This is a genomic window from Pullulanibacillus pueri, from assembly GCF_014639255.1.
GTDB lineage: Bacteria > Bacillota > Bacilli > Bacillales > Sporolactobacillaceae > Pullulanibacillus > Pullulanibacillus pueri.
In genome coordinates, this window is the sequence record NZ_BMFV01000015.1 from 1 (window position 1) to 57,671 (window position 57,671).

Here is a 57,671-nt window from a genome sequence, read left to right on the forward strand (position 1 = left end):
AGCTCTTCAGCGCCGATGGTAATTGGGGGCTTCCCCCTGTGAGAGTAGGACGTTGCCGGGCAAAAGGGAAAAACAGTCAGAGATGGCTGTTTTTTTGTGTGTAAAAAAAGCCCGCAAGGGCAAAAGCTTCAGAGCGTGAGGGTTTCGAAGAGCAAAGAGATCAAGGAAGCAAAGGAACGAGACCCGGAATGTACACCGTACATGAGGATCGAGAGACTGCAGCTGACGCAGAGATCTGCCGCTCAGCGGAAGCCTCAAGCCCCGAATACGGTCGTTAAGCTCGTGCGCCGATGGTAATTGGGGGCGAAAAGACACTTCCTGTCCCTGCGTCTACTCGCTATGCTTCGAAGAGGGCTTTCTCGGGACAAGCCAGCAAATAGGAGTTTTATCATGTTGTAGGCTCCCTGTGAGAGTAGGACGTTGCCGGGCAAAAGGAAAAAACAGTCAGAGATGGCTGTTTTTTTGTATGTAAAAAATAAAAGCCCGCAAGGGCGAAACTTCAGAGCGTGAGGGTTTCGATGAGCATAAAGGAACGCTGACGAAAAGCGTTCACGTCCTGTGACAAACGTAGAAGCCAGCACGTCCTGTGCAAGTGAGTGTAGCTGACGCAGAGATCTGCCGCTCAGCGAAAGCCTCAAGCCCCGAACATGGCCGTTAAGCTCGCGCGCCGATAAAAGAAGAAATAGCTATAAAGTCCCTATAGAAATATCATAATACATGCCGAATTTGTTTTTCTTCATACAAACACCTGGTATAGAATTTTCACTACCGTCGCTAATTTTTGGATTATTGATAGCATAGCAAGAGCCATATCTACTATCCGTTGTATTCGGTTTATTTTGTATTGACGTTGTTAACGCACCGATCGGGTGGCCGTTTAAAAATAGAGTTCTTCTAATAACCAAAGCCTTTGAAAAAGACATTGAATAATATAGAATAGAAAAAAGCAAGATTATAACAAGTAAAGTGGACAATACGATTCCAGTTCGTTTAATTTTTTCCACTCTTTAGTCTTCCTTTCAATACTATCTCCTGTTATTTCACAAAATGGGTAGGTTATCGAATCGTTTTTTTTTGCCTTATTATCTGAAAGTTTATATCCAAGTAAGCTGGAGGAAATTCTGGATTTTTAAATTCATTATGACATTCATAAGGAACTTAATGTAATAAAATAACCTATTCCCGTATTTTCCAACATACTTATTAAAAGAATGAATAATGATAGTGTCATTCGTCTAAATCAACTGTTGTTATGTGTTAAAACATCTTTGATAAAAATATATAGATCGGTAAAAATGAGCAGACTAAACTATGCGATTTAGCCTGCTCTTTGATGTGATCTTTTCTTTATAGTAAGTGAGTAACTTTAGTTGTCCTAAGCTTACTTTATTAATCCAAGAGATTTTAAGCCATTGTAGATGCCAGATTCAGTAACAGCTGTTGTTTTATGTTTAGCATAGGCGAAGAGGTCAGGATGGCCATTCCCCATGGCGAACCCTTCACCAACGAGGCTAAGCATTTCTTTATCGTTCATTCCGTCACCAAAAGCAATGGCTTGTTCCGGTGAAATATTGAGTAAGTCAATGACTTTTTGAACTGCAACGCCTTTATTAACGTTGTCTCTAATCACATCGTAGCTATCGGTATAACCTTCAATGTAGACCTGTGAAAAGTGAAAGTTGTCTTCAGCATAGAGTGAGACTTCATTTTCCTTAATATTAATGAGCGTCAGTCCTAAGATTTCATCAAGGCTTTCCTCTGTATAAACTTCGTAATTCTTTATATGAAATTTTTCTGCAAACCGCTTTACAACTTGAGATTTCTTAGAGGTGACGAAATTTTTCCCATTCGTATACAATACGATTTCATGACCATTTTCTTTAGCAATGGCAATAAATTTTCTAATCACCTGTCCATCCATAGGGCGATTAAAAACTTCCTTGTTATTATAAAGGGCATAGGCACCGTTATAACCAATAAAAGAATCAATACCAAGCTCCTTACCAATATGTAAAACTTCGTGTAAAGGTCTTCCTGTAGCGAGGAAGACTTCAATTCCTTGCCCCTGTACTTGTTTAATGGCTTCTTTCGTAGAATCTTCAATTGTATCATCAGGTTTTATTACTGTTCCATCAATATCTAAAAATAAAATTTTGTAATTAGTCATAAGTTGTCTCCGAATTTAAATTTTTTTCAAAGTATAGTTTAACATATTGGACTTAAAGAAAACAGTCACACATTGAAGGGAAGAGAGGGCTGTTACATCTATAAATCCTTTAATCCCATAAACAAGGATAAATATAATCAGAGGCTAACAATTCAAATCTTCTAAAGCGGAGGATGAATTTGGGGAAAATTAAAGAAATCTCAGAAACACATGACGAACGAGTGTCTGAATGATAAAATAAGACTGATAATGGAGGGATACATATGTCAGGATTTGAAGAAAAATTAGAAAAATATGCAGAGCTAGCGGTAAAAAATGGTGTAAATATACAAAAAGGCCAGGAACTAGTGGTGAGTGCTCCTATTTCGGCGGTTTCTTTCGTACGATTAATTGCTAAAAAGGCCTATCAAGCGGGGGCGAAGCATGTCCACTTTAGATGGCAAGACGATGAATTAACCCGCACGCGCTTTTTATATGCACCAGAGGAGTCCTTTGAAGAATTCCCAGAATGGGAAGCTCATTCGCTTGAAACTCTGGCAAAAAAGAATGCAGCGTTTCTGAGTGTCTATATTCCTAACCCTGAACTTCTTAAGGATATTGATCCAGAGAAAATTTCTAAAAACAACAAGGTACGCGGTCAGGCGCTAAAAGCCTACAGCGACTATATGATGAAGGATAAAGTCAGCTGGTCATTGATTTCCGTTCCTTCGGATGAATGGGCTGAAAAGCTTTTCCCTGATTTAGGTCAAGAAGAAGCGATTGCTGAATTATGGGAAACGATTTTTAAAATGACTCGGGCCGACCAAGATGATCCTGTTGCCGCTTGGGAGGCACATAAGAAAAACTTGGCTGAAAAAGCAGCATATCTCAATAATAAAAAATATAAAAAGCTCCATTACAAAGCGCCAGGAACGGATCTTTCTATAGAGTTCCATGAAAAGGCCAAGTGGGTAGATGCTTCATCTGTTAATGAAAAAGGAGATTCCTTTATTGCCAATATACCTACTGAGGAGGTCTATACACTCCCACTGAAGACCGGTGTGAATGGAACAGTAACAAGTACAATGCCGCTCAATTATAGTGGGACACTCATCGAGGACCTTCAGCTTACATTTAAAGACGGCAAAATTGTTGATTATACAGCAAGCAGTGGTGTAGACACTTTAAAACACTTGGTGGAAACGGATGAGGGCTCACATTATTTAGGTGAGGTGGCGCTTGTGCCCCATAATTCACCGATTTCAGCCTCAGGTTTATTGTTCTTTAATACGTTGTTTGATGAGAATGCTTCCTGTCACTTGGCAATCGGTGAAGCTTACCCGACAACTTTAGAGGGTGGCGCTAAGATGAGTCGTGAAGAGTTAGACGCTCATGGTGCCAATGATAGCCTCAATCATGTTGATTTTATGATCGGTTCTGCTGAACTTGATATCGATGGAGAACTTCCAGATGGTACGCGGGAACCTTTAATGAGAAACGGCCTTTGGGCGATATGAATTAAAATTTTCAGGTGACAGTGAATGACGCTGTCACCTTCTTCTTTAAGATTTGAATTTTTGGAGGTGCCCGAATGACAGTACTAAAAGAGCAATATGAGTGGATCAGACAAACTAGAGAAGCCCTATTTGCTTATTGTGAGCGAATAAATCATGAGGATTATATTCGAGAACTGGAGAATTTCGGAGGCTGGTCAATGCGAAAGCTTCACGCTCATGTGGTGGCCTGCTATCAAGTATGGCTCGGACATTTTGCCATGAAAAGCGCGATGACAATTGTTAACCCTGACTCTGACTGGACTGTCCAAGACATGCGTCAGCTTTTTACTGAAGTTGATGACTTAGTTTTCTCTTTCATAAATACATTTAAAGGCAAATGGGATCAAGAACTGTCAGGACCCGTGCCTTGGAAAGAGGGTGAAGAGGCCTTAACTGCCCTCTGGTTATATACGCATACGCTGACACATGAATTTCATCATAAAGGACAGCTCGTCTCGATAAGCCGACAACTTGGCTATATTCCAGAAGATACAGATCTAATTGCGCCTTCCCATATCTGAAGAAATTTCCCTATAGGAGTGGTCATTGGTTAGGTAGAGGAGGTATTCTTGCCCAAAGGGCGTTCATTGTAAAGTTGGCACAAGCAAGTTTTTCTGACTGAATAGGCTGGTCATCGGCATAGACGTCATGAAGAAGATAATGATCAGCATTTAACAGATAATGTTCTAAAACCCGTGAAAGAGGGTCGATAAGCCAATATTCTGGGACTCTATACTGTGCATAAGTCATCATCTTGTCTCTACGATCGCGTTTAATAGAATTTGGAGACAGAATCTCGATGACCAAATCAGGTGCTCCTTCGATGCCTTTGTCGGTAATAATATTGATTCGGCTCCGGTGGACAGCGACGAGATCAGGTTGGCGAACGTCCTTATCTGAGAAAATGACATCAATGGGTGAAGGGATAATAATAAATGCTTCTCCACAAGAGTCCACCAATAAATGGGATAGATGAAGGTTTAACAATTGGTGAGAGGTCTTTGACCCAGAAAGCATTTCTAAAGTTCCGCTTGCTAGTTCATAGCGATTCCCGTCGTCAATCTTAGCATAGTCATTATAGGTCATAGGGCTCTCTTGAACTTTTTTACTAGGCTTTTTTCGATCCATTTGATATGTACTCCTTTCTCTTGAGATTCATCATGAGTGTATCATAATATTAAAATAATTTATAGAATGAACCTAAGCTGATCGTTTCGTATGAGGATCGGCTTTTTTGACGTTCCCTTAAGAATTTTTCTTCTAAACTTAAGAAATTCTTAAGTTTTGTGTCCCATGAATATTAAGATTTGCTGTCTACAATGAAAGTAATCAAAGAGACAGTGGAATCTGATATACTGTGACAGGAGGAACCCTATTATGGCAGAAGCTGTATTAGTAAGGGAAGAGTTAGCGCAAGAGCAAGAGCCCTTTGATACTTATATACAACACTATCGCACACCACTACTTCATTATCTTGAACGGTTATTACGTGATCGCATCAAGGCAGAGGACTTTGTTCAAGAGACCTTTCTTAAACTTTATGACCAATTACAACATCGAAAATGGCCTGAAAACATCCCCGCATGGCTCTATCATGTGGCGACCAATTTATGTCGAGATTATTGGCGAAGTGCCGGCTATCGTCGAGAAAAAGGCTCGCTGGAAAGCTTACCCGAGCAAAGGGATCGCAAAGCCCGGGTGGTCGATCTCTATGTACGCCGAGAAACAAGGAGCGAAATATTAGAGCTTTTAAAGAAATTGCCAGACTCACATCGAGAGATTATTATGATGCGCTTTTACTATGATTTAAAGCTAAGAGAAATTGCCGCTGCTATCGACTGCCCAATAGGGACGGTAAAATCACGATTATTCCATGCTCTGCGTTCGTTACGGCGCGAAATGGAGGAAAATGGGAGTTTTATCTATGAGTAATCATGTTGTTTTAGTCGTGGATGATGAAAAAGAAATTCGCGATGCAATCGAAATTTATTTAAAAAATGAAGGTCTCACCGTTATTAAAGCTCAAGATGGGGTGGAAGCGATTGAAAAACTCCATGAGCATGACATTCATTTAATTATTTTAGATGTGATGATGCCACGGCTGGATGGGATTGCAACGACCTTTAAAATTCGTGAACAGAAAAATATTCCGATCATTATCTTGAGTGCTAAAGCGGAGGACACTGATAAAATCCTCGGTTTGCAAATCGGGGCTGATGATTATGTCACAAAGCCCTTTAACCCATTAGAATTGATTGCTAGAGTCAAATCACAACTGAGGAGATATGTTAGTTTTGGAACTTATGATGGTGGCGAAAAGTTAATAGACCTAGGTGGATTGACCTTAGATCAAGCGGCTAAGACAGTAGCTGTTAATGGCGAAGCGGTGAAATTAACGCCACTTGAATATAAAATTGTGGAGCTACTCATGACCCACGCTGGTCGGGTGTTTTCGATTAATGAGATTTACGAGCGTGTATGGAAGGAACCTGGGTACAATGCCGAAAACACAGTGGCCGTACATATTCGAAAAATTCGCGAAAAAATAGAAATCAATCCAAAAGAACCAAGATACTTAAAGGTGGTGTGGGGGATTGGATACAAAATTGAAAAATAGACTTTTATTTGTCGGGGTTCTTTTCCTTTTTACTTTTGGCATTAATGGCGGGCTGATTTTTTGGAACCAAGGCGGTTATTATTTAAAAGATTATTATAAATCTGAAGCATTCCTCAACACCCTTAATCGTTATATCGACTATTTAAGCGTTTATGAATTGAACCAAACAACAGAGGAAGAAGCCCTTGAGAAGCTCTCGGTAAGTGATGAGGAAGTGAAGACTTATATTGACACCCATCAAATCAGTTCAGAGCAGGGCAAACTTTCAGAGGCAGCTATAAATGCTATAAAAGAGAAGCTTTTAAAAACGAAACAGCAAAATATAGAGCAATACTTTGACAATAAGAGAAAACAAAAACCTTATTACGAAAGGTCGGAGTCTTCTTTCCAATATGCTTTAAAAGATATTAAAACAGGGACGCTTTATACGGATACAACGATGTCTCAAAGTGATTCTATCAATGATTATTTAAAGAAACATAAGCTTGCATTTGTGCGGCAATATCCTTCGGCATACGGGGAATATTTGTCATCTAGAGAACTGGATGACTCTGTAGATGGGATGAATCAATATGATGGAACTTACACGGGATTTATTGGGGTCCCTCAGCATTTACCAAAGGATAGTTTGGTTTACACGGATTACAAAACCTATAAACATAAACAGGTCCTATTTAGCGTATTTATCGGTAGTGCTGTGATCGCCTTGTTAATCAGTCTCTTCTTGATGTTTAGAACGCGTATACTGCAAAAAATCATCAATGTGAAATGGCAGACGGCCTATAAGCGTCTTCCGATGGACGTGAGTCTTTTTTTCTTAGTGATCATTGGCTGTTTCACCTTTTCCACCTTAGATCATTTTTATGTCAGCTTACATTTAACCTTATATAGCATTGTGAGTTATCTAAAATTATTAATTATCCACGGCTTCTTTATAACGTTGACTTTAGTCCAGGCGATTTTATTATGGAAGCGACTTAAGGAAGTGAAAGAGCCAAGGGACCAATGGGAAAACACACTCATCTCTAAGATAATCAATGGATTAGGGGAGGGACTGTTCTTTAATAGTACAGGACTTCAAATCTTTATCTTACTGTTCATTATCTTTTGTACCGGATTTGGCGTCCCTATAGTCTTTGAAAATTTGAGTTATGGTAGAGGGCCAGCGGTTGTACTTTTTTACTTCTTCCTTTTTATGTTCATTACATTTCCCGCGTTAGTGATTCTCATTAAGCGACTTGCTTTTTTTAATAGAATTACAAAAAATGTGGATAACTTAGTGAAGGGCTATCATGAACCCGACCTGTCTGAAAAAGGCTGGGCACCATTAAGGGCGTTAGCAAAGAATATTAATACGATGAAACATGGGGTCACTGCCTCACAAAAAGAACAAGCTAAGAGCGAACGTTTGAAGACAGAACTGATTACAAATGTGAGTCATGACCTACGCACACCCTTGACCTCGATCATTACGTATTCGGAGCTTTTACATTCAGAGGGGATCACAGAGGAAGAGCGTGAAGATTACATTGAAATTATTAACCGCAAATCGAAAAGACTAAAAGTACTCATTGAAGATCTATTTGAAGCATCGAAAATGGCGAGCGGCAATATTGAATTGGATAAGAAAAAGGTGGATATTGTTCAGCTCCTTCAGCAATCCTTAGCGGAAAATAATGAAACTATTGAAGCTTCAAGCCTACATTTTCGGATTTCAAAGCCAGAACCCCCGATTTATGCAGTTGTGGATGGTCAAAAATTATGGCGAGTGTTTGATAATTTAATTGGGAATATCTTAAAATATTCACTTGAGAATACGAGAGTCTATATAGCAGTAAAAGAGATAGGATCTCGTGTCGTGATTTCCTTTAAAAATGTGTCCAAATTCGAATTGAGTGAGGATATTGATGAACTATTTGAACGCTTTAAACGTGGTGATGAATCCCGTCATACAGAAGGGTCAGGTCTAGGATTGGCCATCGCCAAGTCGATTATCGATCTTCATGATGGAAAAATGGATATGGAAGTTGACGGTGATCTCTTTAAAGTGATCATAGAATTAGAAACGGTGCATTGAAATACTTGTAGGGCCCAAATGAAATTTTTGGGTCCTTTTAAAGCTTGAACGATAATGAGTAGATAGTGAAGAGATTGACTTTCCTTTGATCCAATATAATGCGAATAGGAAAACGAATACAGCCTCAAATAAGACGAATGGAATATTGTTCTAGGTAGTGGTTACCTTGCGTACTATAGATAAATAGATTATAATACAAATCGTAACTATTACTTTTATATAGTGATCTTTTTAAAAAAAGTCTCTCTATGATTTTTTCTTAAATCGTAATGAATACCATTATTGATCCTGAAATAGAAATAGAGTATAGGAAAAAGTAAAGTACTAGAGTGAAAACTCAAGCGGGAAAAGCTTGAGACTGGACAGAGTCCCCGTGACATAAAAATGAAAAAGCTTCATTAAAAAATGAAAAACAAATCGTAATCTTTTTGTTTAAAGCATGATGCAGCATGTACAAAGAGAGAATGCATTAAAAGGGAGTTAGAAAATGAGTAAACGCGTTAAAGCAATTTTTATTTTGGCCGTGATCGGATGTCTTATAGCATTGGTGGGTTGTGGGAAGGATGAGAGTCAGGATAAGCAGGACAGTAAGGGGACTGCTGATTCAGGCGCTTCACAAGCTTCGCATAAGCTCCATATTGCGACCACCTTTTATCCAATGTATGAGTTTACAAAGCAGATTGTAAAGGATAAGGCTCAAGTCGATTTGTTAATACCAGCGACTGTTGAGCCTCATGATTGGGATCCTTCTCCAAAGGATATCGAACATATTCAAAAATCGGATTTACTTGTGTATAATAGCCCAGAGATGGAAACTTGGGCACCTAATGTGCAAAAATCAGTAAGTCATGTCGAGTTTGTGCAAGCAAGTAAAGGCATTGATCTGATGAAAAGTGCTGAGGAGGAAGAAGGCTCTAACCTTGATCCTCACGTATGGTTGGATCCTGTACTTGCTGAGAAAGAAGTCGAAACGATTACCCAAGCCATTGTTAAAAAGGATCCTGATAATAAAGCCTTTTACGAGAAAAATAGTGAAGACTATCTCAAGCAATTGCAACAATTAGATGATTTATTTAGAACTACCTTGGCAGATGCGCCAAAAAAAGATATCATTACTCAACATGCTGCTTTTGGTTATCTAGCCAAAGAGTATGGACTTAATCAGGTGCCTATCGCGGGGTTAGAACCAGATCAAGAGCCGAGCGCGAAACGGTTGGCAGAGTTGAAAACATTTGCCCAGAAGAATAAGATTAACATTATTTACTTTGAAGAAGTGGCCTCACCAAAGGTTGCACAAGCATTGGCAGATGAAGTTGGGGCAAAGGCTGTCGTGCTAAGTCCGCTTGAAGGGTTAACTAAAAAAGAACAAGAGCAAGGTTTAGATTATATTGAAATGATGAAACGAAACTTAGATGCTCTTAAACAATCACTTTTGAAATAAAGCAGAAAGAACAAGGAGGGTGACTCTGATATTTGATGAGAGTCACCTTTGGTTATGAATAGGAAGGAGAAAGTCGTTATGCAATTAGTGACCTTAGATCAGGTTGTTTTTGGCTATACAGATGCCCCAACATTAAATGGCGTTTCTTTGGAAATTGAAAGCGGCGAATTCGTGGGAATTACGGGACCCAATGGTGCATCAAAGTCAACTTTACTTAAGATTATGCTAGGGTTATTAAAACCTTGGGAGGGAAAGGTTGCGCTGAGCCCTGTCAATGCTCAAGGGAAACGTTTATCTGTAGCCTATGTTCCGCAACAGGTCGCTTCTTTTAATGTCGGATTCCCGAGTACTGTGTTAGAACTTGTACAGTCAGGACGCTATCCAAGGGGGAGATGGTTTAAAAGATTAAAAGCAGAGGACCATGAAAAGATAGAAAGTGCCTTGAAAATGGTGGATATGTGGGAGTATCGACATCATAAGATTGGTGCACTATCGGGAGGTCAAAAGCAAAAAGTATGTATTGCCCGGGCGCTAGCTACAGAGTCTGATTTATTGGTTTTAGATGAACCTGCAACCGGTATGGATTATGAAAGCCGCATGGGATTCTATGATTTTATGGCCCATCAAGTGAGAGAACATCACCGTTCCGTTGTGATGGTGACCCATGATCATGATGAAGTGGGTGCACAGTTAGATAAGACGATTCATTTAGAAAAAGGAGGAAGCGGCGGATGGAGATGTTTGACCTTGCATTCATGCAACGCGCGTTTTGGGCTGGGGGACTAATTGCGATCATTGCGCCATTGCTTGGCGTTTTTCTTGTGTTAAGAAGACAAGCCATCATGGCAGATACCTTATCACATATTTCCCTTGCAGGTGTTGCGATCGGCTTCTTCCTTAATACGCCTATTGCCTTTTCGAGCATGATTGTAGTCATTATCGGGGCCATAGGGATTGAATACATGCGTAGAGGATATAAAACCTATTCAGAGGTAGCGGTGGCCATCTTGATGGCTGCGGGATTATCCTTTGCTTTATTCCTTTTGAGTATCACCGAGGGTGGGATGACGGCCAATATTGATCAATATTTGTTCGGATCCCTTGTGACCATCAGTAATAGTCAAGTGTATATCATGTTAGGCGTGACGGTGCTTTTCTTGCTCTACTTCTTCTGTTTGAGAAGACCGCTCTATTTATTAACCTTCGATGAAGAAACAGCCTATACCAGTGGAATCCGCACTAATCTTCTCTCCTTATCCTTTAGCATTATGACGGGACTCTGTGTTTCTGTCATGATTCCGACAGTCGGTGTGTTATTAGTATCGGCACTGATCGTGCTCCCTGCGGCCTTTGCGATAAGACTGGCAAAAGGGTTTAAAATGGTTTTTGTCGTGGCTGTTGTGATTGCGGCCTTTAGTATCTATTCTGGTCTTGTTTCATCATACATGATTGGGACGCCTCCAGGGGCCACGGTCACGTTAATCCTTGTCGTACTGCTCCTTATAGGGTTTATCGCACAGAAAGTGACCTTAACGATTAGAAGGAATCTCAAAAGGCAACGTGCCTATTGATAGTATATAGGAGTAAGGTTGGACAAAGTTTACCACTTTACTCTGAGCATAGATTTGCTACAATAGAGTCATAAACAGGAAAAGTTTATAGAGGTTTTAGCCACCCTCGTAAAAAAAACTAAGGATGATCGGTATCTTCTTTAGGTGCCGATTTTTCTATTTTAAAGGAGTATGTACATATGTTGAAAGACGAAAAAGCGATCGTCGTATTTAGTGGTGGGCAGGATAGCACCACATGTTTATTTTGGGCATTAGAGCGTTTTAAATCGGTTGAGGCGGTGACGTTTGATTATAATCAGCGCCACAGATTAGAAATTGATTGTGCCCGTGAGATTACTGAGGAATTAGGTGTTCAACATCATATATTGGATATGTCGCTATTAAATCAGTTAGCCCCAAGTGCGTTAACCCGTGATGACATTGCGGTTCAAGCAGGTGGGGAAGGGGAGTTACCGTCGACCTTTGTTCCAGGTAGGAATCTTATTTTCCTTTCTTTTGCAGGGATTTTAGCAAGCCAAGTGGGAGCCAAACACATTATTACCGGCGTTTGTGAAACAGACTTTAGTGGATACCCGGATTGTCGTGATATGTTTGTAAAATCTCTCAATGTTTCTCTGAATCTGTCAATGGATAGTCAATTTGTTATTCATACACCACTGATGTGGATCAATAAAGCAGAAACATGGCAACTCGCTGATGAATTAGGGGCTTTAGCGTTTGTAAGGGAGAAAACGTTAACGTGTTATAACGGCGTCATCGGCGATGGCTGTGGCACCTGTCCGGCTTGTGAGCTCCGTAATAATGGCCTTCAGGCATATTTGCAGGGCCGTGAAGGAAGTCATATCCATGATAAATAAGTTTAGAATCGTTGATCATTTACAGAAAATCGACCAGGATATTCAGAGGAATGAATTAAAATATCATAATAAACGCGTGCTCGTCAGTAAGCAATTCACATTTGATGCCAGTCATCATCTCCATTGTTATGAAGGGAAATGTAAGAATCTTCACGGTCACACGTATCGCGTGATTTTTGGAGTGAGTGGGTTTGTTGATCATGTGGGTTTGGTGATTGATTTTGGAGAGATTAAGCAGATCTGGAAACAAGACATTGAACCTTATCTCGATCACCGTTATTTAAATGAGACCTTGCCAAACATGAATACGACGGCCGAAAATATGGTTGTCTGGCTTTACGAGAAGATGAATGCCGCCATAATGGCACGGACAAACAGTGAACAAGGCTTGCGACTCGAATGTGTTCAGCTCTATGAAACCCCGACGAGCTTCGCTGAGGTCAGAAGGGAGTGGATGATCGATGAGTAAACTTCCAGTCCTAGAGATATTCGGACCGACCATCCAAGGCGAGGGGATGGTCATCGGCAGAAAAACGATGTTTGTAAGAACGGCGGGATGCGATTACCGCTGCTCATGGTGTGATTCAGCTTTTACTTGGGATGGTTCTGCCAAGCAAGACATTAGACAACTGACGCCGGAGGCCATTTGGGAGGAGCTCGTGGCTCTTGGAGGAGATTGCTTTGATCATGTTACCATTTCCGGTGGAAACCCAGCATTACTTGCCGCAGTTGCAGATTTAGTGCAATTATTTAAGACCAAAGGGATTAAAACGGCACTAGAGACGCAAGGGTCTCGATGGCAGCCATGGATGACGGCCATTGATGATCTTACGCTTTCTCCAAAACCGCCAAGCTCCGGCATGAAGACTCATTTCTCTGTACTTGATTCAATCATTGAACAACTTTTGCCAATTGGAAATGCGAGCTTAAAAGTGGTGATTTTTGATGAAGCGGACTTCGATTATGCTGTTGCTGTCCATGAGCGTTATAAGGGAATTCCCTTTTTCCTACAGGTAGGAAACGCTGATACAACGACAACAAATCAAGAAGCGCTGACAAAGCAACTGATGACACGCTATGAGTGGCTCATTGACAAGGCCATGGTTGATCCTAAAATGAATGATGTCCGGATTCTTCCGCAGATCCATACCTTAGTGTGGGGCAATAAGCGAGGGGTCTAAACCGTTTAAGAAAAAAGGAAAGTACTCCTGACATGTGTTTAGCGCAGAAAAGAGGCTGGGACAAAACAAAATAATGAATACAAATACCGAACAATGCAAGTTCAAGGAAAAAGAGAGCGTAGTCAAAATACGGAGACTCCTTCGGGAATAGCAAACAGCGTTACTTCTCGAATAAACTTCGAGTTGTTCCGAGAAAGCTGACGACGAAGCGGTACGAGTAGACGCAGAAACAGGGGATTTTTATTCATAAATACTTGGGAAACCAAATTATCCATTCCCAAGTTAGCTGAGGCCAACTAAGGACGATCGACTAAAAGCGCCACGTCATTAAGGAACTTCGACTAAACCCGTCACGTCCGTGTGACAACGCCGAAGCTAGCACTTCCTGTGCGTCGAACGTCGACCCTACCCACATCGTGTGGGCATGAGGAAAGCGAAGTATTTTGACAGAGCGCTTCGCCCCATGCTAAGAATAAAGAAAAATCCGTTCATTCAAAAAAGAATGTTCGGATTTTTCTTTGAGTGAAATACTTCTGTCTCAACCTCTTTATTTCAGGTTGTTAATGGTGGTGAACGAGAGTCTGGTTAAGTCCTTTAAACCGCTCATTATGTGAAGAAACCATAGCAGTAGGGTGTGAGGCAGGTTCTATAAATTGCTTCGCCCTGTTGACGGCATTGGCTGCATCTTGAAAGGCTCCTGCAATTAAATGAAGTTTGCCGTCATGATGTAAAATGTCCCCTGCAGCAAAAATGCCAGGGATAGACGATTCGCTCATTGATGATCCGCTAATAAAATAGTGATCTTTTAATGCGATGTCTAATGGGCTATTTTCGAGTAAAGAGGTGTCGCGTTCATAGCCATGATTGATAATCACATCGTCAACAGGGAGCTCGAGAATCTCTCCTGTGTCATGTTTGGTCAGTTCAATCCGTTCAATAGCCACCCGATTTTGGCTTGCCATTAACTTAGTAATCGACGTTTGGAAGCAACATTCAACTGAGCTCTCTATTAATTTCCTAATCTCTGCTTCATGCCCCTTTAATTGTTCTTTTCTATAAGTAAGATAAACCTTTTTAGCTATAGGTTCCAAAGCATTGGCCCAGTCAATCGCGGAATTCCCTCCACCTGAAATGACAACCACTTTATCCTTAAAGGAAGTGAGGGAAGTGACGGTGTAATGTAAATTGGAGACTTCAAAACGTTCAGCGCCTTTAATCGTCAATTTTTGTGGATTAATGATGCCACCACCGACAGCGATAATCACACTCTTAGAGTAATGTTCTTGTCCGGAGGCTGCTTTTAGAATAAACAACCCCTTTTCCTCATCTCGGGTGATCGCTGTTACTTTCTCATTGAGCACGACCTCAGGATTAAAGGTTAAGCCTTGATCGATCACCTGTTCAATTAATTGTGCCCCCGTGACCGGCTTCAGCCCACCAACATCCCAAATGACATTTTCAGGATAAATATGAATTTTACCACCGAGATAGGGATGGTATTCAATGATTTTCGTCTTCATTTCTCTAAGACCGCTATAAAAAGCTGAAAATAAACCAGCAGGACCCCCACCGATAATCGTGACATCAAAACATTCTCTCATATCTGTCACTCCTTTATTTTAATAAGGATCATTTGTTAAAGGATTTAGAAATGTATTGACAAGTAAAAGCGAAGTTCTCTATAATTACATTGTAACGACAATGAGAATCATTATCAATATAAATTTTTTAAAAATTTTGTAGGAGGCATGATTATGGTCCGCCTATATACAGATAAGCTACATATTGGCTACGGTGAGCGTTTGATTGTTGAAGACTTGACGATTGAGATTCCTGATCATAGTATCACGGCTATTATTGGTTCAAATGGTTGTGGAAAATCAACGCTACTGAAAGCCATGACCCGTGTAATCCCCCATCTATCCGGAGCGGTTATTCTTGACGGTGAAAGTATAACGAAAGAAAATACTAAGGGGCTCGCGCAAAAGATGGCGATTCTTCCTCAAAGTCCAGAAGGGACACCAGGATTAACCGTTGGAGAACTGGTGTCGTACGGACGCTTTCCCTACCAAAAGGGATTTGGACGTTTGACGAAAAAAGATCATGACGTGATTAATTGGGCGCTTGAAAAAACGGGGATTGAAGATTTGAAATACCATTCCGTTGACGCCTTGTCGGGAGGCCAGCGCCAAAGGGTATGGATCGCGATGGCTTTGGCACAAGAAACAGAGATTATTTTCCTTGATGAACCGACCACTTATTTGGATATGGCCCATCAACTTGAAGTATTAGAGCTCTTGGAAAGTTTAAATAAGGAACAAGGACGCACGATCGTGATGGTCCTGCATGATTTAAACCATGCAGCGCGGTTTGCTGACTATATTATTGCTTTGAAAGCAGGGCAAATTGTGAAGGCGGGAACGAATGAAGAGGTTATAGATCACGAGGTGCTTAAAGAAGTGTTTCAGATTGATGCTTTAATTGGGCGCGACCCTCATAACAATAAACCGATGTGTGTGACTTACAATTTAATTAAGAATGAAAACAACATTGAAAATGAGATGCCACTGGAAGTAGCTACTACCGGTACTGAGGCTTAACTGATTATTAGCCGTTTCATGTTGAAGAAAAGAATAAAAAGGGTTCCTATAAAGTAGGAGCCCTTTTTAATAAGCTTAGTGCTTTCCTATCAACATCGATAAATGAACAGCGTTGGCCATGGCTTGATAGCCGGCATCATTAGGGTGAAGGTGATCACCAGAATCATATTTTGGCCGTAGTCTATGAGGGTTATTGGGATCGCGTAATGCTTTATCGAAATCAATCACACCATCAAAAGCTTTACTGGTTCGGATCCAGTGATTGACGGTCTCACGAGTTACTTCACCTTGAGGCGTATAATAACCGCCTATTTTCCCTTGAAAAGGTGTTAAAGTTCCGCCGTAGATACGAAGTCCTTGGGCATGCACTTTTTTAATAATCGTTTTCATACCGGCAATAATTTTATTGGCATCATAGGTATGAGGCTGTTTACCAATGTCGTTAATACCCTCAAGAAGAATCACATCAGTCACTCCCGCTTGCGAGAGGACATCCCGATTTAAACGATCGATGGCATCGACTCCATGGGATGTAGAACTTCGAAGAATCCTATTGCCTGAAATGCCTGCATTTAATACAGAAAATGGTTGTCCAGGATAGGCACGGTTAAGACGTTCAGCTAAAAAGTCTGGCCAACGGTGATTCATGTTTGGGGTGGATCGATAACCGTCCGTGATGGAATCCCCAAGAGTAACAATAGCGCCTTGAGTAGAAGGTTTTGCTTGAACTTCAACGGAACTTAGCCAATACCACCCAAAGACTTTTGTTTTGAATGCAGACCCTGTCGTATTATTTGTATGGTTGCCAGTGGTTGAAATATAAGTTAATTGATTGGACATCGCATGCCATGTTGTGGGTCCACTAGCTTCGGGTAGATAGAGACTTACGGCTAAATCGCATTCACTTGAGACCGTGAACGCGATGGGATCACTTAACATTTCTGTTCCTCGTGGCAAGGTAACAGAAGCATGTCCGTTGAAGGTCACTAGTTGGCTTGTCCCATGAATAATACTTGCCCCATGGCTCGAAAGGGCAACGCGGACTTGACCAAAGGTCACTGCATCTTTTCCGAAAGTATTCGATAATTTGATACGTAAAACCTTTCCATCGATGTGGGGGTGGATTATCAATCGGACGGTCTGTTGAGCAAACCCGACCCGTGAAAAAGAAGCGGGGCGTGACATTTGTTGACTCGCAGACCAGGTGCCAACCCAATGAACATTTGCATTTGTTTGGCCATTCGTTGGAGTTGTTTTTTGTTTTCCAATGCTTAATGATGCAAAGGACAAAAGAATGATGACGGCCAATAAGAATAACGCTGTTTTCATTTTCGGACCGAATGATCGCGTCCTCTTTTCTCTCATCACCTGATCCCCTTGTCTTATGTATTACTCTAAGCTATCGTTTCATATCTATATAGGTAAATCATAGTATAATTTCACCTGCTATGACTAGTGACAAATTTATAACATATCGTAGAATGTTTTGTTATTATGTGTTTAAGGAGACACTCTTAGTACAAAAAAAGTGAAGGGATAGAACCAAAAGGAATGGGAATCTGATCTTCATCATAAAATGAAAGCGGTTACCAAAGGACTGTGGTTAAGTAATAGAATATTAAAATACATTCTTAAATTAAAATAAGAACCCCACTCGAGGAGGGAAGCCTTCATGAAAAGATTTAGCGGAAAAGTCGTCTTTGTGACAGGGGCGGGCAGAGGAATTGGGAAAAGTGTGAGTACAGCATTTGCTGAAGAAGAGGCAAGGGTGTGTTTGGTTGATATTGAGGAAGAGAGTCTCTCTATAACAGTGAATGAGCTTAAAGAGAAAGGGCATGAAGTACGTGGATTTGCTGCGGATATTTCAAACCCTGAGAAAGTCAACGAAGTGGTTGATCAGGTTGCCGAATTATTTGGGAAGATTGATATTCTCGTTAATAACGCGGGAGTTCTACGTGATAACATACTCTTTAAAATGAGTGACAGTGATTGGGATACCGTAATGAATGTTCATCTTAAAGGGACTTTTAATTGTTCGCGAGCAATTCAAAAATATATGGTGAAGCATCATTTTGGTCGAATCATAAACATATCCTCAACCTCAGCTTTAGGAAATCGAGGGCAGGCAAATTACTCGACGGCTAAAGCAGGTTTACAGGGATTCACGAAAACATTGGCTATTGAATTGGGGGCGTTTGGGATCACTGTGAACGCCGTTGCTCCAGGATTTATCGAAACCGACATGACAAAAGCGACAGCGGAGCGAATGGGGTTATCTTTTGGCGATCTAGTAAAGTACAGTGTGAGTCAAATCCCTGTGGGTCGGTCAGGTCAGCCTGAGGACATTGCCAATGCTGTCTTGTTTTTTGCAATGGATGAATCCTCTTTTGTGAATGGGCAAGTTTTGTATGTCGCTGGAGGTCCTAAAAACTAAAAGAGAGTCTTCAAGTCTTTTGTATTTTACTCAAATGGGGGAGTGGCCATGGTTAAAAGAACAATTGGTAAACGCTCAGAACGGGTGTGTAACGTGGTTGAGAGGGGGGCTGTAAAACGATTTGCTGAGGCAATAGGTGATCCGCATCCACTATATATTGAAAAGGACTACGGGAAACACTCGCGATATAAAAAGAATATTGCACCCCCAACCTTTCCACGTGTCTTTGATTATGGAAAGATCGAAGGACTCGACTTACCAAAAGCAGGTTTGATCCATGGAGAACAGCAGTTTACATATACGCGACCGCTCATGGTAGGAGAATCACTCTATTGTTATTGCGAAGTTGAAAGCTACGAAGAAAAACAAGCGCGTTCAGGCATATTAGGCTTTCTAACGATTAAATACATTGGGGAAACCGCATCAGGTCAGGAAGTTTTTACAGCAAAAAGTGTCATTATTCTTTCAGAAGCTGTTCGGAGAGGGAGATAATATGAACACTATACGACAAGTCCGTACTGGGGAATTATTATCTGAAATTCTTTTGGCTCCTGTTTCACGAATGGACCTGATTAAATATGCAGGCGCCTCTGGAGATTTTAACCCTATTCATACCATTGATAGTGAGGCTAAAAAGGCTGGTCTCCCTAAAATCATTGCGCATGGCATGTGGACGATGGGTCATATCAGTCAATTATTTACGCCGTATTACGAGGAGGGCTTTGTACACCGTTTTGTTAACCGCTTTTCAGGAATGGTTTTTTTAGACGATGTGTTAACGTTAAAAGCAAAGTTGGTAGATTCCCAAGGAACGGATTTGAATTTTGAGATTGAAGCGGTCAAACAAAGTGGGGAAAAAGTAGTGCATGGCCATGTCATATTCCGTTTGTATGAGCATTGACGAGACAGCGGATTCTGTCTATGACCTTAATTAAGCTTAAACCTTAAAGTTCTTCCCTTCTATTTATTTACTATAGTCCTTGGAGAACAGTGATGTCTCAAATGGATAATAGGATTGCAGTTTCAAAATCATAGTGATATGTTTGATTTATGATAATCGATTGAGAATTTTTAATCGTTTTTGATCATTGTTAGAGGGACCAAGAGGCAGGTACGGAAGGGGATTTGAAAATGTCGAAACCACTATTGATCACAAATACGACGCTTTATACAGAAAAGGGAATCATAAGAAATGGCTCCATTCTTCTTCAAGAGGGAAAGATTGCCGAGATATACGCAGAAGATCAGAAGATCAATTCTTCTGAAGAAAGAGAGGTGATCAATGGCTCTGGTCTCAATGTTATTCCGGGATTTATTGATGGCCACATCCACGGTGCCAATGGTGCAGATGTCATGGATGCCACAGAAACAGCACTAGAAACAATGGCAACATTTTTGCCACACGAGGGAACAACAAGTTTCTTAGCCACAACGATGACACAATCACCTGAAGCCATTGAGGCCGCTTTAAAGACTGTCGCAGCTTATCAAAATAAAGAAGGCCAAGCAGAAATCGTGGGTGTGCATTTAGAAGGGCCGTTTGTGGAGAAAAGTAAAGCAGGAGCGCAGCCTCAACAGTATATAATTGAACCTGATCTTGCTCTATTTCAAAAGTGGCAAAAGTTATCTGGACATGCCATCAAAACGATTACTCTGGCACCTGAGCATGATGCTGATGGAGAATTTATTCGTACTTTAGCGGAACAGGGAGTCAATGTGTCAGCAGGTCATACAGGAACGGACTTTATCGGGATGAAGCTAGCAGTCTCACAAGGCGTTCGCCAAGTGACCCATTTATGCAATGCAATGGTGGGGATTCATCATCGTGATATTGGGGTTGTCGGTGCGGCCTTTCAGTTAAAGGAACTTAAAGGGGAGTTAATTACCGACGGTATCCATGTTTCTCCAGAAATGATGCAATTAATCGTTAATAATATGGGTAGTGAACGGATTATCATGATCACAGATTCCATACGCGCGAAAGGGCTCACAACCGGTGAATATGATCTTGGCGGCCAACCGGTCACCGTGACGGAGGATCGTGCTTTTCTGGAAGATGGCACACTGGCCGGAAGTATTCTTAAAATGGATAAAGGGGCTCAAAATATGTTGGCGTTGGAGGGTGTCACGCTCTCTGATATCATCCAAATGGCTTCGATCAATCCCGCTAAACAAATCGGGATTTTTGATAGAAAAGGCAGTATCGCGGTCGGAAAAGATGCCGATCTGTTAATTGTTGACGAGAATTTAACCATCCATTACACACTCTGCCGAGGTGTGATCGCTGGGACACAGGCACCATGTCCCAGCTTGAGACAAGGAAAGTTGTCTTGAAATAAAGCGGGACAATAAACCTGTCCCTATGTCCCAATCAAATTTTTCTTGACAAATGTCATGGGACTTTATATTCTTGATATAATTTAATCCTTTCTAATTAATAAATTTGTTGAAAGAGCCGAACATTCTATTTGAATAAACGGTTCTTTCTTTATTTTTATTAGGCATAAGGAAGACTTTGGAAAGTCCGAATAAAAGTGAAACTTTTAATTTTATTTATAAAGTTATTGACAAATGAAAAAATAGGGTTTAAATTTAAATTATCAAAATTGTATCCGATTACAACACGGTGTTTCCGAAGGGCTTATTTTTTTGTTTTAAAAGGAAATCGGTTTCCAAAATCGATTTCCAAAAAATTTTAGCCTTTTTGGGTATCGATTCCCGAAAAGGGTTCCCAAAAAAACAATAACCATAAGAATCACTAGTTATGACAGTAAACACAACTTATTTGTAGAAAACGGTGATGTTTTTGAGAGTGACCATTGATGATGTGGCTAAAAAAGCAGGTGTATCAAAAACAACAGTCTCTCGAATTCTAAATGGGGATTATTCCCATTCGAAAGAGGAGACTAAGCAAAGAGTTATCAAAACAATTAAAGAACTGAATTATCGCCCCAATGCTTTAGCAAAGGGTCTTAAATTAATGAGTACTAATATCATTGGAATCGTGTTATCAAATCTAAATAATCCCTTTTGGTCCACTGTTTTAGAAGGTGTAGAAGATACTTGTCATAAATTAGGATATAGTTTGATGATTTGTAACTCCGATGAGGATCCGAAGAAGGAAAAACATTATATTGAAGAATTCCAAATGCGGCAAGTTGATGGGATCGTGATTAACCCCACAGTGAGAAATTTGCAATTGTATCAGCAATTAGTTCAAGCCAACTATCCCTTAGTCGTGATCAATCGTCGCTTAAAGGATTTTTCAATTAATCAAGTCATTGGCGATAATGTCCAGGGCTCAAAGTTAGCTGTGAATCATCTTTTAGATAATGGAAGAAAGAAAATTGCTGTAACCGTATATAAAAATCCTTATGTGAGTACATGGAAGGAGAGAGTAGAGGGCTATAGGGAAGCAATGTTAATCAATGGTTTCTCTGCTTACGATCTCAGAATTCTTGAAATTGATCCACTTTCAAAATCTATTAAACAAGTAACAATGGATTTCTTAAAAAGAAACCATGATACCGACGCCGTTTATTCAACAAATAACATGATTACATTGGAGTTAATCGACGCTATTAGACAATTAAATTTAAAAATCCCTGAGGATATAGCGATTGTAAGTTATGACGAAACCCCGTGGGCCAAGTATTTGGAACCTCCTCTTACAACTGTGAATCAGCCAGGGTACGAGATGGGGAAAATCGCAACCCAAATCCTTGTCAGATCAATTACTGAAAAGAATGCTCAGAGGCCAGAGACAGTTGTTTTGAAACCTAAGCTCATTATCCGAGAATCTTCAAATTTAAACCGTCAGGGACTAGATTTAAGGAGGTGATGTAACAAGTAAAATCAGACAGGACTTATTTTAAGAAGCGAGATAAAAATAAACCATTAAAGGAGTAATGAGAAAATGACAGACGATAGACAAGAGATTTTGGAGCTTTATAAAGATTTACGTGTATGTGATGTACGTGATGGTATGGATTGGGTCGGTATGCATGGTTATGGGACTGTCCATCATAGTTTTCGACCGCTTTTCAGAACAAAGGTGGTAGGAATTGCCCGAACAGCTCGTTATTTGCCATTTGAAGGGCCCGTACCCAAAATGACTCCTGAAGAATATACCGAATGGGTTGGATACTATTATAACAACATTTGTATCTATCCTTGGGGAGATGACATTGTTGATGGTGACTTTATGGTCATTGATGTAAGTGGCGTTGATGTTGGCTTACTAGGTTCTGATAATACCTTGTCTTATCTTGCCAAAGGAAATCGTGGGTTCTTGCTAAATGGTGGAGGTATTCGCGATACCGATGAAGTGATTATGCAAGGGATTCCTGTTTGGTCACAGTTTGTATCTCAAGGAATGGATCAAGCCCGTCTTCGTTATGATGCTAAGGATGTTCCAGTAGCTATAGGTGGAGTAGCGATCTACCCCGGAGATGTGATTGTTGCTGATGGAGATGGTGTTATTGTCGTTCCTCGTAAACTTGCCCGTGATGTCGCGAAATATGCGCATCAAGAACTTGGTAACGATAAAGTGAGTAGAAAAGAAAAATATGAAGCTTTGGGCTGGGAATTGGATGAGACTGTTAAGTAATTATTCATTAACTACATACCCATTGGGTAAAACCAGCAATGTTAAAGAAATGGAAAATTTCAAAGAAGGAAAGAGCCCATGTTGAATTGGCTCTTTCCCATTCTGATTGGAAGGGGATTGATGATGGGAAGCAAAAAAATAGGTTTCATAGGTCTTGGTGCGATGGGATTTCCAATGGCAAAAAATCTGCAAAAAGCAGGTTTTGAATTACATGTCATGGCTCATAGAAATCGCGTCCCTGTTGAAGAACTGGTCAAAGATGGAGCTCATGAACAGACTTCATTAGCTGAGATCGTTAAGCATAGTGAGATCTTAATAAGCATCTTACCTGCAGATAAAGAAATGGAAGAAGTGCTCCTTTCAGATGAGGTCATAAACCATTTAACAGAGAAACATATTTTAATAGAAGCCACTTCGGGATCTCCCGATATGATGAAAAGAGTTAATAGCATCTATGAAAATAAAGGGGTTAAAGTCTTGGATGCTCCAGTTAGTGGCGGGACAACAGGGGCTGAAAATGGCACTTTAACAGTAATGTCTGGTGGAACGGATGACGTTTTACAATTAGTCCGACCGGTATTGGATGCAATGGCACAAAACATTTATTTAGTGGGACCCATTGGTGCAGGGAAAGCAGTGAAGGCGATTAATCAAATGCTTGCAGGCATCCATATGGTGGCTTCAGCAGAAGCTGTTTCTTTAGCCTCTAAACTTGATGTTGATTTCAATATGTTGAAGGAAGTCATCAGTAATAGTTCGGGTGCCTCATGGATGCTTTTGAACAAGCTAGACACGCTTATCAGTAAAAATTTCGATCCTGGGTTTAAGCTTGCTTTAATGCGAAAGGATATCCAAATTGCTGTTGGTGAAGGCACAGATCGTGCGCTCCCACTAGGGGCAGCTGCTTTACAATTGTTTAGAATGGCAGAAAAAGATTTTGCAGAAAAGGATTTTGCTGCAATTAGTCAGCTCATTTTAACTTAAGAAGGGGGAGGGAGCTATGTCGAATTTAGGATTTAGAGTGTTACCACTTAAAACACGTCCAGATAAAGCTTTAATAGAAAGGCTGAGTGGTGTTGCAACTCCTCTTATTAGTGATAATATGAACCGCTTGCATGGGACTTCATCAACCCTGCGCCCTATTCATAAAAAAGCCAAACTATTAGGAACTGCATTTACGGTTAAAACAAGAGCGGGTGATAATCTGTTAGTCCATAAAGCGATTGATTTGGCAGAACCCGGTGACGTCATTGTTGTGGATGCGGGCGGGGATACAACACAGGCGATTATTGGAGAAATTATGATGCGTCTTTCTAAGAAAAAGGGAATCAAGGGCTTCGTGATTGATGGCACAATTCGAGATTCTGCCGCTTTTAAAGAAGCGGATTATCCCTGTTTTGCTAAAGGCGTCACTCACAGGGGACCGTATAAAGAAGGTCCAGGAGAGATTAATGTTCCTGTTACCGTGGGCAATATGATTGTTCATCCTGGAGATATTATCGTTGGTGATGAAGATGGATTGCTCTCTATACCCTTGGACTATGCAGAGGAAATTATTGATAGAGCGATCACACAACTTAAGAATGAAAAAGAAATTTTTAAAACCATAGAAGCGGGGACAATCAACCGCGACTGGATCGATGAGACTTTAACGAAAAAGGGATGCACGCTTTTATGAGTCATAAATTCAACTGGGAAAAACTCCAGACCTTCACAGAGGAACTTTTTAAAAAAGCAGGGGTAAATGCAGAGGATGCCCATGTAATTGCGGAGTCACTTATTGAAGCGAATCTCCGCGGTGTAGACTCACACGGCGTTGTCCGATCCGATATTTATTTGCGACGATTAGAAGCAGGAATGATCAAAACTAAAGGTGAGATGATCGTCGAATCCGATGGACCTGTGACTTTATTAGATGGCCAGAATCATATAGGTGCCGTCGTTGGGAGTAAAGCATTAGAACTTATTATAGATTCTACCAAAAAGCATGGGACAGCTGTTGTAGGAGTAAAAGGCTCCAATCATTTTGGAACGTGTGGATATTACCTTTTAAAAGCAGTTAAAGAAAATATTATTCTAATGGTCTTATCCAATGCCTCACAGACGATGCCCCCTACGGGAGGAATCCGTCCATTTATAGGCACAAACCCATTTTCTGTCGGTATTCCTGCTGGAAAATATCAACCTTTTATATTAGACATGGCCACAAGTGTTGTTGCTAGAGGAAAAATTATTAATGCTGCCCAAAAGGGTGAGCGTATTCCCGACACTTGGGCTATCGATAAAGATGGAAATCCGACCACGGATGCCGAGGCTGCTTTAGAGGGTTCAGTGCTTCCGTTAGGAGGGCCAAAAGGCTATGCCATCTCAATGTTTATAGACATTTTGAGTGGTGTTTTGACAGGAGCTGGATTCGGAAAATACGTCAATAATATGTATGAAAATTGGAAGGAACCACAAAATGTTGGTCATTTCTTTATTGGTATTGATATTTCAAAATTCATGCCAGTAAGTCAGTTTAAAGAACGTATTGACCGATATTTTGATGAAATAAAATCTGAACCTACTGCACCGGATGTGAATGAAATTCTTATACCAGGTGAACTAGAGCAGCGAGCCACTCAAGAACGTAAAAAAAATGGGATCGAATTACCTTTAAAAGTGGAAGAAGAATTGAGAGCATGGGGCGATAAATTTGGCGTGGATCTCTCCGCTGCCTTAATAGAAACACCACAGACTGAGAAAAATTAATTTAATAGGAGTGTGAGTATGCTTTTAAATCGTTTATACAGGTATGAGATGCCTACGGCTATTGAATTCGGAGTCGGTTCTATAAAAGAATTACATCACCATGTCAAAGGATTAAATGGAACAAAAGTCTTACTTGTAACAGATCCTGGTGTGGAAAAAGCGGGTGTGACCCAACGCTTAATAGATGTCCTTAAAGGGGGAGAAATTCCCTACGCCATATACAATGATATCGAGCCTGATGGTGATATTGATGGCATTATGGTAGCAACAGAGTACGCCAAAAGTGAGAACTGTGACATTGTGGTCGGTCTAGGAGGAGGTAGCTCCTTAGATACAGCCAAAGCTATTGGATTAATGTTAGGAAACAGTGGCCATATTCGTGACTATGTCGGAATAAATGAAGTGCCAAAAAAAGGTGCTCCAGTCATCGCAGTTCCAACAACAGCAGGAACAGGGAGTGAAATCACAATCTTCTCGGTCCTTTCAGATAAAAAGGCAAATATAAAACTGAGTGTCGGAAGTGTGTATAATTGTCCAGATTTAGCGATTTGCGACCCAGAATTAACACTTACTCTTCCACCTCATATTACAGCAGCAACAGGTATGGACGCTTTAACACATGCGCTTGAATCTTATGTTAATAAAGCCACCCAACCTATATCAGAAGCGCTTTCTATTCAATCTATGAAACTAGTGGCGCGTAGTTTGAGAACGGCTGTCGGTCAGGGGAATCATCTTGAAGCGCGTGCTGATATGCAGATGGCGAGTTCAATCGCTGCTATGGCTTTTAATGCGACGCGCCTTGGGTTATCTCATGCATTGGCGATGCCATTGGGTGGGAAATTTCATATTCCCCATGGGGTTGTCAACGCAATTTTACTTCCAGAAGTGATGGCCTTTAATCTTATGGCGAATATTCCTAAATTTATCGAGATTGCTAAGATATTTGATATGCCAATCGAAGGGCTTTCTCCAAGAGAGGCTGCAGAGCAATCAGTGAAAGCCATTCGTCAACTAAAAGAAGATGTCGGCATTCATGCAACATTATCCGATTATGGAGTGACAGAAGAAGCCCTAGATAGTGTTGTTGAAGAAGCTATCGAATCAGGAAATGTCCCTGTCAATCCTCGGATAACGACAACAGAAGATTTGAAGCAGATTTGTAGAAATGCAATGTAATAGCTTTATTTCATAAGGAGGATCCACACAATGAGCAATGAGATGAGACGATGGATTGAGTCTAATGCTGGTGAAACCTATAAAAATTTTATAAATGGCGAGTGGATGCCGAGTGTAAGTGGTCAGACCAAACCTTTGTATGAAGCGGCTATCCAGGATCATCAATTGGGGAATTTTCCAGACTCAGTTGAAGAGGATGTGGATCTTGCCGTAAAGGCGGCGCATAAAGCCTTTAACTCTTGGAAAAACGTCTCTTCTTCTCGTCGAGCGGAAATATTATATCGTCTAGCGGATGTGTTGGAAGAACACCAAGAAGAATTAGCTTATATTTTATCTGCAGAACAAGGAAAGGTGCTTGCAGAATCTTATGGAGAAGTAAAACGGGCTGCGAGTGAAGCTCGCTTTGCAGCAGGAGAAGCTTCCCGTGTGGAAGGTCAAATCCTGCCAAGTGAGAATCCTGAGATCGTCAGTCAAGTAAGACCCTATCCTATAGGCGTGATTGCAGAAATTGCTCCATGGAATTTTCCTTTGGTCACTCCTGTTCGGAAAATTGCCCCAGCCTTAGCCTTTGGCTGTACCGTTGTTTTGAAACCCGCTTCTTCGACACCGTGGACGTCTGTAAAGTTAATGGAATTAATGGCTAAAGCCGGTGTTCCTAACGGAGTAGTTAACTTAGTCATTGGTTCAGGGCGTAGAGTGGGCGATCCCTTAGTCAAACATCCACTCGTAAAGGGGGTAAGCTTTACAGGATCAACCGATTTAGGGGTAAGCATTAACCAGATTGCAGCCGCACGTCTTGTTAAAACCCAATTGGAATTAGGTGGGAAGAATGCTGCCGTCGTTTTAGACTATGACAATTTGGAAGCAGCGGCCGAGCAAATTGTGAGTGCTGCTTTTGGATGTACAGGTCAGCGATGCACGGCAATTAGCCGAGTGATTGTTTTAAAAGATAAAGCAGAAGCCCTTATACAACAGTTATTGAAAAAAATCTCTTCTATCCGTATTGGCCCTGCTTGGGACGAAGCGGCAACAATGGGCCCACTCATTGATAAAAAACAATATGAATCGGTTATGAACTATATTGAACTAGGAAAACAAGAGGGTGCAGCTCTTATAACAGGTGGGGAAAGACTTCTCGTCAATAATCATGAGGACGGCTATTATATTGCTCCGACCTTATTCACAAAAGTCACTCCGGAGATGACAATCGCAAAAGAGGAAATATTTGGCCCAGTTTTAGTCGTGCTTGAGGCTAAGGACATAGACGAAGCGGTAGACATTGCTAATGCGACAGAGTATGGACTTGCAGCATCTGTTTTTACAAACACCCTTGAAACAGCACAAAAACTATCAGATAGCCTTGAAAATGGGATGGTTCATGTCAATCATGGCACATCCAGCCAAGCACATATCCCCTTCGGTGGTGTGAAAAAATCTGGCTATGGGGCTTTTTCAATCGGTCACTCCAACCAAGAATTTTTTACCACATTAAAGGCTGTGTATGTAAAGGGAAGGTAAAATCCTTACGGAGGCATTGTTGATGAAAATAGCATTAGGTAGCGATCATTGTGGTTATGAACTGAAGGTAAGCTTACTTCCTTATTTTGAAAGAATGGGATACGAGGTCTCGGATTTTGGATGTCATTCAACAGAGCCTGTTGATTTTCCGGATATAGCCCAGCAAGTATGTGATGGAGTTCGAAAAGGCAGTCATAAAAGAGGAATTATGTTTTGTGGGACAGGGGTTGGAGCCGCAATAGCAGCCAATAAGATTCCAGGAATCCGTGCTGCTGTGTGCCACGATGTTCATTCTGCTCATCAATGTGTGGAACATGATGATGTGAACATCATGTGCATTGGGGCAAAAATCGTGGGTCCGTGGTTAGTCGAAGATTTAATCCAAGCTTTTATTTCTGCGACTTTTAGTAGTGAAAAGCCTTTTAGAAGACGAGTAAAAAAGCTTCACGAAATGGAAATCCAATATGCAATGGAATTAATGAATAAGGGTTAAGGTTTTGATAATCTATCTCTATCAAAGATTCTTACTTTTTGGGTTCCTGGTTCACCAACCAATTTATACCTATGCCTACAATGACAACTATATTTAGTAAAGGTGGAACTCATAACGATGAAAAAGATGATTATAGGCTTGTTTTCTATAATTTTAGTCATTAGTTTAGCAGGATGCGGATCAAGTAATAATGGATCCTCAGCAGATGGTAAAGTCTCAATCACGATTTCTTGGTGGGGAGACACGGCAAGAAATAAGAAATATAACGAGATTGCAGATGAATTTGAAAAAGAAAATCCGAATATTGAGGTCAAAAGACAATTTGGGAGCTGGAATGACTATTGGGATAAACTCGCGACCCAAACCGCTGGTGGTAATGCCCCTGACGTTATCAGCATGCACCCCAATTATGCAGCAGATTACGCACGGCGTAATACACTTTTAGATCTTGATCAATATATAAAATCTGGTGACATTGATGTGAGTAACTTCCCAAAATCAGTTGTGAATAGTGGGAAAATTAGTGGTAAAAATTATATGATTGCCCAAGGAGTTACAACCTCTGGACAGGTCGTTAACAAAAGTCTTTTTGAAAAAATCGGTGTGGATGCTCCTGGAGATCAATGGAATTGGGATCATTTTGTTGATAAGGCTATCGAAGTTCAGAAAGCCATTAAAGCCAAGGGCTTAAAAGGAACATGGGCAGTTGATGATCAAAGTATTCAATACCAGCCTGTCTTCGAATACTACCTTCGTTCGAATGGCAAACAACTGTATACCGAAGATGGAAAGCTAGGATTCACACAAAAGGATGTTGAAAATTGGTTCAACATGTGGGAGACACTTCGAAAGGCTGGCGCGATACCTGATGCAGCAACTGTTAATGAATATGCAAACGTCTCACTGGAACAAAGTTTATTTGCTAAAGGTAAACTCGCTATGCATGATATTCCCGGTAATCAACTTTATCTATATGCAGATCAAATGAAGGACAGTCAATTAGAAATGGTACGTCATCCTCAAGGCCCATCTGGTGATGGTGAATTTGTTGAAGGGGCCTACCTCAGTATCACAAAGAGTTCGAAGCATCCGAAAGAAGCGGCGAAGTTCATCAATTTCTTTGTCAACTCAGAGAAAGCGCTTAAGATCTTTAAGATTGAACAAGGGGCACCGGGGTCAACAAAAATGAATGACTATGTGAAACCACAGCTTGAAAAAGGGCAACAACAATCGTTAGATTTCATCCAAAAAACACTTAAATATGCAGGTGAAGCCCCTTATCCACCAAAAGGGAATACAGAGTTGACAACAGAATTCACAAATGCGGCTAATAGTATTGCTTTTGGGAAGTCATCCGTTAAGGCAGCTTCAGCGGCATTCATGAAAAAAGCTGAGAGTATCGTTAACAATCAATAATGACTTTTAAAGAAGTTCTATAATTACAAATCGATAAATTAGGGAAAGGATAGTCCTTTTCCTAGTTTATCAAGAATGGTGGTGCTACTCATGAAAAGTGCCTGGAAGAGAAATTGGGTCGGTTTTTTCTTTTTGGGACCTTGGTTAATAGGATTAATAGGATTTACAACAATTCCAATGCTCACGTCACTCTACTTTTCTTTTACGAAGTATGATATGTTCACTCCGCCAAACTGGGCAGGATTGGCAAATTACATTGAAATATTTCATGATCCGAAATTTTACAGTAGTGTGAAGGTCACAGCCATCTATGTCTTACTTAGCGTGCCTTTACAACTTATCTTTGCATTACTTGTCGCGGTTCTATTAAATCGTGGGATAAGAGCAGTGAGACTTTACAGAGCCGCCTATTATGTGCCTTCATTATTCGGCGGGAGTGTTGCAGTAGCCTTATTGTGGCGCCAAGTTTTTGACAGTGAAGGGTTACTTAATTCTGTGTTGGGTGTTTTCGGAATCAGTGGTCACAACTGGATTTCTACTCCAAGTACGTCCATCTATACGTTGATCATACTCGCAATCTGGCAGTTTGGCGCACCGATGGTCATTTTTTTAGCCGGATTAAAACAAATACCGGTAGATCTATATGAAGCCGCACGAATTGACGGCGCCAATAAATTCCAGCAGTTTTTCAAGATTACATTACCGATGTTAACACCGATCATATTTTTCAATTTAATTATGGAAATCATTCATGCGTTCCAAGCGTTTACGCCAGCTTACATTGTTAGTGGCGGAACGGGGGGGCCTCTTGATTCAACATTATTCTATACGCTATACCTGTACCAAAAAGGCTTCACAGAATTCCATATGGGATATGCTTCTGCCTTAGCCTGGTTATTGCTTGTTACCATTGCAATAGTCACTGGACTTGTCTTTGCATCATCTAAAAAATGGGTCTTTTATCAAGAATAGAGGTGAGTTTCAATGACAACATTTAAACCGAGACGACTTTTGTTACATGTCATCATTATTTGTATTGGATTGATCATGTTGTATCCATTATTATGGATGATCATGAGTTCCTTTAAAGAATCGACTGAGATTTTTCAAAGTAATTCTTTTTGGCCAAAGAAATTCACACTAAGTAACTATATTGAAGGATGGACGGGATTATCAGGTTTTACCTTTGGACGATTCTTTTTAAATTCATTTTTTCTTGTGGCCATGTGTATTATTGGAAATTTACTCTCGTGTTCAATGGCGGCTTATGCCTTTGCTAAACTCAGTTTCGCCTTTAAGAGTGTCTTTTTTGCATTAATGTTAGGCACGCTAATGCTACCCTTTCATGTCACCGTTGTTCCTCAATATATCGTATTCAAACATTTAGGCTGGATCAATACGTATTTACCTCTTATTGTTCCCAAATTTTTAGGTGTAGAAGGATTCTTTATTTTCCTTATGGTCCAGTTTATGAGAACAATCCCTAAAGATTTGTCTGAAGCTGCTGAAATTGACGGGTGTGGTCCGATTAGAATGTACTGGAAGCTGATCCTTCCGCTTGCCTTACCTGCTTTGATCACGACAATGATTTTTACCTTTATTTGGACATGGAATGACTTCTTTAGTCAGTTACTCTACCTGAGTGATGTGAAAATGTATACTGTTGCTTTAGGGTTAAGGATGTTTTTAGATGCAATGGGGCAAAGCTCTTGGGGCGCCTTGTTTGCCATGTCAACACTGTCTCTGATTCCATTGTTTGTTATTTTTATCTTCTTCCAAAGATATTTAATAGAGGGGATTACTGCTGGCTCTATAAAAGGTTAATACGAATGCTAGCACCTTCTTTTGTGTGAAGGAGACAATCTAAGGAGGCTCATCTTTGAAACCTAAGATTTTTGTGACGAGAAAGCTACCAGAGGAGACTATGAAATTATTAAAAGAACATTGCGATGTGAAAATATGGGAACAGGAAGACCTTCCTGTTCCGAGAGAGGTTTTAATAGAAGAAATACAGGAGATCGACGGTTTATATTGTTTGTTAACAGAGGCGATCGATAAGGAAGTGATTGACCGTGCAAAGAAGTTAAAAGTCATTAGCAATATGGCTGTTGGTTATAACAATATTGATATTGAAAGTGCGACAAAGCAGGGGATCGCGGTAACAAATACTCCGGGTGTATTAACTGAAACAACCGCTGACCTTACCTTTTCTCTTTTAATGTCAGTAGCCAGAAGAATTGTTGATGCCGACTGTTTTTTAAGAAATGGAAATTGGAAAACATGGTCCCCCATGCTGTTAACAGGGCAGGATATTCATGGGGCTACATTGGGGATTATTGGACTAGGTAGAATAGGGGAGGCTTTGGCTAAGCGGGCACAAGGTTTTAATATGAAGATTCTTTATCATAATCGAACACGTAAGTACGCGGTCGAGGAGCGTCTTAATATTCATTATGTTGAATTAGAAGCACTTCTACGAGAGTCAGATTTTGTTTGTATCCTTACACCTTATACCGAGGAGACAAAGAACCTCATTGATGAGGAAGAATTATCATTAATGAAAGAAAGTGCGATTCTTATTAATAGCTCTCGTGGTGGGATTGTTAATGAAGAGGCTTTATATAAGGCCTTATTAGACCAAAAAATATGGGGAGCGGGGCTAGACGTTTTTGAGGAAGAACCTGTAAGTCTTGAAAGTCCATTGTTATCACTCCCTAATGTTGTTGTAACCCCCCATATTGGGAGTGCAAGTATTCAAACACGTCATTTAATGGCACAGCTTGCTGCTGAGAATCTTATTGGAGTATTAAATGGAAAATCAAGTAATCATATTGTGAATGAAGCTGATTTAAAGTTTAATTCAAACAAGTGATTTTCTATAAACAGAATAGAATAGAGGGTTTAAAAGGGCTAACTAATTATTAGAATTAGGATTGCTCTTTTTTGTTATAAAAGTCTAGTAAAAATAAATTGTCGAAATATAAATAAAAATATATAAATTAAAACAACGTTAGTATATTGACAATATATTGAGTAACCTTTAAAGTTTAGGTAACCGGTTTCAGGAACCGGTTACCTAAAAGGAGTGAATAAAATAACAGAACACATCGGGGAGGGAAAAGAGAATCATGCCTTAAAATGATATCGCTTACATTATGGAGGGGATCGACTAGGATCTATATCAATTAGAGGAGCGCCGAGATGGCTAAAAAGGAGAAAGAGGAGATTCTAAACCTTTAGAAAATCACGAGTGACGGATATAGCGATGGTATTCACCATTATGGAACGATTCGCTACAGTATTCGGCCATTCATGTGGAAAAACGGTTAGCTTTGGAAGTACGCCATGTAAGAAAAAAGATAAACGTTCAAGAAAAAAACATTATGTCGCTTTGAATGGGGAATTGGACCACTTGATTTTATGAAACAGTATGCCATTAAAAAGGTGAGGTGTGTTGCATGCTAAAGCATAAAGTTGTCTATGTATTTCTTTTAATCATGCTTGCATTTGGTTTAATGGGATGCAGTAACAATTCGAATGGGAATGCTTCAGGAGAAAATAGTAAGAAAGTGACGATAAGATTTGGCTGGTGGGGAGATCCGCCTCGCAATAAAGTTTACAATGCGATTATTGCTGAATTTGAAAAAGAGCATCCCGATATTAAAGTAAAAGGTGAAGCTTTAAGTAGGGGAGATTATTGGGATAAGATGGCCACTGAAATCGCAGGGGGAAATGCTCCGGATATCATTGGTATGCACCAAACATTTGTGTCAGATTATGCACGAAGAAATACTTTGCTGTCTTTGGATAAATATATTAATTCAGGTGTGATTAATCTCGATGATTTCCCTGATTCAGTGAAGGCAAGCTCTAAAGTCGGCAATACGACCTACATGGTTGCACAAGGAGTGACCATGTCGGGCCAGATTTATAATGCCAGTTTATTGAAGGAACTAGGTGTGTCTACTCCAGACATGGACTGGTCATGGGATGACTTTAGTGATAAGGCTCTAGAGATAAAGAAAGCTTTTGAGGCTAAGGGAGAGGGAAAAGGACATTGGGGCGTTTCAGATCAAAGTAATAACTTCCAACCGTTATTCCAATATTATGTGAGGGAAAAAGGCAATCAACTTTATACAGAAGATGGAAAAATCGCTTTTACCGAACAAAATGTTATCGATTGGTTTACGATGTGGGATAAGTTGCGAAAGGAAGGGGCGATTCCTGATGCGGCAACTTCTGATGAGTATGCGAATGTTTCTTTAGAACAAAGTTTGATCGTCAAAGGCAAAGTCGCGATTTCAGGACTTCCAGCGAATCAACTTTATTTATATCAACAACAGATGAAAGATCAAAAGGTTGAGATGATTCGACAACCGACATTGGAAGGCAAAGGTGGAGAATTGATTGAGGGCGCCTACTTGAGTATTTCGGCAGAATCAAAACATCCAAAAGAAGCGGCCGAATTTATCAACTTCTTTGTTAATAATGAAAGGGCAGGTAAAATCTTCAAGGTTGAACAAGGAAATCCAGGTTCCACTAAAATTGCAAAACTCATTGAGCCTTCATTAGAACCAGCACAACAATCGGCGATGAAATTCATAGAAGATACATTACAAACAGCAACAAAGGCACCTTACCCACCAAAAGGAAATACGGAGATTACAACTGCTTTCGAAGATGCCGCTTCCTCCATTGCTTTTGGGAAGGCATCAATTAAGGAAGCCTCAGATACTTTTATGAAAAAGGCGAAGAGTATTTTAAACCAGTAAGAAAAAGATCGATAATAGAAGGCACCACCAATAAGGGGATGATGACATTACGTTACTCATCCCCTTTTAATTCATATCTTTCGTGCATGAGCTATTTCAAAAAGGAGCGTTTATTTCAATGAATATCAGGAAATTTATCTTGATTATATCCTCATGTTTATTAATCATCGGTTTAATAGGTTGTGGTAATGACGAATCGACTTCAGGTAAAAAGGCAAAACAGGTAGTCATTCATTTTTCATGGTGGGGAGATACAACGAGAAATAAAGTATACAATAGCATCATAAAAAAGTTTGAAAAGGAACATCCAAATATCATCGTTAAAGGGCAATCAGGAAATTGGAGTGATTATTGGGATAAGTTAACCACACAAATGGCAGGTGGGAATGCCCCCGATATTATTAGTATGCATCCAGACTATGTATCCGATTATGCAAGAAGAAATGGACTGCTTGATTTAGATAAATATGTAGATTCTGGGGTGCTCAATCTAGATGATTTTACAGAATCAGTAAGAGATAGTGGGAAAATAGATGAGAAACTCTATATGGTCTCACAAGGCGTCTCGTTAGGCGGACAAATGTATAATACGGCTTTATTTGATCAATTAGGTGTTGATTATCCTAACATGAATTGGACCTGGGATGATTTTGTCCAAAAAGCTACAGACATAACAGAAGCACTTAAGTCGAAGGGGCAATCAAAGGGTCATTGGGGAGTCACTGATGAAAGTACTGATTTTGGATTGTTTCACAATTTTGTCCGCGAGAAGGGTAAGGATCTCTATACGAGTGATGGGAAGTTAGCCTTTGATAAAAATGATCTTGTTGAGTGGTTCACCATGTGGGATGAAATGAGGGAAAAAGGGATAATCCCAGATGCAGCAACCAGTAACGAATATGCGAGTGTTTCTCTAGAGCAAAGTTTATTTGCAAAAGAAAAAGTAGCGATTGCCGGTGCCCCCGGGAATCAACTTTATCTATATCAACAACAAGTTAAAAATGGCAAGGTTAATATGGTTAGACAACCAACAATGGAAGATGGCGAAAACGGAGAATACGTAGGAGGAGCTTACTTGAGTGTTTCGGCTAATTCAAAACATCCAAGGGAGGCTGCTAAATTTATTGACTTTTTCGTGAACTCCGAGAAATCTCTAAAAATATTTAAAGTTGAACAGGGGATACCTGGTTCAACTAAAATGACTAAGTTTGTCAAACCTTTGCTCGATCCGGCTCAACGAGATGGCGTAGATTATGTAGAAAAAGCACTTCAATATGCTGGACAATCCCCATACCCACCAGTTGGCAGTGCCGAAATTACCACTGCATTCAATAATGCAGCAACGTCCATTGCTTATGGGAAAGCTTCTATTAAACAAGCCGCTGATCATTTTATGACAACTGCAGGTAGAATTTTAAATCAATAGTTTTTAAGAGCGCATTGATTTTATCAAGTGAAAATAAAGTTTATTTGCTTTACTATACTCCCCATTAGTAGAAGATAAAAAATTGGGTCTCTACTTAAGGGGAGTTATTTATTTCTTAATTAAGGAGGGGGATTGCTTTTATCCTTAGACTCTTAGGACCATTCTATATAATGCCACAATGCCTTAGCTTTCCGACAGAAAAAGAAAAAGGGGCACAGCCGATTTTACTGCAAACAGTATATAATAGTAATAACATGCTTATTCTATTATTGACCCCTCTATTCCTATAAATAGAACAAACGTCATAAGTTTATTGATTGGCTTTGCAAAATTTGTTTTGGACACGCAAATTTGGCTTTTTTGCCTATTTATAATCTACTCTATTTTGATCTCCTCTGAGGAATAACTATAAACATTTATCTGAGTCAAGTTGGCATTATCCTATGATTAATAAAAAAGAAGTTGAGTTGTTATATAGATCACAGTGTTAGTTATTGCCCATAGCAAAGTGATAAATGGTTATTAATAGCTTAAAAATGTGAATATAAAAAATTTTATTATAAAGGCCATATAGGTGTTGACAAGAGTGGCGTTAACGCTTAAAGTAGTAAGTAAATCGGTTCCCGAAATCGGTTCCCTAGAAATAAAAGAAAGCGCTTTATTTAATAATGAAGAGAAAATGGTGAATGAGTTGAAAAAGGCAAAAGTAACAATAAGCGATGTAGCAAAAAAAGCTGGTGTGTCGAAAACGACGGTCTCCCGAATTTTAAATGGAGATTACGCTCACACAAAGGAGGAAACACGGGATAGAATTTTACAAGTTATTAAGGAGTTAGATTATCGTCCGAATGCCTTAGCTAAGGGTCTTAAATCAATGAGTACTAATGTTATCGGGATCATTTTATCTAATCTTAAAAACCCCTATTGGTCATCTGTTCTAGAGGGCGTTGAGGATACCTGTCATAAATTAGGATACAGCTTAATGATATGCAACTCAGATGAAGATCCTAATAAAGAAAAACATTATATAGAAGAATTTCAGCGCCGTCAGGTTGATGGCATTGTCATTAACCCTACAGTCAGGAACATGGAAATGTATGAGGAATTAGTCAAGTCCAAGTACCCATTTGTGGTGGTGAACAGAAAAATCCCAAATTTAGTCGTGAAAAACGTAGTTGTTGATAATAATCAAGGCGCATTTCTCGCCGTCAATCATCTCATGGATGAGGGGAGAAAAAGGATTGCTGTCACGGCTTTTAATAATCCACATGTCAGTACTTGGAAGGAAAGAGTCGAGGGATATAAAGAGGTTCTCCTGTCCAGAGGATATGCAAAGAAAGATTTTAGAATCCTTTTAATCGACCCGGTATCAGACGTTAAGGAAGTCACTATGGCGTTTTTGCGAAAAAATCCTGATGTGGATGCGCTATTTTCTACGAACAATATGATCTCACTTCAGTCGATGGAGGCCATTCGAGAACTTCATCTGAAAATTCCTGAGGATATCGCCTTAGTCAGTTACGATGAGACAGCATGGGCCAAACATCTCGAACCTCCTTTGACAACCATTAAACAGCCCGGTTATGACATGGGTGTGAAGGCGACTCAGATGTTGGTGGATTCCATTGCTGGCAACAACGACGAAGAATCAGAAACAATTATTTTAGAACCCGAGTTGATTGTGAGAAACTCGTCAATATCAGAGAGTTATCATAGACCATAAACCTTTTTTCTCTAAAGGGGGTGATGTTTAACAGAAAGCACTCTTGTTTAAAGGGCTTCTATTCACATATATTGTAAACCCTTACAGTGAGTGTTTGCTAATGTGGATGTGAGGTCATTAATGTTTGATGAATATCTAAATAAATGTAAGGGGTTGATCGTTTCGTGAAAAAGTGGGTTATGGCAATGTTCTCCATCCTTTTAATTGTAGGGTTAATAGGGTGTGGAAATGACTCCTCAACAAGTAGTGGGAAAAATAAGAAAGTGACGATTTCAATCGCTTGGTGGGGAGATACTGAACGCAATAAAAAGTATAATGACATTGCAGATGAATTTGAAAAAGAACATCCTAACATTGAAGTGAAGAGACAGTTTGGGAATTTTAATGACTATTGGGATAAACTTGCCACGCAAACGGCGGGTGGAAATGCCCCCGATGTGGTCAGTATGCATGCAAGATATGTTGCCGATTATGCTCGGCGCAACACACTTATTGATCTAGGTAAATATGTTGATTCTGGGACAATTGATCTTAGTGATTTTCCTAAATCTGTGGTAGATAGTGGGAAGGTTGATGGGAAAACCTATATGGTTGCTCAAGGCGTAACCACCTCAGGTGAGATTGTTAATTATACTCAAATAAAAAAATTAGGTGTGGAACCTTTTGATGATAATTGGACTTGGGATGACTTTGTCAATAGAGTGATAGATTTACAAGAGGCAATTAAAACAAAGGGTTTAAAAGGAACTTGGGCGATAGATGACCAAAGTTCTCACATGCAACCTAACTTTGAATATTTCCTAAGGACTCAAGGAAAAGAAATATATACGGCTGATGGAAAACTTGGTTTCGATAAAGCAGATGTTGTCAATTGGTTTAAAATGTGGGATAAATTGCGCAAGGCTGGGGCGATTCCAGATGCGGCAACAGGGAATGAGTATAAAAACGTCTCGCTTGAACAAAGTCTTTTTGTTAAAGACAAGGTCCTCATACATGATATTCCTGCCAATCAATTGTATCTTTATCAGGATCAATTGAAGAACGATGACTTAGGGATGATAAGATATCCTCAGGGTGAAGATGGAACAAATGGGGAATATGTAGAAGGAGCCTACCTAAGTATTACAAAAGGTTCAAAGCATCCAAAGGAAGCAGCAGAATTCATTAACTTCTTTGTTAACTCGGAAAAAGCACTGGGGATATTTAAGGTTGAGCAAGGAGCGCCAGGTTCAACCAAAATGGATGAGTTTGTAAAACCCAAATTAGATAAAAATCAACAAGAGTCACTTGAATTTATCCAAAAAACGCTTAAAATTGCTGATACTGCCCCATATCCACCCAAGGGGAATACAGAAGTCACAACAGCGTTTAGTGATGCGGCTGACTCGATTTCATTTGGAAGAGCTTCTATTGAACAAGCAGCTGAAGATTTTATGAACAAAGCTCATAGTGCTATCGGTCAATAACGGATGATCACATAAAAGCAATGCATGAGGGAAAGGGATGGTCGAGATCCTTTTCCCTTTTTTACTGACACATTAAATGGCAGTTATGAACAGTGTTATTCAATCAGCCGCTTGTTCATTTAGAATAACATATTTGTAAGCGTTCTTGTAGGTATGGAGTGTCACCTTAGATAGCAAGTTTTACTAAACCCTTTTTGTTTCGCCGCTTCATTAGCCTTTAACTGTTTTTTTAAGCCCGTGAATATAGCGAGTCAAATGGGAGGTAAGGTCATAGCGTAAAAAGGGTGTGACGAGATAGATCCCATTAAAATAGTTAAGCGCTTCGTTAATCAGTGTTTCAGAGATTGATAGTCCTTCAAGCGCTGCTTCTTTATTTGAGTCTTTATCCATACGCTCAAGTATAGAATCGGGAATTTGGATCCCAGGAACTTCATTATGCAAAAACTGAGCATTTCGCGAACTTGTCAAAGGCATAATACCAACAAATACGGGGACATTGAAGGGTTCCACGGCACGGGCTAATTTTTCAAAGAGCTGAATATCAAAAATAGGTTGAGTCATCACATAATCAGCACCGGCATCAAGTTTTCTCTTCAGACGGTCAATGGCCTTATTAAAGTTGCGAACATGTGGGTTAAAAGAGGTGCCAATGACAAATGTAGCGCTCTGTTTTAAAGGTTGACCAGAAAAGGCCACGCCATGATTCAGCTTTTTTACCATTTTTGATAGGTCAGTTGACGACATATCATAGACAGAAGTTGCCCCTGGTAAGTCACCGAAACGCGAAGGATCGCCCGTTACAAGAAGAATATGGTGAATCCCAAGAACGTGAAGCCCCATTAAATGTGATTGTTGACCTATGAGATTTCGATCACGACAAGCGATGTGCACGAGAGGCTCTATGCCTCTATTTTTGAGCTGGCTTGCGATCGCCATATTACTCACACGAACGGTTCCTAATGAATTATCTGCAATCGTGATGGCATCTGCCCCTGCTTGATGAAGTTTTTCGGCGGCGTTTATGTATTTTGTCACATCCAAAACCTTTGGTGGATCAAGTTCGACAATTATAGTCGGCTCATGTTTTGCTTTTTGTACAAGCGATTGCTGAGGGATAACGTTTAGGGATTCTTGATCCCATTTGTCAGTGGGCATTTTGGGCTCTAATGTTCTACTCCTAACTTGGATTGGCTTCTGTATCGAGACATGGGAAAGCGTAGGCTCTGCTGTAGCTTTAGAGTGTGAAAAATCTTTGAGCTGCTTTGCCAATGCACGAATGTGATCAGGTGTTGTCCCACAACAACCGCCAATGAATTTAACGCCCTTTTGTACAAGTTGTAGGCCAATCTTAGCGAAATAGTTTGCATTTCCTGTATAAGAATATTCGCCATCGACCATATGCAATAATCCACCGTTTGGAACGGCCGCATAATGGGAATGAGGGTTTAACTCAAGGCTCTCATAACTGCGCAATATCCCTGATAATCCAAGACGGCAATTGAGCCCGACAACATCTGCCCCTGCATCTTCTAAAATGCTAAAAGCTTCATCAATGGGGAAACCATCTCTTGTGACACCAATCGCTTCAGGGGATAAATTCGCTATGATCGGTAAGTTGGTAAATTGGCGCGCAGTTTCAACAGCTAATTGTAATTCTGTAAGATCAGAAAAGGTTTCGAGCAAAAGGCCATCAACCGACGCTTCTAGAAGGGCGGTGAGTTGTTCCTCAAAAAGAAATTTTAAGGACATGCGAGCTCCTTGGCTATTAAAATTAGGAACCTTAATATCTGCAGTTGAACCGATTGTCCCAAAAACAAAAGCTTCTGAATGGGTTACATTATTTATTTGTAAATGGTCTTGATGAAGCTGAATCGCTTGCCGCGCCGCCTTAACCGCGGAGTGATTAATTTCCCATACGCGATCTTCTAAGCCGTAGCGACCTAGTCCCATTCGATGACCACTAAAAGTGTTGGTCTGAATCAGTGTCGCTCCCGCTGAAAGATAAGCCATATGGGCTTCCTGTACCAATTCAGGTTGATTCAAAACAAGGGCTTCAAAGCAGGTGCGAGCGGGAACCCCAGATTGATGTAATAATGTTGCCATGGCGCCATCGCCAATAATGTAATCTGTTTTTAATTGTTCAAGAAACTGAGTACGGCGTTCTTTTGACATTCTCATCACCTCCAAAATTATAATGATTATTTGACATTGAAGTACTTGCCTTCAGGATGGGCAAAGACCATAGCTGAGATGCTGGCTTCGGGATCCATCATGTATTCATCTGTTAATTCAACTCCAATATCTCCAGGGTTAATGAGCCTAAATAATTGTTTCTGGTCTTCCAAGTTAGGACAGGCCGGATACCCAAAGGAAACACGGACGCCTTGATAGCGAGCAATAAAACGTTCACGCATGGTCATCTCCAGAGGATCGGGAAATCCCCATTGATCCCTAATCATTTGGTGAATTCGCTCTGCAAAGCCTTCAGCGAGCTCTAAGGCAAGCGCTTGAATAGCATGTGAACGTAGATAATCGCCCTTATTTTTCCAGTCCTCCGCTAATTCTCTTATGCCTCTTCCAGCTGTGACAGAGAAAAAGGCGACATAATCCATTTCACCACTTTCCTTTGGACGCAAATAATCGGCGAGGCAAAGGTAAGGTTTTTGTTCTTGACGTAAAAAGGTGAAGCGCTCGAGCACGCTTTCATGATTATCCGGGTCATAAATCCTGACTTCGTCTCCGACGGCCTGAGCAGGGAAGAAGCGATAGACAGCCTGCGGACGGATAATATGGTCACTCTCACACATGTCTAGAAGTTCATTTACAAGTTGAAGTAAATCAAGCGCTTTAGGATCGCCTGCTTCTATTAGCTTTGTCACATTTCCTTTAAGCCCTAAGTGTCTTCCAATTAACATTTGCAAATTGATATAAGGACGAAGATAGTTTATTGGATAATCCCTTAATACATGACGTTCAAAGTCGGGTGGGGTAAAGATAGGGGTATCCCGTTTTATGGGTGACAACTTTGGTTCATTATCGTCTTCGTTTTTTTTCACGTTGGTCAGAGTCTTTAAACCTACCATTTCAAGGCGCGTTTCCTCAAGTTCATCTAACAATTTTTTCTGCTCAGAGGGCGTGATTAGTCGATTGGCAAAATCCAAACCCTGCATGGCATCCTTCGCAAATATGACGGGCGGCTCATAGTTGGGTTTTATTTTTGTATAAGTAAACTTTTTGGTAAGAGCTGCACCGCCAACAAGTAATGGCGCTTTGACACCTGCCTTTTGAAAGTCTTCAGCAGTGACCACCATTTGTTGAGCTGACTTCACAAGTAAACCTGATAGACCAATCATGTCTGGTTTCAGCTCTTTATACGCTTTAATCAATTGTTCAGGTGGAACCTTAATCCCAAGATTAACGACATCAAAGCCATTATTTGAAAGAATAATTTCTACTAAGTTTTTCCCGATATCATGCACATCGCCCTTAACAGTAGCGAGGAGGATTTTCCCTTTGTTGGCGCTATCAGATTTCTCCATAAAAGGTTCAAGATAAGAGACTGCTGTTTTCATCACTTCAGCACTTTGTAAGACTTCGGCAACAATTAATTCATTTAAGTTAAATAAACGTCCAACCTCTGACATGCCATTCATAAGTGGGCCATTAATGATGTCTAATGGGAGAGTGGTTTTTAACGCTTCATCAAGATCTTGAAGAAGGCCTTGTTTTGTGCCATCCACCACATATTTTGCTAGACGTTCTTCTAGCGGCAAAGTGCTCGTTTCCACCGTTTTTTGCGGTTTTTTCTTACGATAAAAAGCGGTGAATTCTGCAACCAATTCATCCGTTGTTTCAAAAAGCAAGCGCCGAGATAACTGTTTTTCCTCATCAGAGATCGAAGCATAGCGTTCGAGTTTCTCAGTATTGACAATGGCGTAACCGAGACCAGCACGAGTGCATTCATATAAAAAAACAGAATTCAGCACTTCACGTCCAGCAGGAGGGAGACCAAAGGAGACATTACTGACTCCCAATATAAGTGGACAATCAGGTAAGTGCTCACGTAATAAACGAATCCCTTCGACTGTTTCTTGAGCGGACCCAATATATTTTTGGTCTCCCGTTCCTACTGGGAAAGTCAGTGGATCAATAATAATATCGCGGATGTCCATTCCATATTTTTCTGTTAAGAGTTGGACTGAACGCTTGGCAACCTCTAATTTACGCTCTCGCGTGACTGCCATACCCTGTTCATCGATGGTCCCAACAATAAGAGCAGCACCGTATTGAACAGCCAGTTTAGCAAAACGAGCAAGGCGCTCCTCACCATCTTCTAGATTAGTAGAATTAATAATCGCTTTTCCTTGAGAATGCTTAAGCCCAAGCTCCACAACAGTAGCATCTGTAGAATCAATCATGAGAGGAACTTTAACTTTTCGAACAACCTGCGGAATAAATTGATTCATATCTTCAGCTTCTTCACGGTCTGGATCGGCAAGGCAGATATCAATCACTTGTGCCCCTGATTTGACTTGATCACGCGCAATTTCAGAAGCAGCTTCAATCTCTCCTTCAGAAATCAAGCGTTTAAATTTCCTCGAACCAATGACATTGGTGCGTTCACCGACAAAAATTGGCCGATTATCATCTTCTAAAAAAACGGCATTTAAACCTGAGATCGCATGATCATGAGGTGTGGCAAACGAACGAGGGGGTTTATCTTTTAAAATCTCACGCAAGGCTTGGATGTGTTCAGGTCGAGTCCCACAGCAGCCACCGACAATATTGAGCCATTCTTGATCGGCAAAATCGGCAAGTTTGCTCGCAAGACTTGAAGGTGTTTCATGATAATGCCCCTCTTCATCTGGGAGACCGGCATTCGGGTAACAACTCACAGCGGTTTGCGCTAGGGAAGATAAGGTTCGAAGATGATCGCGCATAAATTCTGGACCAGTAGCACAGTTAAGCCCAACAGAAATGGGTTTTAAATGCTCAACGGACAGATAAAAAGCTTCAATCGTCTGGCCTGCGAGCGTAGTCCCCATCGGTTCTATCGTTCCAGAGATCATGATCGGAATCTTTCTGCCGAGTTCGGAAAAAGCTTGATTGATCCCAAGACTTCCCGCTTTAACATTTAACAGATCTTGAGAGGTCTCCAATAATAGAAGGTCAACGCCACCTTTCATGAGACCACGGGCTTGAATACGGTAGCTTTCCACAAGTTCATCAAAAGTAGCACCACCAGTCACCGAGAGACTTTTCGTTGTAGGTCCCATAGCGCCAGCGACATAGCGAGGCCAATCAGGTGTTGAAACAGTTTCAACTTGTTGTCTCGCGAGTTTGGCTGATTGTACATTGAGCTCTTCCGCTAAATGCTCGAGATTATATTCCGATAGTACAATGGGAGTGGCACCAAAGGTATTGGTTTCAATAATATCAGCCCCAGCTATTAAGTAGTCATAATGAATGCGAGAAATAACATCTGGACGGGTCATTGATAAGTATTCATTACATCCGTCATACTCTTCTCCTCCAAAATCAGCCTCAGATAAATCCTGTTGTTGTAACATGGTTCCCATCGCACCATCGAGAATGAGAATCCGCTGTTTCAGACTATCTTTAATGTTCGTGGTCATGTACATTTAAACTCCTTTTATGTTTCATTAAGTGGTGCTGATTTCTCACCTGCAAAGCAACACTCTATTTAGAGATAAAAAAATTAAAAAGGGCCTTTCTCATAGAGAAAGACCCTGAACATATCGATGTCCGGACTCTCATCTCTCAGAAAATACTTTCTGCTGGAGTTAGCACCGTGACCATACAAAAAGGTATCATCCGGTTGCCGGGCTTCATCGGGCCAGTCCCTCCGCCTGCTCTAGATAAGAGAATATACAAAGTTTTCGCACAAAACCTTTATTCAATAACATACAGATTTTAATTTAGATTGTCAACATGATTATTCACTATTTTTTTAGTATAATACCTAGAAAAATCACTTGAGATTCTCTTTTGCATCAAAATTGTGATAATATACTAGTAACACAACTGTCCACGAGAGAGAAAGACTCCTGGGATGATTGAGAGTGCAGGAGATAAGATAAAATAAAAAAGTTTGTGTTACATTACATAATGATTGATGCAAGCCATCTGGGTAACACTAGAACTATTCAGATGCGAATGGCATTAAGAAAGTGAGTGGTGAGAATGAGTAAACAACAAATCGGCGTCGTCGGTATGGCGGTTATGGGAAAAAACTTGGCCTTGAATATTGAAAGCAGAGGCTATACAGTATCGATCTATAATCGTACAGCGGCCAAAACCGATGAAGTGATCCAAGAAAATCCTGATAAGCATTTGGTCCCTACCTATTCTATTGAAGAATTTGTTGCGTCTCTTGAGACGCCAAGACGGATCATGATGATGGTAAAGGCTGGGACACCAACGGATAAAACCATTCAATCTCTACTTCCACATCTTGATAAAGGCGATGTTTTGATCGATGGAGGAAATACGTTCTTCAAAGATACCATGCGCCGTAATGAAGAACTTCAAGCTTCAGGGATTAATTTTATTGGAACAGGTGTTTCTGGTGGTGAAGAAGGGGCATTAAAGGGACCAGCAATTATGCCTGGTGGCCAAAAAGAAGCGTATGATCTAGTCGCTCCAATTCTTGAGAAAATTGCAGCTAAAGCGCCTCAAGATGACGAGCCTTGTGTCACTTATGTTGGCCCTAATGGTGCTGGCCATTATGTGAAAATGGTACACAATGGGATCGAATATGGTGATATGCAATTGATCGCTGAATCCTATCATCTCCTACGGGAAGTGGCAGGACTATCAGTAGAGGAAGCGGCTGAAGTGTTTGCCGAATGGAATAAAGGTGAACTGGATAGCTTTTTGATTGAAATCACAGCGAATGCTTTGACGAAAAAAGACCCCGAAACTGGAAAACCAATGGTGGATATTATTTTGGATCGTGCGGGTAACAAAGGAACAGGAAAATGGACGTCGCAAAGTGCATTAGATTTAGGGGTTTCCTTGCCTTTAATTACAGAATCCGTTTTTGCCCGCTTCATTTCCGCTTTTAAAGACGAGCGAGTAGAAGCAAGCAAAGTTTTGACCAAACCAACAGGGTATACCTATGATGGTGACAAGCAAGCTTTAATTGAAAATATCCGCCAAGCCTTATACTTTAGTAAAATTATGAGCTATGCTCAAGGTTTTGCGCAAATGCGAACAGCCAGTGAAGAATATCAATGGAATCTGCAATATGGTCAAATTGCTAAGTTATTCCGTGCGGGCTGCATCATCCGTGCCCAGTTCTTACAAAAGATTACGGATGCTTATGATAAGAACCCTGAATTGAAAAACTTAATGTTGGATGATTACTTTATGGATATTACCGCTAATTACCAAAACGCTGTCCGTGAAGTGGTTTCAGTTGCGGTTAAATCAGGTGTTCCCGTACCGACGTTCTCATCGGCTATTGCTTACTATGATTCTTATCGCAGTGCGACTTTACCGGCTAATATTATACAGGCGCAAAGGGATTATTTTGGTGCTCATACTTATGAAAGAGTGGATAAAGAAGGCACTTACCACTTTGACTGGTATGGAAATGATGGCGAAACCAAGCTATAATTTTATTGGGAATTTGGACTTAGAAATGCAGGAAATGAGTGTTTTATGTCACTCATTGTCCTGCGTTTTTTTTGTATCAAGAATCATATCAGAGGATCAAATCAGAACCACCAGTGATTTAAAGACGGATCGACTCATCTTTTTATTTGAGATGCTCTCTTTTTAGGACTATAAAAATTCATGAAAACGCTTGAAATTTAAAAACATCGGGTTTATAATGAAAAACAACTACCATACTAGTATATTAATATTGTTGATTTAGTGTGATGGTTTTACCAAAGGAGGTAAATGTACACTCATTTGACACGGGATATAAAATGTTATTTCCCTCGTGATTCTGTATACTAAGGACAAAATAGTAGGTAGAGGGGAAAAGAATTGATGACCATTTCTAAGACACTAACTGCAAAGGAATATGCTTATAGCGAGTTGAAGGAACAAATATTAAAGTTGCAGCTCACACCAGGAACAAAAATATCAGAAAAAACAATGGCTGAAAGATTACAGGTAAGCCGAACACCCATTAGAGAGGCCTTTTTAAGATTAGCTCAAGAGGAGCTTTTAACGATCATTCCTCAAAGTGGGACTTTCGTTTCGTTGATTAACCTGGACTTTGCTGAAGAGGCACGTTTTGTTCGTGAGCAAATAGAGACTGCTGTTGCCGCCTTGTGTTGTGAGACGATTCACCATGAATCATTGGTTCGTCTAGAAGCTAACATCAAGATGCAAGAATATTCGGCTCGTACTGACATTGAGCCTCACGAAAAAAATCAGTTTTTCGATCTTGATGAGCAATTTCATAAGGAACTTTTTGACTGGTCCGGTAAACAACGCACGTGGCAGATGTTGCAAGGAATGACGGCACACCTAAATCGATTCCGTCTATTAAGATTGATGGCAAAGGAAACCTTTGATAAAGAGATATTAATCGATCAACATAAAGCGATCTATTCGGCCATATGTAATCAAAATAAAGCCGAGGTTAAAAAAATAGAAACGGAGCATTTGCGATTAATGTTGTCAGAAAAGGAAATTCTTTTGCGGGAATTCCCAGAATACTTTAGTAGGAACTAAAGGGAATATTCACGTTTGTAAGGATTAGTACTGAGGAGGTATAACGATGAAAATGACTTTCCGCTGGTATGGAGAAGGCAATGATCCGATTTCGTTGCAACACATTCGACAAATCCCCGGGGTGCAAGGTGTGGTTTGGGCCTTACATGACATTCCTGTCGGGGAGGTTTGGCCCCTTGAACGAATAAAGGAGGTCGCTGAACAAACGAAGCCCTACGGCTTACATATTGACATTGTTGAAAGCGTCAACATCCATGAAGATATAAAGCTCGGTTTGCCGAGTAGAGAAAAATACATACAAGCCTACAAAGAAACCTTAAAAAATCTTAGCGAGGTTGGAGTCAAAGTCGTTTGTTATAATTTTATGCCTGTCTTTGATTGGTTACGAACGGACTTATTTAAAGAAATGGAAGATGGAAGCACCGCACTATTTTTTGATGCTGAGAAGGTGATCTCCCTTAGCCCAAAGCAATTGGTTAAAAATATGGAGGCACATGCCAATACATTCACCTTGCCAGGCTGGGAACCAGAAAGGTTAAAAGACCTGACACGTTTGTTTGAACAGTATCAGGATATCACGGAGCAAGACTTACTAGAGAATCTTATCTATTTCTTAAAAGCCATAGTGCCTGTGGCTGAGCAGTATGGGATTAAAATGGCGATTCATCCTGATGATCCACCGTTTTCGGTCTTTAATTTGCCACGCATTGTTAAAAACAAACAAGATATTCAGAACATATTGAGTGCAGTGGACAGTCCATCGAATGGCCTTACTTTCTGTTCGGGTTCATTAGGTGGGAATAGGAACAATGACTTAATTGATATTGTAAAAACCTTTGTAGAACGGATTCCTTTTGCGCATATCCGCAATGTTAAACATCTAGATAATGGGAGTTTCATAGAGACCTCTCATCGAAATGCTGATGGCTCTGTAAATATAACGGGAATTGTAAACGCTCTATATGAGCATGGTTTTAAGGGCTATGTTCGTCCAGATCATGGACGACATATTTGGGATGAGGTGTGCCGACCAGGATATGGATTATATGATCGGGCCCTTGGTGCCATGTACTTACAGGGGGCTTGGGATACGAATCAGTTGTTGGCAAAAGAAATCCCTTCTGATGCTGAGAAACTTGTGGCTAAATCGTTTGTTTAAAAAAGGGGGGGAGTCATTTTTCCCCCATTTAGGTAGTCTTGAGATGTAAGCGATTCATCTCTTCGAGTATGTTTTGTAAGGAGGAATAGAGATGTCGAGAAAAAATAAAAATATTACCCTGAGGACGAGTATTGGATATGGTCTAACAGACATGGTCGGAGGAGGGGCCTTTACCATTATTGGGGCCTGGCTCTTATTCTTTTATACAACATTTTGTGATCTTACCCCAGTAGAAGCGGGTTCTATCATTGCTATTGCCCGAATTGTCGACGCTGTTGCTAGTTTATCTATGGGTAGCCTCTCAGATCATTTCTTTAAAAATAAATTAGGGAGAAAGTTTGGTAGACGGCGCTTCTTCATCTTAATTGGCTCACCATTGATGCTCGTTTATATCTTATTGTGGACCAGTGGAATGAACTATTGGTATTATCTCCTTACTTATTTACTTTTTGAAATTATCGCTGCTATGATTCTTATCCCGTGGGAAACTTTACCCTCTGAAATGACAGAGGATTTCAATAAAAGAACAAAATTATCAACGACAAGAATGTTTATTTCGAGCGCAGGAACTTTCTTAGCGACTTTTGTTCCAGGACAATTGATTAATGCTTTAGGTAAAGATAATGCGATGGCCTTTTTTGTAAACGGTGCCTTTTTCGCTGTGGTTTTTGCTATTTGTGTTTTTATTTCGTATAAGTCAACTTGGGAGAGAGAACTCTCCTCAGAAGATCAGCAAAAATTATTAGAAGAAATGAAAGCACAGCGTGGATTTAAGGAGAAATTACACCAGTTGAGCCAGACAATCATCGACTATGGTACGACATTTAAAATCAAAAGTTTTCGAAAGCATTTATTCATTTATATTTGTTCAATGACAGCTAAGGATACTTTTAATGCTGTGTTCGTCTTTTTCTGTGTATTTGCCCTTAATAGTTCATCAGCTGTCGCGGCGAATATGCTTTCACTCAGTATTATCGGCATTCCATGTACTATCGCTTATGGGTTCTTAATGATTAAAATAGGACCAGCCAATTTATTTAAAGTATCGTTTTCTACAATGATTCTTTGTCTCTTAGCCTATGGTGCCGTATTCTTGATTCAACCTCATTCTTTAATTGTAACCCTATTTATTATTTCTGCTGTCTATCAAATCGGGAGGAGTATGTTAGAATTTACACCTTGGAATGTTTACCCATTTATTCCCGATGTGGATGAGATGGTTTCTAAACAGAGAAGAGAAGGTTTATTTGCCGCAGTGATGACCTTTTTTAGAAAATCCTCCACTGCATTGGCGACCTTTCTTGTTGGGGTTGTGTTACAATTTGGTGGTTTTGTTGAAGGGGCAGACACGCAGTCCACTCATGCTGTTCATACCATTGTATACGTTTTAGTCATCGGCGTTGGTGCTCTTCTCTTGCTCTCTTTGATAGCGGCCTTTACCTTTAAATTAAATAAAGAAACTCATGGGATTTTGGTAGATGAAATTCATCGTCTGAAAAACAATGGGTCAAAGCAACAAGTAGATCCAAAAACAAAAGAAGTTGTAGAAGCACTTACGGGTTATAAGTATGAAAATTTATGGGGTGGTCCTACAAATGGAACCCCCACACAAGGGCAAGAAATTAAATCTTCTTAGTCCTTTGTCATTACAGATATAGGAGGTCCTTTTAATGAAGGCATTTATGGACGAAAATTTCCTACTTAATAGTGAAACGGCAAAACAATTATTTCATCAATACGCAGCCGATCTGCCAATCGTAGACTATCATTGTCATTTAAGTCCGCAAGAAATCTATGAAAACCGATCGTATAAGAATATGACAGAACTGTGGTTGGCAGGAGATCATTATAAATGGCGAGCCATGCGAGCTAATGGGATCGATGAACATTACATTACCGGTGAGGCTGATGACTATGAGAAATTTGAAAAATGGGCTGAAACAGTAGAAAAACTCATAGGGAACCCTCTTTACCATTGGACACATATGGAATTGAGGCAATACTTTGGGGTGTATCACATTTTAAAAAAGGATACGGCTAAGGAAATATGGGAGACGTGTAACGAGAAATTACAAACTCAAGAATTTACTGCCCGTGGTTTTATTACGCGGTCAAATGTCGAAATCATTTGTACAACGGATGATCCTCTTGATGACCTCAATGCTCACGAACTGTTAAAAAAAGAAAAGGATTTTTCGACGAAGGTCTTACCAACTTTCCGACCAGATAAAGTTTTATCTATACAAGAGGAAGCTTGGTCCAGTTATATCGATGCCTTGGGCCAAGTGACTGGGCAAACCATCAGGACCTTCAGTGAACTCGTGTTGGCCTTGGAGAAACGTGTACATTTTTTTAATGAGGTTGGCTGTAGGTTGTCTGACCATAGTTTGGAACCTGTGGTCTATGAAGATGCGACGCTTGAAGAATTAGATCAAATTGTAAGAAAAGCATTAAATAGAGAAACGGTGTCAGAAAAGGAATTTCGGCAATTTACCAGCTGTCTACTCGTGTCTTTAGGGCAATTATACAGTGAGCATGATTGGGTCATGCAATTGCATATTGGAGCATTAAGAAATGTTAACTCACGATTGTTCCAATCCATTGGCGCCAATGTCGGCGGGGACTCCATGAGAGATGATCCCGTAGCACTCCCTTTAGCGAGGTTACTCGACGCGATGGATCAGAGCGGACAACTTCCAAAGACTATTCTTTATGGTTTAAACCCTCGTGACAATGAGATGTTAGCTGCAATGGCAGGTAATTTTCAAGAAGGTGGAACGATAGCTAAAATGCAGTTTGGAACGGCTTGGTGGTTTAACGATCATCGAGAGGGTATGATTTCTCAAATGAAGGCACTTTCAAATATCGGATTACTTTCTCGATTTATAGGGATGCTCACGGATTCACGTAGTTTCTTATCTTATAGTCGGCATGAATATTTTAGACGTATTCTCTGTCAATTGATAGGAGAATGGGTGGAAAATGGTGAATACCCAAATGATATTGAAGGGCTTGGAAAAATCGTTCAAGATATTTCATATTACAATGCAGTGGCTTACTTAAAATTAAATGAGAACGCGAATCTTTAATCCTAGTTAGGGAATAGACCATTTTTGAGGAGATGAACAAATATGTTACCAATGAATGAAAACTTGCAAGGTAAGACAGCCGTTGTCACTGGTGGTAGCGGTGTACTCTGTCGAGCCATGGCTAAAGAATTAGCAAGACAAGGGGTCAAAGTGGCCATCTTAAATCGGAATGAAGACAAGGGTTTGCAGATTGTTCAAGAAATCGAACAGGAAGGTGGCAGGGCGATTGCGGTGGCTTGTGATGTCACGGATGTTGAGAGTGTGAAACAAGCAGAACAGAAGATCAGCAATGAGCTCGGTGATTGTGATATTCTCATCAATGGTGCTGGGGGCAATAACCCTAAAGGCTCGACGTCCAATGAAACGATTGATTTAGCGGATATCGAAGATCCAAACACGACATCCTTTTTTGATTTGGAAATGGATGCCTTTGGTAAAGTTTTTGACGTGAATTTACTTGGGACGATCATTCCTACTCAAATTTTCACAAGGAAGATGTTGAATAAAAAAGGCGCTGTTGTCATTAATATGTCGTCTATGAGTGCTTATTCACCTATGACAAAGGTACCAGCTTATAGTGCTGCGAAGGCGGCCGTAAGTAATTTTACCCAATGGCTTGCAGTGCATATGGCAGATGCTGGGATTCGCGTGAATGCGATCGCCCCAGGCTTTTTTCTCACTGAACAAAACCGCACGTTATTAACAAACGAAGATGGGTCATTAACCGAAAGGTCAAATAAGATTTTAAGAAATACACCGATGAAACGATTTGGTGTACCAGAAGATCTTCTTGGCACACTGTTATGGCTTGTTGATGAGCACTTGTCCGGCTTTGTGACCGGAGTTACCATTCCTGTAGATGGTGGGTTTATGGCTTATTCAGGTGTTTAAAACCCGTTGATACTTCGCTATGTCATAGAATTATGTACAAGAATCCTCTTTCTAAAACTGGAAGAGGGTTTTTGGTATAAGTGTAACTTAGGATTTCGCCAATAAGGGTAGGCGACAATCATAGTGTGTGAGTGTGAAAGTACGAATATCAGACTGTGCTTAGCGAAGCGTAAAGTATAGCCAAGCAATTTTAAGTATAAATGGATAAAATTCTGGACATCAGGACGGTGTGGATTTCCGCTTCAGAACGCTCGATTTCTCTTAATTTTATAAGAACCGATTAATGATCGATAAAAGTTAAGCGTTTTATTTCTCTTTTTCTATTAAACTATTTATAATAGAAACCGATAAATTTAAATTTTCTCATTTCGTTCAAAAATCAGATCGTAGGAGGCAATGACCATTGGAATACTCACAATTAGGACGTTCAGGAATGAAGGTCAGTAGGCTTTGCTTAGGGACGATGAATTTTGGTCCGGTTACAGAAGAGAAGGAAGCTTTTCGTATTATGGATGCCGCTTTGGATGCTGGAGTCAATTTTTTTGATACAGCGAATGTCTATGGTCAGGATCGTAAAGGATGGACAGAGGAAATTATTGGCCGTTGGTTTGCCCAAGGTGGAAATCGACGAGAAAAGGTGGTACTCGCGACTAAGGTTTATAATCCAATGAATGATGAAAATGACGGTCCAAACGATGAGCGTAATTTGTCTGCCTATAAAATTCGTCGTCATTTGGAAGGATCATTAAAGCGACTACAAACGGATCATATTGAGTTATATCAAATGCATCATGTTGATAGAAACACATCGTGGGATGAACTATGGGAAGTCTTCCAATCCCTTGTGCAACAGGGGACTATTGATTATGTCGGTTCTAGTAACTTTGCCGGTTGGGACCTTATAAAGGCACAGGCCGCAGCACAATCACGCCACTTCTTCGGCCTTGTATCGGAACAGCATAAATATAGCTTGCTTTGTCGACTTCCCGAATTAGAAGTCTTACCAGCAGCTAAAGACCAAGGTATTGGTGTCATTGTCTGGAGTCCACTAGATGGTGGTCTTCTTGGTGGAAATGCTTTAAATCCAGCAAAAGGGTCGCGTTCAGCCAAGCAAACTGAACGCATTGAAAAACATAGAAAACAACTCGAGGAGTTCTCAGCCTTTTGTAAGGAATTCGGGGAAAAAGAAGCCGATGTCGCGCTCGCTTGGGTCCTTCAACATCCAGCCATCACGGCACCGATAATTGGTCCAAGAACACTTGAACAATTTGAACAAGCGCTTCGTGCTGTTGACATTACATTTGATCAGGCTGCTCTTGATCGCTTAGACGAAATCTTCCCAGGCTATGGGGAAGCACCGAAAGCTTACGCTTGGTAATCATTGATAGGAGGGTATTCACTGTTAAGGGTGAATATCCTTTTTATAATATCAGCGTATTTATAAGTTTAACGCTTATGGCTGTCCCTTTTTTGGTGAAGAATTGCAGTTTTTTGGATGTCGATAGTGTGTTGGTGTTGACCTCCACTCCAAGCGCTCGCTTTCCTCATGCCCACACGACTAAGGAAAGCTACTAAGAGAATCATCCTCGCAGAAAAATCATGTTTTACGATTTTTTTGATGTGGGTAGGGTCGGCGTTCGACGCACCATCGGGGTCCCCGAAAAGTGCTCTTTACTTTTTGGGGTGGTAATCGGGGTCCCCGAAAAGTGCTCTTAACTTTTTGGGGTGGTAATCGGGGTCCCCGAAAAGTGTTCTTAACTTTTTGGGGTGGTAATCGGGGTCCCCGAAAAGTGTTCTTAACTTTTTGGGGTGGTTGAGGAATACACTTGGTATAAGTGTTCCGAACCTCGCGCCTTCCGTTCCAATCAACTGGGGTGATAACGCAGCCTTTGGTAAAAAAACATTTTCATTGCTTTAATATGGATCGGGGCTTTGCCCGATTTTTCTTGGTTTGCATACAATGATGTTTGTTAGAAGAGTAGTATTGCTGATGAAGCATTAGTACGTATCATGCGTGTGAAAGTATACAATTCTTCTCCATAGTTATCCTTCCCTACATATTCCGATGAATAATTCTCGCCCAGTAAATAAGATACTAAGCATAAAGTGAGGTTTTCAATTGAGGATATTACAGTAGGTGAGGGGTGACTACATGGCATTTCATTCTCCACAGGAAATTGCAGAAATAACAGTAGAAAATGGAACGAAGAAAGCGGAAATGTCTTTTATTAATATGCTCCTATTAGGTTTTTTGGGAGGCGCCTTTATTTCGGTTGGCTTTTTATTGGATATAAGAGTGACTGCTGGGATGCCTCCTGCTATTTGGAGCTCATTTAGTTCATTTTTAGGAGCTGCAGTATTTCCTGTAGGGCTAGTTTTAGTGCTTCTAGCCGGAGGGGAACTGTTAACGGGAAATATGATGGCTGTCGCTATGGCACTGTTTTCCAGAAAAATAGGGATTGGTAAATTAATTTCCAACTGGGTTATCATTACGATTACTAATTTTATTGGTGCAGTATGCGTTGCTTATTTTTTCGGTCACGTTGTCGGTTTAACTGAAGGAGCACCCTTTTTAGATAAAACCGTCGCCATCGCAACGGGGAAGCTTAATGAAACTTTCATGCAGGCCTTTATATCCGCCATTGGTTGTAACTGGCTCGTATGTTTAGCAGTATGGCTTTGTTATGGTTCAACAGATATGATCAGTAAAATTGTTGCGATTTGGTTTCCCATTATGGCCTTTGTCGCCATCGGATTTCAACACGTTGTGGCCAACATGTTTGTCATCCCTGCCGCCATTTTTGCTGGGCAATTTACTTGGGGGGACTATTTCGGTAATTTTGTTCCAGTCTTTTTGGGCAACATTGTTGGAGGTGCCATTTTTGTCGGCGGTATTTATTGGCTGACGTATTTAAGAAAACCGCAAACTTGAAGAAATATAGGCAGTCCTATCAAATAGGGCTGCCTAAAAACATATCATTGAATACTTCTATTCATCATCTTCAACCACATGCTTTAGTATGCTCAGTTTATTCTCCCAGAATTGCTCGAAGTAAGCGAGCCATTGTTTTAATTCTGTTAAAGGCTCGGGATGAAGGTGATAAATTTTTTCTCTCCCTACTTTTTCTCCACTCACAAGCCGTGCTTCTGAAAGAATGCCAAGGTGCTTAGCGATCGCCGTTCGACTGATCGGAAAATGAGCGGTAATTTCAGAAATGGTTAATTGTTTTTGGGATAGTAATTGTAGGACAGCCCGGCGAGTAGGATCAGCAATCGCCTGGAAGACATCATGCTTGACGGCGGTCACAACGATTCTACTACCTTTTTAAGTCGCTGTTGAACAATACCATGCCATCCGTTGTTCATAGTATCGCGAACCACTGAACTTTTTTGCTTTGCTTTAGTTATTAGCGAATCCTCTGATGGCCATCCCCCATGGACGAGAGTAAATTCAGTCTGATCCCCTTGCTCTTTTAAATGGAACGAGACGATCCATCCATCGATATCCCATGAAAACGAAATAAGATGTGGTTTTTTAATGTCCAATACTTTACAGGGAGAGGGACCAAAAGGGGATTGAATATGAAATTCATGACCGACTATGGCCTGAAAATCATTAGGCATAAACCATTTTTCGATACCTTCGGGGGTTGAAACGTAGTCCCAAACTTTTTGAATGGGTGCATTTAAAATGACCGTTTGTTCAATGTCTTTTACAGTATGATTACTCGATGTCATAGAAATCTCCTTTGCCATATTTAATATAGAACCAAATGGTGTTACTTTATTATATAACACCATTTGGTTTCGTGTAAAGAGAAGATCATACCTTCACATCTTGAGAGAAAACATATTCATCATTTTTAGACGGCTCTATATAATATTATTGCCTGGGGAATAGTATTCGTTATGCTAGGTTCTCATATTTCGGATCATCATAAAAGGTAATTATATAAAAAAATACATTATATTAGGGTATTAGAG

At 40.4% G+C, this 57,671-nt stretch carries 49 protein-coding genes and 1 riboswitch; of the genes, 40 read left to right on the forward strand and 9 right to left on the reverse strand.

The window, feature by feature from the left end; genetic code table 11:
* Positions 1-686: 686 nt before the first annotated feature.
* Both IEV91_RS10590 and IEV91_RS10595 read right to left on the reverse strand, forming a co-directional pair.
* Positions 687-1,004 (reverse strand): YjcN family protein, encoded by a 318-nt coding sequence (locus IEV91_RS10590; protein ID WP_188497407.1) that lies wholly within the window; start codon positions 1,002-1,004, stop codon positions 687-689.
* Positions 1,005-1,381: 377 nt separating this feature from the next.
* Positions 1,382-2,167, reverse strand: a complete 786-nt coding sequence (locus tag IEV91_RS10595; RefSeq protein ID WP_188497408.1) for an HAD family hydrolase — start codon at positions 2,165-2,167, stop codon at positions 1,382-1,384.
* A 263-nt stretch (positions 2,168-2,430) separates the two neighbouring features.
* Between IEV91_RS10595 and IEV91_RS10600 the strand changes: the two genes are divergently transcribed.
* Both IEV91_RS10600 and IEV91_RS10605 read left to right on the forward strand, forming a co-directional pair.
* Positions 2,431-3,663 carry an aminopeptidase gene (locus tag IEV91_RS10600; RefSeq protein WP_188497409.1) on the forward strand — a complete coding sequence of 411 codons (1,233 nt, stop codon included), beginning with the start codon at positions 2,431-2,433 and terminating at the stop codon, positions 3,661-3,663.
* A gap of 74 nt (positions 3,664-3,737) precedes the next feature.
* Complete coding sequence (locus IEV91_RS10605) at positions 3,738-4,223, forward strand: DinB family protein (RefSeq protein ID WP_188497410.1); 486 nt, start codon at positions 3,738-3,740, stop codon at positions 4,221-4,223.
* 22 nt (positions 4,224-4,245) lie between these two features.
* Here IEV91_RS10605 and IEV91_RS10610 read toward each other — a convergent pair whose 3' ends face one another.
* Positions 4,246-4,830: a Uma2 family endonuclease gene (locus IEV91_RS10610; RefSeq protein WP_188497411.1), complete on the reverse strand. Its 585-nt coding sequence runs from the start codon at positions 4,828-4,830 to the stop codon at positions 4,246-4,248.
* A gap of 249 nt (positions 4,831-5,079) precedes the next feature.
* Between IEV91_RS10610 and IEV91_RS10615 the strand changes: the two genes are divergently transcribed.
* From IEV91_RS10615 to queE, 9 genes are all read left to right on the forward strand, one after another.
* The gene (locus tag IEV91_RS10615) at positions 5,080-5,634 is read left to right on the forward strand and encodes an RNA polymerase sigma factor (RefSeq protein WP_188497412.1); all 555 of its coding nucleotides are present in this window, start codon (positions 5,080-5,082) and stop codon (positions 5,632-5,634) included.
* A complete protein-coding gene (locus tag IEV91_RS10620) occupies positions 5,627-6,319 on the forward strand; it encodes a response regulator transcription factor (RefSeq protein WP_188497413.1) in 693 nt (230 codons plus the stop codon). The genes IEV91_RS10615 and IEV91_RS10620 overlap by 8 nt, the downstream gene beginning before the upstream one ends.
* A complete protein-coding gene (locus tag IEV91_RS10625) occupies positions 6,297-8,396 on the forward strand; it encodes a sensor histidine kinase (RefSeq protein WP_188497414.1) in 2,100 nt (699 codons plus the stop codon). Before IEV91_RS10620 ends, IEV91_RS10625 begins: the two co-directional genes overlap by 23 nt.
* 487 nt (positions 8,397-8,883) lie before the next feature.
* Positions 8,884-9,837 (forward strand): metal ABC transporter substrate-binding protein, encoded by a 954-nt coding sequence (locus IEV91_RS10630; protein ID WP_188497415.1) that lies wholly within the window; start codon positions 8,884-8,886, stop codon positions 9,835-9,837.
* Between the two features lie 78 nt (positions 9,838-9,915).
* A complete protein-coding gene (locus IEV91_RS10635; protein WP_188497416.1) occupies positions 9,916-10,623 on the forward strand; it encodes a metal ABC transporter ATP-binding protein in 708 nt (235 codons plus the stop codon).
* Positions 10,569-11,408 carry an iron chelate uptake ABC transporter family permease subunit gene (locus IEV91_RS10640; protein ID WP_188497417.1) on the forward strand — a complete coding sequence of 280 codons (840 nt, stop codon included), beginning with the start codon at positions 10,569-10,571 and terminating at the stop codon, positions 11,406-11,408. Before IEV91_RS10635 ends, IEV91_RS10640 begins: the two co-directional genes overlap by 55 nt.
* A gap of 182 nt (positions 11,409-11,590) precedes the next feature.
* Positions 11,591-12,265 carry a 7-cyano-7-deazaguanine synthase QueC gene (gene queC, locus IEV91_RS10645; RefSeq protein ID WP_229745545.1) on the forward strand — a complete coding sequence of 225 codons (675 nt, stop codon included), beginning with the start codon at positions 11,591-11,593 and terminating at the stop codon, positions 12,263-12,265.
* The gene (gene queD, locus IEV91_RS10650; RefSeq protein ID WP_188497419.1) at positions 12,255-12,734 is read left to right on the forward strand and encodes a 6-carboxytetrahydropterin synthase QueD; all 480 of its coding nucleotides are present in this window, start codon (positions 12,255-12,257) and stop codon (positions 12,732-12,734) included. The genes queC and queD overlap by 11 nt, the downstream gene beginning before the upstream one ends.
* Positions 12,727-13,446: a 7-carboxy-7-deazaguanine synthase QueE gene (queE, locus tag IEV91_RS10655; protein ID WP_188497420.1), complete on the forward strand. Its 720-nt coding sequence runs from the start codon at positions 12,727-12,729 to the stop codon at positions 13,444-13,446. Before queD ends, queE begins: the two co-directional genes overlap by 8 nt.
* Positions 13,447-14,006: 560 nt before the next feature.
* Here queE and IEV91_RS10660 read toward each other — a convergent pair.
* Positions 14,007-15,047: an NAD(P)/FAD-dependent oxidoreductase gene (locus IEV91_RS10660; RefSeq protein WP_188497421.1), complete on the reverse strand. Its 1,041-nt coding sequence runs from the start codon at positions 15,045-15,047 to the stop codon at positions 14,007-14,009.
* Positions 15,048-15,200: 153 nt separating this feature from the next.
* On the opposite strand from IEV91_RS10660, the gene IEV91_RS10665 reads away from it, so the two are divergent.
* On the forward strand, positions 15,201-16,046 hold the full coding sequence (locus IEV91_RS10665) for an ABC transporter ATP-binding protein (protein ID WP_188497422.1): 846 nt from the start codon (positions 15,201-15,203) through the stop codon (positions 16,044-16,046).
* A 75-nt stretch (positions 16,047-16,121) separates the two neighbouring features.
* Here the strand turns inward: IEV91_RS10665 and IEV91_RS10670 are convergent, their stop codons facing one another.
* Positions 16,122-17,411 (reverse strand): SGNH/GDSL hydrolase family protein, encoded by a 1,290-nt coding sequence (locus IEV91_RS10670; protein WP_229745533.1) that lies wholly within the window; start codon positions 17,409-17,411, stop codon positions 16,122-16,124.
* 307 nt (positions 17,412-17,718) lie between these two features.
* Between IEV91_RS10670 and fabG the strand changes: the two genes are divergently transcribed.
* From fabG to IEV91_RS10770, 20 genes are all read left to right on the forward strand, one after another.
* Entirely contained in the window at positions 17,719-18,480 is a 762-nt protein-coding gene (fabG, locus tag IEV91_RS10675) for a 3-oxoacyl-ACP reductase FabG (protein WP_188497423.1), read from the forward strand.
* Between the two features lie 48 nt (positions 18,481-18,528).
* Entirely contained in the window at positions 18,529-18,972 is a 444-nt protein-coding gene (locus IEV91_RS10680; protein WP_188497424.1) for a MaoC family dehydratase N-terminal domain-containing protein, read from the forward strand.
* Between the two features lies 1 nt (position 18,973).
* Complete coding sequence (locus IEV91_RS10685) at positions 18,974-19,381, forward strand: MaoC/PaaZ C-terminal domain-containing protein (RefSeq protein ID WP_188497425.1); 408 nt, start codon at positions 18,974-18,976, stop codon at positions 19,379-19,381.
* 230 nt (positions 19,382-19,611) lie between these two features.
* Positions 19,612-20,814, forward strand: a complete 1,203-nt coding sequence (gene nagA / locus IEV91_RS10690) for an N-acetylglucosamine-6-phosphate deacetylase (protein WP_188497426.1) — start codon at positions 19,612-19,614, stop codon at positions 20,812-20,814.
* A 478-nt stretch (positions 20,815-21,292) separates the two neighbouring features.
* Positions 21,293-22,321, forward strand: coding sequence for a LacI family DNA-binding transcriptional regulator (locus IEV91_RS10695; RefSeq protein ID WP_229745535.1), 1,029 nt, complete (start codon positions 21,293-21,295; stop codon positions 22,319-22,321).
* Positions 22,322-22,396: 75 nt separating this feature from the next.
* Positions 22,397-23,089 (forward strand): RraA family protein, encoded by a 693-nt coding sequence (locus tag IEV91_RS10700; RefSeq protein WP_188497427.1) that lies wholly within the window; start codon positions 22,397-22,399, stop codon positions 23,087-23,089.
* A 78-nt stretch (positions 23,090-23,167) separates the two neighbouring features.
* On the forward strand, positions 23,168-24,073 hold the full coding sequence (locus tag IEV91_RS10705) for an NAD(P)-dependent oxidoreductase (RefSeq protein WP_229745537.1): 906 nt from the start codon (positions 23,168-23,170) through the stop codon (positions 24,071-24,073).
* Positions 24,074-24,089: 16 nt separating this feature from the next.
* Positions 24,090-24,767, forward strand: coding sequence for an RraA family protein (locus tag IEV91_RS10710; protein ID WP_188497428.1), 678 nt, complete (start codon positions 24,090-24,092; stop codon positions 24,765-24,767).
* Positions 24,764-25,840: an Ldh family oxidoreductase gene (locus IEV91_RS10715; protein ID WP_188497429.1), complete on the forward strand. Its 1,077-nt coding sequence runs from the start codon at positions 24,764-24,766 to the stop codon at positions 25,838-25,840. The genes IEV91_RS10710 and IEV91_RS10715 overlap by 4 nt, the downstream gene beginning before the upstream one ends.
* An 18-nt stretch (positions 25,841-25,858) precedes the next feature.
* Entirely contained in the window at positions 25,859-27,019 is a 1,161-nt protein-coding gene (locus tag IEV91_RS10720) for an iron-containing alcohol dehydrogenase (RefSeq protein WP_188497430.1), read from the forward strand.
* 30 nt (positions 27,020-27,049) lie between these two features.
* A complete protein-coding gene (locus IEV91_RS10725; RefSeq protein WP_188497431.1) occupies positions 27,050-28,537 on the forward strand; it encodes an aldehyde dehydrogenase family protein in 1,488 nt (495 codons plus the stop codon).
* 22 nt (positions 28,538-28,559) lie between these two features.
* Positions 28,560-29,030 (forward strand): RpiB/LacA/LacB family sugar-phosphate isomerase, encoded by a 471-nt coding sequence (locus IEV91_RS10730; RefSeq protein WP_188497432.1) that lies wholly within the window; start codon positions 28,560-28,562, stop codon positions 29,028-29,030.
* Between the two features lie 117 nt (positions 29,031-29,147).
* Positions 29,148-30,446 carry an ABC transporter substrate-binding protein gene (locus tag IEV91_RS10735; RefSeq protein WP_229745539.1) on the forward strand — a complete coding sequence of 433 codons (1,299 nt, stop codon included), beginning with the start codon at positions 29,148-29,150 and terminating at the stop codon, positions 30,444-30,446.
* Between the two features lie 90 nt (positions 30,447-30,536).
* A complete protein-coding gene (locus IEV91_RS10740; protein ID WP_229745540.1) occupies positions 30,537-31,418 on the forward strand; it encodes a carbohydrate ABC transporter permease in 882 nt (293 codons plus the stop codon).
* A gap of 12 nt (positions 31,419-31,430) precedes the next feature.
* A complete protein-coding gene (locus IEV91_RS10745) occupies positions 31,431-32,270 on the forward strand; it encodes a carbohydrate ABC transporter permease (RefSeq protein ID WP_188497435.1) in 840 nt (279 codons plus the stop codon).
* Positions 32,271-32,325: 55 nt separating this feature from the next.
* Entirely contained in the window at positions 32,326-33,318 is a 993-nt protein-coding gene (locus tag IEV91_RS10750; RefSeq protein WP_188497436.1) for a 2-hydroxyacid dehydrogenase, read from the forward strand.
* A 586-nt stretch (positions 33,319-33,904) separates the two neighbouring features.
* On the forward strand, positions 33,905-35,218 hold the full coding sequence (locus IEV91_RS10755; protein ID WP_188497437.1) for an ABC transporter substrate-binding protein: 1,314 nt from the start codon (positions 33,905-33,907) through the stop codon (positions 35,216-35,218).
* 118 nt (positions 35,219-35,336) lie between these two features.
* On the forward strand, positions 35,337-36,644 hold the full coding sequence (locus IEV91_RS10760) for an ABC transporter substrate-binding protein (protein ID WP_188497438.1): 1,308 nt from the start codon (positions 35,337-35,339) through the stop codon (positions 36,642-36,644).
* A gap of 586 nt (positions 36,645-37,230) precedes the next feature.
* Positions 37,231-38,367 (forward strand): LacI family DNA-binding transcriptional regulator, encoded by a 1,137-nt coding sequence (locus IEV91_RS10765; protein WP_229745542.1) that lies wholly within the window; start codon positions 37,231-37,233, stop codon positions 38,365-38,367.
* A gap of 164 nt (positions 38,368-38,531) precedes the next feature.
* Positions 38,532-39,833: an ABC transporter substrate-binding protein gene (locus IEV91_RS10770; RefSeq protein ID WP_229745543.1), complete on the forward strand. Its 1,302-nt coding sequence runs from the start codon at positions 38,532-38,534 to the stop codon at positions 39,831-39,833.
* A 210-nt stretch (positions 39,834-40,043) separates the two neighbouring features.
* Here the strand turns inward: IEV91_RS10770 and IEV91_RS10775 are convergent, their stop codons facing one another.
* Both IEV91_RS10775 and metH read right to left on the reverse strand, forming a co-directional pair.
* The gene (locus tag IEV91_RS10775; protein ID WP_188497439.1) at positions 40,044-42,005 is read right to left on the reverse strand and encodes a bifunctional homocysteine S-methyltransferase/methylenetetrahydrofolate reductase; all 1,962 of its coding nucleotides are present in this window, start codon (positions 42,003-42,005) and stop codon (positions 40,044-40,046) included.
* Between the two features lie 26 nt (positions 42,006-42,031).
* A complete protein-coding gene (gene metH, locus IEV91_RS10780; RefSeq protein WP_188497440.1) occupies positions 42,032-45,469 on the reverse strand; it encodes a methionine synthase in 3,438 nt (1,145 codons plus the stop codon).
* Positions 45,470-45,604: 135 nt separating this feature from the next.
* A riboswitch (SAM riboswitch) is annotated at positions 45,605-45,719 on the reverse strand.
* 318 nt (positions 45,720-46,037) lie between these two features.
* Between metH and gnd the strand changes: the two genes are divergently transcribed.
* The 8 genes from gnd (at position 46,038) to IEV91_RS10820 (ending at position 56,619) form a co-directional block, all read left to right on the forward strand.
* Positions 46,038-47,474: an NADP-dependent phosphogluconate dehydrogenase gene (gnd, locus tag IEV91_RS10785; protein WP_188497441.1), complete on the forward strand. Its 1,437-nt coding sequence runs from the start codon at positions 46,038-46,040 to the stop codon at positions 47,472-47,474.
* A gap of 381 nt (positions 47,475-47,855) precedes the next feature.
* Positions 47,856-48,548, forward strand: coding sequence for a GntR family transcriptional regulator (locus IEV91_RS10790; RefSeq protein ID WP_188497442.1), 693 nt, complete (start codon positions 47,856-47,858; stop codon positions 48,546-48,548).
* 46 nt (positions 48,549-48,594) lie between these two features.
* A complete protein-coding gene (gene uxuA, locus IEV91_RS10795; protein ID WP_188497443.1) occupies positions 48,595-49,707 on the forward strand; it encodes a mannonate dehydratase in 1,113 nt (370 codons plus the stop codon).
* Between the two features lie 91 nt (positions 49,708-49,798).
* Positions 49,799-51,343, forward strand: coding sequence for an MFS transporter (locus IEV91_RS10800; RefSeq protein WP_188497444.1), 1,545 nt, complete (start codon positions 49,799-49,801; stop codon positions 51,341-51,343).
* Positions 51,344-51,377: 34 nt separating this feature from the next.
* Positions 51,378-52,796 (forward strand): glucuronate isomerase, encoded by a 1,419-nt coding sequence (gene uxaC, locus IEV91_RS10805; protein WP_188497445.1) that lies wholly within the window; start codon positions 51,378-51,380, stop codon positions 52,794-52,796.
* Positions 52,797-52,838: 42 nt separating this feature from the next.
* On the forward strand, positions 52,839-53,687 hold the full coding sequence (locus IEV91_RS10810) for an SDR family oxidoreductase (protein ID WP_188497446.1): 849 nt from the start codon (positions 52,839-52,841) through the stop codon (positions 53,685-53,687).
* A 403-nt stretch (positions 53,688-54,090) separates the two neighbouring features.
* Entirely contained in the window at positions 54,091-55,065 is a 975-nt protein-coding gene (locus tag IEV91_RS10815) for an aldo/keto reductase (RefSeq protein ID WP_188497447.1), read from the forward strand.
* A gap of 774 nt (positions 55,066-55,839) precedes the next feature.
* Positions 55,840-56,619 carry a formate/nitrite transporter family protein gene (locus IEV91_RS10820; RefSeq protein WP_188497448.1) on the forward strand — a complete coding sequence of 260 codons (780 nt, stop codon included), beginning with the start codon at positions 55,840-55,842 and terminating at the stop codon, positions 56,617-56,619.
* 57 nt (positions 56,620-56,676) lie between these two features.
* On the opposite strand, the gene IEV91_RS10825 is transcribed toward IEV91_RS10820, so the two are convergent.
* Together IEV91_RS10825 and IEV91_RS10830 are read right to left on the reverse strand one after the other, a co-directional pair.
* Positions 56,677-56,994 carry an ArsR/SmtB family transcription factor gene (locus tag IEV91_RS10825; RefSeq protein WP_373284428.1) on the reverse strand — a complete coding sequence of 106 codons (318 nt, stop codon included), beginning with the start codon at positions 56,992-56,994 and terminating at the stop codon, positions 56,677-56,679.
* Positions 56,991-57,425, reverse strand: a complete 435-nt coding sequence (locus IEV91_RS10830; RefSeq protein ID WP_188497449.1) for an SRPBCC family protein — start codon at positions 57,423-57,425, stop codon at positions 56,991-56,993. Before IEV91_RS10830 ends, IEV91_RS10825 begins: the two co-directional genes overlap by 4 nt.
* Between the last annotated feature and the right edge of the window lie 246 nt (positions 57,426-57,671).

Excerpts from the sequence above, each read along its gene's own strand:
- queE (WP_188497420.1), top strand. The coding sequence starts at position 12,727 with ATGAGTAAACTTCCAGTCCTAGAGATATTCGGACCGACCATCCAAGGC.
- IEV91_RS10775 (WP_188497439.1), bottom strand. The coding sequence starts at position 42,005 with ATGTCAAAAGAACGCCGTACTCAGTTTCTTGAACAATTAAAAACAGAT.
- IEV91_RS10725 (WP_188497431.1), top strand. The coding sequence starts at position 27,050 with ATGAGCAATGAGATGAGACGATGGATTGAGTCTAATGCTGGTGAAACC.
- IEV91_RS10700 (WP_188497427.1), top strand. The coding sequence starts at position 22,397 with ATGACAGACGATAGACAAGAGATTTTGGAGCTTTATAAAGATTTACGT.
- IEV91_RS10640 (WP_188497417.1), top strand. The coding sequence starts at position 10,569 with ATGGAGATGTTTGACCTTGCATTCATGCAACGCGCGTTTTGGGCTGGG.
- IEV91_RS10635 (WP_188497416.1), top strand. The coding sequence starts at position 9,916 with ATGCAATTAGTGACCTTAGATCAGGTTGTTTTTGGCTATACAGATGCC.
- IEV91_RS10605 (WP_188497410.1), top strand. The coding sequence starts at position 3,738 with ATGACAGTACTAAAAGAGCAATATGAGTGGATCAGACAAACTAGAGAA.
- queD (WP_188497419.1), top strand. The coding sequence starts at position 12,255 with ATGATAAATAAGTTTAGAATCGTTGATCATTTACAGAAAATCGACCAG.
- metH (WP_188497440.1), bottom strand. The coding sequence starts at position 45,469 with ATGACCACGAACATTAAAGATAGTCTGAAACAGCGGATTCTCATTCTC.
- uxuA (WP_188497443.1), top strand. The coding sequence starts at position 48,595 with ATGAAAATGACTTTCCGCTGGTATGGAGAAGGCAATGATCCGATTTCG.
- nagA (WP_188497426.1), top strand. The coding sequence starts at position 19,612 with ATGTCGAAACCACTATTGATCACAAATACGACGCTTTATACAGAAAAG.
- IEV91_RS10670 (WP_229745533.1), bottom strand. The coding sequence starts at position 17,411 with ATGAGAGAAAAGAGGACGCGATCATTCGGTCCGAAAATGAAAACAGCG.
- IEV91_RS10755 (WP_188497437.1), top strand. The coding sequence starts at position 33,905 with ATGCTAAAGCATAAAGTTGTCTATGTATTTCTTTTAATCATGCTTGCA.
- IEV91_RS10715 (WP_188497429.1), top strand. The coding sequence starts at position 24,764 with ATGAGTCATAAATTCAACTGGGAAAAACTCCAGACCTTCACAGAGGAA.
- IEV91_RS10830 (WP_188497449.1), bottom strand. The coding sequence starts at position 57,425 with ATGACATCGAGTAATCATACTGTAAAAGACATTGAACAAACGGTCATT.
- IEV91_RS10630 (WP_188497415.1), top strand. The coding sequence starts at position 8,884 with ATGAGTAAACGCGTTAAAGCAATTTTTATTTTGGCCGTGATCGGATGT.
- IEV91_RS10680 (WP_188497424.1), top strand. The coding sequence starts at position 18,529 with ATGGTTAAAAGAACAATTGGTAAACGCTCAGAACGGGTGTGTAACGTG.
- fabG (WP_188497423.1), top strand. The coding sequence starts at position 17,719 with ATGAAAAGATTTAGCGGAAAAGTCGTCTTTGTGACAGGGGCGGGCAGA.
- gnd (WP_188497441.1), top strand. The coding sequence starts at position 46,038 with ATGAGTAAACAACAAATCGGCGTCGTCGGTATGGCGGTTATGGGAAAA.
- IEV91_RS10800 (WP_188497444.1), top strand. The coding sequence starts at position 49,799 with ATGTCGAGAAAAAATAAAAATATTACCCTGAGGACGAGTATTGGATAT.
- IEV91_RS10665 (WP_188497422.1), top strand. The coding sequence starts at position 15,201 with ATGGTCCGCCTATATACAGATAAGCTACATATTGGCTACGGTGAGCGT.
- IEV91_RS10810 (WP_188497446.1), top strand. The coding sequence starts at position 52,839 with ATGTTACCAATGAATGAAAACTTGCAAGGTAAGACAGCCGTTGTCACT.
- IEV91_RS10790 (WP_188497442.1), top strand. The coding sequence starts at position 47,856 with ATGACCATTTCTAAGACACTAACTGCAAAGGAATATGCTTATAGCGAG.
- IEV91_RS10735 (WP_229745539.1), top strand. The coding sequence starts at position 29,148 with ATGAAAAAGATGATTATAGGCTTGTTTTCTATAATTTTAGTCATTAGT.
- IEV91_RS10820 (WP_188497448.1), top strand. The coding sequence starts at position 55,840 with ATGGCATTTCATTCTCCACAGGAAATTGCAGAAATAACAGTAGAAAAT.
- IEV91_RS10595 (WP_188497408.1), bottom strand. The coding sequence starts at position 2,167 with ATGACTAATTACAAAATTTTATTTTTAGATATTGATGGAACAGTAATA.
- IEV91_RS10745 (WP_188497435.1), top strand. The coding sequence starts at position 31,431 with ATGACAACATTTAAACCGAGACGACTTTTGTTACATGTCATCATTATT.
- IEV91_RS10705 (WP_229745537.1), top strand. The coding sequence starts at position 23,168 with ATGTTGAATTGGCTCTTTCCCATTCTGATTGGAAGGGGATTGATGATG.
- IEV91_RS10620 (WP_188497413.1), top strand. The coding sequence starts at position 5,627 with ATGAGTAATCATGTTGTTTTAGTCGTGGATGATGAAAAAGAAATTCGC.
- uxaC (WP_188497445.1), top strand. The coding sequence starts at position 51,378 with ATGAAGGCATTTATGGACGAAAATTTCCTACTTAATAGTGAAACGGCA.
- IEV91_RS10615 (WP_188497412.1), top strand. The coding sequence starts at position 5,080 with ATGGCAGAAGCTGTATTAGTAAGGGAAGAGTTAGCGCAAGAGCAAGAG.
- IEV91_RS10740 (WP_229745540.1), top strand. The coding sequence starts at position 30,537 with ATGAAAAGTGCCTGGAAGAGAAATTGGGTCGGTTTTTTCTTTTTGGGA.
- IEV91_RS10710 (WP_188497428.1), top strand. The coding sequence starts at position 24,090 with ATGTCGAATTTAGGATTTAGAGTGTTACCACTTAAAACACGTCCAGAT.
- IEV91_RS10600 (WP_188497409.1), top strand. The coding sequence starts at position 2,431 with ATGTCAGGATTTGAAGAAAAATTAGAAAAATATGCAGAGCTAGCGGTA.
- IEV91_RS10720 (WP_188497430.1), top strand. The coding sequence starts at position 25,859 with ATGCTTTTAAATCGTTTATACAGGTATGAGATGCCTACGGCTATTGAA.
- IEV91_RS10760 (WP_188497438.1), top strand. The coding sequence starts at position 35,337 with ATGAATATCAGGAAATTTATCTTGATTATATCCTCATGTTTATTAATC.
- IEV91_RS10685 (WP_188497425.1), top strand. The coding sequence starts at position 18,974 with ATGAACACTATACGACAAGTCCGTACTGGGGAATTATTATCTGAAATT.
- IEV91_RS10660 (WP_188497421.1), bottom strand. The coding sequence starts at position 15,047 with ATGAGAGAATGTTTTGATGTCACGATTATCGGTGGGGGTCCTGCTGGT.
- IEV91_RS10610 (WP_188497411.1), bottom strand. The coding sequence starts at position 4,830 with ATGGATCGAAAAAAGCCTAGTAAAAAAGTTCAAGAGAGCCCTATGACC.
- IEV91_RS10730 (WP_188497432.1), top strand. The coding sequence starts at position 28,560 with ATGAAAATAGCATTAGGTAGCGATCATTGTGGTTATGAACTGAAGGTA.